Genomic DNA, 55,179 nt, shown 5'->3' with positions numbered 1-55,179 from the left:
GCAGTCGAGGTCGATCTCTCCACGACCGAGGGCGTCGATCGGCTGCATGCCGAGATCGGCGGCCGGCCGGTGGCGGCGCTGCTGGCCAATGCCGGGCGCGGCCTCGGCCACGGCTTCCTCGACCAGGATTTCGCCGCGGTCCGGCACGTGGTCGACACCAATATCACCGGCACGATCTACCTGATCCAGAAGATCGGCCGCGAGATGCGGCTGCGGCGGGAGGGCCGGATCCTCATCACCGGCTCCATCGCCGGTTTCATCCCGGGCACCTATCAGGCGGTCTACAACGCCTCGAAATCCTTCCTCGACAGCTTCTCCTTCGCGCTGCGGCACGAGGTGAAGGGCGAGGGCATTACCGTCACCTGCCTGATGCCCGGCGCGACCGAGACCGAGTTCTTCGAGCGGGCCGATATGCTAGACACCAAGGTCGGCCAATCGAAGAAGGACGATCCCGCCGATGTGGCCAAGACCGGCTTCGCCGCGATGATGCGCGGCGACGGCGATGTCGTCACCGGCTGGCAGAACAAGCTGCAGACAGCCATTGCCTCGGTCGTGCCGGCTGGTCTGCTGGCGGAGCAGCACCGCAAGATGGCCGAGCCGGGCTCCGCTCCGCAGAACTGAGCCCGGCGCTGCTGGGGGTCGGAGGCCCGTTGGACAAGGCCGATCGGGTCAGTCCGCCGGGTCTTTTTCGCCCCCGGTGCGTCGGTCGGCTTGCCGATGCAACCAGCATCGGCGGCGCCGCCCTCCTTCCGAAGCCGAAAAATCCCTCGCCGGCCCTCAGCCTCCGGCCTCATCCAACGATCCTAGGCTCACAGCAGCACATCCGGCGTGATCGGCAGCTGGCGGATGCGCCGGCCGGTTGCGTGCCAGACCGCATTGGCGATTGCCGGCGCCACGCCGCAGATCGCCACCTCCGCTAGGCCCTTCACGCCGAGCGGGTTGAAGTTGCGGTCGTCATTCGGGACGAAGATCGCCTCCGTCACGCCGATATCGGCATTCACCGGCACCAGGTATTCGGCCAGGTTCGCATTCATCACCCGGCCGAAGCGGGCATCCCAGTCCGCCCGCTCCTCCAGCGCCATGCCGAGCCCGCCGACCATGCCGCCGATGCACTGGCTGCGCGCCGTCTTCGGGTTGATGACCCGGCCGACATCATAGGCGCCGATGATGCGCGGCACCCGCACCGTTCCCAGCGCCTCATCGACCCGCACCTCGACGAAGACGGCGCCGAAGGCGGCGGAGGAGTATTTCTTCGTCTCCTCGCCCGGTTGGGCACTGCCCTCGGCTTCCAGCCAGCCGAGATTGTGCTGCCGCAGCAGCTCGGCATAGGGCACGACGGACCCGCTGCCATCGGCGCGGGCCAGGCCGCCGCCGTGGAAGGCCACCGCCTCGGACGGCAGGCCGGAGAAGGGCCCCTGCTGCGCCGCCCGCGCCAGGTCGGCCAGCTTCTTCTGCGCCGCCCCGCAGGCGGCGACGATGGCATTGCCAAGGCTCGCCATGGTGACGGAGCCGCCATGCACCGGCGCATAGGGCAGGTTGGTGTCGCCCAGCTCGAACCGCACCTGCTCCAACGGCAGGCCCAGCGTCTCGGCCGCCACCTGCGTCATCGAGGTATAGGTGCCCGGCCCCATATCGGAGGAGGCGCTGCGCACCACCGCCCCGCCATTGCCGGTGAGCGCAACGGAGGCCGTGGCGGCGCTGCGGTCCGAATGGTAGATCGCCGTCGCCATGCCATAGCCGACCAGCTGGTCGCCCTCCCGCATGGAGCGCGGCTCCGGCCGGCGGCGGGACCAGCCGAAGCGCTCGGCCGCCGTCGCATAGCAGGCGCGCAGTTCCTTGCTCGACCAGGGCAGGCCCTTCTGCTCATCGGTCTCGGCGTAGTTGCGTAAGCGCAGCTCCAGCGGGTCGATGTTCAGTTCCACCGCCAGTTCGTCCATCGCCATCTCGAGGCCGAGAACGCCCGTTACCACCCCCGGCGCCCGCATCGGGCAGGGCGAGTTGGTGTCCATCTCCACGAGCCGGTAGCGGGCCAGCAGGTTGGGGCAGCTATAGAGGTGGCTGGTCGGCGAGAGCACCGTCTCGGCATATTCCTCATACCGACCGACCTGCTGGATCACCTCATGCTTCAGCGCGGAGAGCCGGCCATCCTTGGTGGCGCCGAGCGCGACATGCTGCTCGGAATGCGGCCGGAAGCCGATCGAGGTGTAGAGCTGCCGCCGGGTCAGTTCCAGCCGCACCGGCCGGCCGACCCGCTGCGCCGCCATCGCCGCCAGCGTCACATGCGGCCAGGTCCTGAGCGCCGAGCCGAAGGCACCGCCGACAAAGGGCGAGACGACGCGGATGCGCTCCTCGGGGATGCCGAAGACATGCGCGATCTCCTTGCGGTCGTTGTCCACCCATTGGGTCTTGTCATAGAGGGTGAGGTGCTCGCCTTCCCAATGCGCGATCGTCACATGTGGCTCGATCGCGTTGTGATGCTCGCGCGGATGGGTATAGCGCGCCTCCACCCGCACTGGCGCCGCGGCCAGCGCCGCCTCGGCCTCGCCGCGGCCGAGTTCCGGCACGCGGCCGGCCTTCACATTGCCCTCGCTCGGCGGGCGGCCGCGCGCAGGATCGAAGATGGTCAGGGCCGGGGTGCGGGCATAGTCGATCCGCACCAGCTCGGCGGCATGCACCGCCTGTTCCAGGGTCTCCGCCACCGCGACCGCCACGGGCTGGCCGTTGAAGCGCACCTCGGCATCCTGCAGCACATGCAGCTGCTCGCCCGATTGCGCATCCACCTGCGGCCGCTGCGGGATCTGGTGGTATGGCAGGCGCGGCGCATTCTCATGCGTCAGGATGGCGAGCACGCCGGGCGCGCGCTCGGCCGCCGCGGTGTCGACGCTGCGGATATGGCCGCGCGGGATGGGCGCCACGACCATCGCCGCATGCACCAGGCCCGGCAGGTCGAATTCGGCGGCATAGGTGGCGTGGCCGGTGACCTTGGCGGGCCCGTCCACGCGGCTGACCGGTTGGCCGATGATGGCGTTCATGCGAGCTCTCCGGCTTCGATGATGGCGCGTTCGACGGTGCGTTGCAGCAGCGGCTGCTTGAAGGCATTGCCGCTGCGCGTCACCGCGCCTTCCGCGGCCCAGACCGCGGCCAGGCGGGCCCGGTCGCGGTCGAGGCGGACGCCCAGAAGCTCCTGCTCCACCCGCGGCAGGCGCCAGGGCTTGGTGGCGACGCCGCCCACCGCGATGCGCGCCTCCGTCACCCGCCCGCCTTCGTCCAGCCGCAGCGCCACGGCGGCCGAGGCCAGCGCCCAGGAGAAGCTCGCCCGGTCTCGCACCTTCACGTAATGCGAGCGCCGGCCGCGCGCATGCGCCGGGATGCGGAGGCCAAGAATGACATCGCCCTGACGCAGCACGGTCTCGATCTGCGGCGTATCGCCGGGCAGGCGATGGAAGTCCTCCACCGGCACCCAGCGTTCCGCGCCATCGGCATGCTGGATCTGCACCTCGGCATCGACGGAGATCAGCGCCACCGGAAGATCGGAGGGCTGCACCGCGATGCAATGCTCGCTGCCGCCGAGGATGGCGTTGTGGCGGTTCTCGCCATCCAACGCCGAGCAGCCGCTGCCGGGCAGGCGCTTGTTGCAGGGCGTGCTCACGTCACGGAAGTAGAGGCAGCGGGTGCGCTGCAGCAGGTTGCCGCCGACCGTCGCCATGTGCCGCACCATGGGTGATGCGGTGAGATCCAGCGCTTCCGTCACCACCGGGAAGGCCTCGCGCAGCCGCGCATCGTCGGCGGCGTCTTGCAGGCGGGTCAGGGCGCCGATGCGAATGGCGCCATCGGCATCCTCGGTGATGCCCTGCAGCGGCAGGCGGTTGATGTCGGCGAGTTCAGCAGGCTGCGCAACGCCTTCCTGGAGGAGCTGCAGCATATCGGTGCCGCCGGCGATGAAGCTGGCGCCTTGCAGCGCGCGGGCCGCGGCACCCGCCGCATCGGCGACGGGGGCATAGGTAAAGGGCTGCATGGCTCAGGCCTCGCGCGTTGCTGCGTCGCGCACCGCGGCGACGATATTGGCATAGGCACCGCAGCGGCAGAGATTGCCGCTGAGCTGTTCGCGGATCTCGTCATCCGAGCCGGCACGGCCCTCGCGGATGGCGCCGACCGCGGACATGATCTGGCCCGGCGTGCAGTAGCCGCATTGGAAGGCGTCGTGCTCGACGAAGGCGGCCTGCACCGGATGCAACTCGTCGCCCCGCGCCAGCCCTTCGATCGTCGTCACCTCGCGGCCCTCCGCCATCGCCGCCAGCATCAGGCAGGAGACTACGCGCTTGCCGTCCAGCAGCACGGTGCAGGCACCGCATTGGCCGAGCGCGCAGCCCTTCTTCGTGCCGGTCAGGTGCAGCCGGTCACGCAGCGCATCCAGCAGCGTGGTGCGGGCGTCGATCTCGGTCTCGAAAGATTGGCCGTTGACCCGGAGAGTCACGGCGAAGCTCTGGGCCGGTTCTGGCGGCATGGGGGAAATACTCCTTGGCCGGAACGCCGGCTGATGTTTGGGGGGGACCGCGCGGTCAACGCGAACGCGGCAGGCGGCGTTCGATTTGCCCCGTCATCCGGATCGTTTCCGCTGGAAGCCGCAGCTAACCGCGATCTATGCGCGGTCATGGATAATTACGATCCAGAAAGACCGCGAAAAAACAACCCTTGTTGGGTCGCACTTATCTGAGTAGTTCGGTGTTGTTCACGCGGTGCTGACAACCGCAAACGTCACGAACGACGCTTCTTGGGGAACAATTGCTGGTGCAACCTGGCCGTTCATATTCACCTGTCGGGCAATATATCGCAGCCGTCATTACTCATGGCGGGCGGTCTTGTTCTTCGGGGAAGGCGGCACGGGCATCGGCCGGGGCACTGGTATTCGCCTGCTCCGACGCGTGACCTAACCAACAGCATCCATTCGGGTGGCGGCACAGGCCGGCACCCGCAGGGCGGCCGTGTCCACCGGGCACGATCGCCAGACAGGCTCGCCTGCGGCGTGCCTGAGGGCTGATCCCAGCCCGACCCATTGTTCGGCTTGTCCGGCCTGTGCCCCCTCCGGCACGGCAGGTCTTGCTGCGCGGGTAAGGCAAACCATTGAGAGGGACCATCACCATGGCTAACGCCCTTAACGTGAACTTCGACAGCGGGTTCGGCTCGATCGGCAATGTTTGGAACGTCGGCTCTCCGAGCAATGGCCAGGTTACACTCAGCGGCACCTCCGGCATGATGGAATGGGCGTCCGGCCCGAGCGCCGGCCATGGCTATGGCACCTACACCGTGACCGCGAAGGTCGATGGCAACCAGCCCGGCCCCGGCATCGTTCTTTGGCCCGGCAACGACCAGTGGCCCGGCCAGGAAATCGACATGGTCGAGATCACGCCGGACGGTTCGGGCCGCCAGTACGGCACCGTGCATTGGAACTCCAACGGCAGCGACGCCTTCGACACCCGCATCTATGACGGCGTGCAGAGCGGCGTGTTCCACGACTACACGATGGTCTGGGAGCCGGGGAAGATCACCTTCAAGGTGGACGGTGCCGTGAAGGGCGTCATCACCGATCACGTGCCGGTCGATTTCGACCATGGCGGCATGAACAACACGATCGGCGTGCTGAACACCAGCAACGCGACCTCGATCACGGTCGACCACATCTCCTTCACCCCGCTCGGCGGTTCCACGCCCCAGCCGGTGCAGACGGTGACGACCGATTTGCCGGCGCCCGTCGCCGCGACGGTGGCCGCGACCTCCACGGTCAGCGTCGGCTTGGACTGGCAGGCGTTGGCGGCGGAGGTCACTGCGAATTACGAGGCGACCGGCCACTGGGTCCTGCCGACCGATGGCATCGCCCCGTCCGCTTCGACGGCGACGAATGTGGTGCATGACGGTGCGGTGGATTGGAATGTGATCGCCGCGACGGTGATCGAGAACTACGAGACGACCGGCCACTGGTTCATGTAAGCCGGACGGGCGGGGGCGGCGTGCCGTCCCCACCCATCCCGTTCAGGCCGGCTGCGAGGCGCCGGGGACAGCATCCTCCGCCGTCTCCGCCACCTCCGGCCGATCGCCCTCCCACTTGCCGACCACGGCGGTGGCGAGCGAATTGCCGATGACGTTGGTCGCCGAGCGCCCATGTCGAGGAACTGGTCGATGCCGATGATCAGCAGCAACCCCGCCTCCGGGATGTTGAAGGTCGCGAGCGTCGCCGCGATGACGACGAGCGATGCGCGCGGCACGCCCGCCATTCCCTTGCTGGTCAGCATCAGCAGCAGCAGCATCGTCGCCTGCTGTCCGAGCGAGAGCTCGATATTGTAGGCCTGCGCGATGAACAGCGTGGCGAAGGTGCAATACATCATCGAGCCGTCGAGGTTGAAGGAATACCCCATCGGCAGCACGAAGCTGACGATCCGGCGGCTGACCGGGAAGCGCACCAGCTGCTCCATCATCTTCGGATAGGCCGCCTCGCTGCTCGCGGTGCTGAAGGCGAGCAGGAATGGCTCCCGCACCAGGCTGATCAGCTCGAACACCCGCCGGCCGAAGAACAGGAAGCCGACCGCCGCCAGCAGGCACCACAGAATGCCGAGGCCGAGATAGAATTCGGCGACGAATTTCCCGTAGGTGACCAAGATGCCGAGGCCCTGGGTGGTGATGATCGCCGCCATGGAGGCGAAGACCGCGAGCGGCGCCAGGTCCTGATATAGCCCGTCACCTTCAAGATCGCGTGCGACAGCTCCTCGATCCAGGCGACCAGCGTGCGGGCGCGCTCGCCGAGCGCCGCGCAGGCGACGCCGAAGAACAGCGAGAACACCACGATCTGCAGGATCTCGTTCTGCGCCATCGCCTCGAAGATCGAGCGCGGCACCAGATGCGCGACGAAATCCTTGAGCGAGAGCGAGGCCACCGCGACATCGGCCGAGGCGCCGGCCTCGGGCAGCGGCAGGTTCAGGCTGTCGCCCGGCCGCAGCAGGTTCACCAGCACGAGGCCGAGCAGCAGCGAGACGACGGAGGCGCCGATGAACCAGGCCATCGCCTTGCCGCCGATCCGCCCGACCGCCCGCGTATCCCCCATATGCGCGACGCCGACGACGAGGGTGGAAAAGACCAGCGGCGCGATGATCATCTTGATCAGCCGCAGGAAGATGTCGGTGACTAGGGATATGTAGCCGGCAATCTCCTTCGCCGTCGCCGGGTCCGGCCAGGTGGCGTGGCAGATATGGCCGACCGCGATGCCGAACACCATGGCGATCAGGATGAAGGTCGTCAGCCGATGCGACCGCATGCTGCGCGCTCCGCTCCGTGTTCCTGCGTCGCAATCGCAGCGGATGCCGCCGGGGTTCCGGGCCGGGACGCCGGAATGTGATCCGGGCGGCGGCGCCGCTTCCGCTATGCGCATGCTTATGAAACGGATCGCCGGCCTGTCCCTGCGCCTCCGCGGCGCCATCCCCGCCGCCCTCTGGACCTGGGGTATCCTCTGGGTCCTGGCCATGGCGGCCATCCTGTTCGGCATCACCCGGCTGGACCACCCGCTGGCCCTGCTGCTGCGCGAACGCACCACGCCCTCGCGCGAGGCGATGCTGCTGGTCCGGCTGCCGGAGGCGATCGCGGCCGTGGCGATCCTCGGCACCGTCGCGCTCGGCGCCTGGCATCTCGGCCGGGCGCGGCTGCGGGGCGCCTGGCGCATGGCCTTCTTCGCCGGGCTTGGCCTCTGCATCGCGCTCGCGGTGAAGTCGGAGCTGAAGCCGCTCTTTGGCCGGGTGGCGCCGGAGGCCTGGTTCCGGCACCAGAGCGCGCCCTTCCGCAATTTCCACCTGCTGCATCCAGGCAGCTTTCCCTCCGGCCATATGGTCGTGCTGGGCGTGCTGGCCGCCTTCGCCTGGCCGCTCGGGCTCGCGGCGCGGCTCGTCACGGTGCTCGGCTGCCTCGCGACCGGGGCGGCGCTGATGATCGTGGAGGCGCATTACCTCACCGACCTGGCGGCGGGGCTGCTGCTCGGCGCCAGCATCGGCGCGGCCTGCCGGACGGCGGCGCGGCAGGAGCCGGACTAGGCTCGCCGCATGGCGTGGCGACCCGCGCCGTGTTGTCCGGCCGCCTCCGTGGCATGCTCCCCGCATGACCCAGCCCGAGACCGTCCTCCTCTCCGTCTTTCCCGCCGGTCCCGGCGGCGGGAACCCGGCCCCGATCGTGCCCGATGCGCGCGGCATGGATGCGGCCGCGATGCAGGCGCTGGCCGCCCGTCACGGCCATGAATCCGGCTTCGTGCTGCCGCCGGACGATCCCTCCATGGCCGACCGGCGCTTCCGCTTTTTCGTCCCCGCGCATGAGATGGAGATGTGCGGCCATGCGACGTTGGGCGCGGCCTGGCTGCTGCGCCGCCGCGGCGAGGCGCCCGATACCGTGCTGCGGATCGAGACGCTGTCCGGCCCGGTCCGCGCCTTCTTCACCGGCGACCAGGTCGAGGTGACCCAGCCGGAGGGCCGGGCCAGCCCCGTGGCCGATCCCGGCCCGGTGCTCGCCGCGCTCGGACTCGGGCCGGAGGATCTGCTCGACCTTCCGGTGCAGGACGCGGCCACGAGCCGCGCCAAGACCCTGGTGCCCCTGCGCTCGGTCGAGCGGCTGCACGCCCTCCGCCCCGATCCGGAGGCGGTGCGCCGTGCCTGCGAGGCGCTGGGCTCGACCGGCCTGTATCCTTGGGCTTTCGGGGAGCCCGGCACGGCGCATGCGCGGCAATTCCCGCGCGCCAGCGGCTATCTCGAGGATGCGGCCACCGGCATCGCCGCCACGGCGCTCTTCGCCGGGCTGCGCGCGCTCGGGCTGGCGGATGGGCCGCTTATCGTGCGCCAGGGGGAGGCGATGGGCCGCCCCTCCGCCATGCGCGTCGCCCGCGACCCCGAGGGGCCGGAGCTTCGCCTGTCCGGCCGCGTCGAGATGCTGGACGCCATTCCGTGACCGGCCGGAACCGGCGACTGGATTGACACGGGCCCGACCGGCGGGCTTGCTCGCCGCATGCCCCTCCGTCGTGCCCGCAACGCCCGCCTCGCGCCGGGACTGGAAGAATTCACTGGTCGCTCCATCGCTTCGGTCCGCGTTCGCGCGAGGAAGATAAGTCGAACCGCTCGTCGCGTGGTACCCGATGCACGGTAATGCCGCGCCGCCTTTTCTCCATGCATCGGGAGAGATGGCCGGATGCGTGCGGGGCCGGAACTGGGCCGCGACACCGCTCGGGCCGGGTGCGGCCTGGCTGCAGAGCCTGCGCAGCCTTGCCGAACTGATGCTGGCGACGCCGCAGCCGGCCCTGCTCGCCTGGGGACCGGCGCTGACCATCCTCTACAACGATGCCTGCCGGCCCATCTTCGGCGCGCGGCATCGGGATGCCCTGGGCATGCCCCTGGCGGCGCTGCTTGCCGAGGCCGGCGCGGATTCCGGCCCGCTGCTGGAGGCCGCGATGCGGGGCGAGGCGCAGCGCGCGCCGGTCCCCTCCCCCACCGGCCCGCGCCTCTTCGCCTGGGTGCCGGTCCGGGACGAGGGCGGCGCGGTCGCCGGCCTCTACGCCACCGAGGTTGCCGCGACGGTTCCCACGGTGGAGTCCGCGGAAGGGAGCGGGGCGCGCTTCCGTGCGCTGGCGAGCGCCAGTTCGGACGCGGTCTATCGCATGAGCGCGGATTGGCGCGAGATGCGCCATCTCCGCGGCCAGGACTTCATCGCCGATACGGAGGATCCGAGCCGCACCTGGCTGGACCGCTACATCCATCCGGACGACCAGCCGATGGTCGTCGCGGCCATCGAGGAGGCGGTGCGGACGAAAGGCATCTTCGCGCTGGAACACCGGGTCCGCCGCCTGGATGGCAGCCTCGGATGGACCTTCTCGCGGGCGGCCCCGATGCTCGACGAGGCAGGGCGAATCACCGAATGGTTCGGCACGGCCAGCGACATCACCGAGCGGAAACGCGCTGAGGAGGCGCTGCGCCAAAGCCAGGCCGAGGCCGGGCGCCAGCGGCGCCTCTATGAGGCGATCCTGACCAATACTCCCGACCTCGCCTACATCTTCGATCTCGACCAGCGCTTCATCTATGCCAATGAAGGCCTGCTGCGGATGTGGGGCCGCAGCTGGGAGGAGGCGATCGGCAAGACCTGCCTGGAGCTCGGCTATCCCGACTGGCACGCGGCGATGCATGGCCGCGAGATCGAGCAGGTGGTCGCCACCCGCAAGCCGATCCGCGGGCAGGTCCCCTTTACCGGCACCTTCGGCCGCCGGATCTATGACTACATCTTCGTCCCCGTCCTCGGCGCCGATGGCCGGGTCGAGGCGGTGGCGGGCACGACCCGCGACGTCACCGAGCAGACGGAAACCGAGGCGGCGCTGCGCGACAGCCAGGCCCGGCTGTCGGAAGCCCTTTCAGCCGCCAGGATGGCCGCCTGGCGCTGGGACCCGGTGACGGATCGCTCGAGCTTCACCGGCATGGAGGCGGAGGTCTTCGGCCTGCTGCCCGGGACGACACTGGAGAGCAGCGCCGAGGGCCAGAGCCTGCTCCACCCGGAGGATGTCGAGCGGCACCGCGCCCTGGTGCGCGAGGCGACCAGGCATGGCACTGCCTGGCATTCCGAGTTCCGCATCATCCGCCCGCGCGACGGCAGGATCGCCTGGCTCGAGGAACGCGCCTCGGCCGAGCGCGACCCGGACACCGGCGCGGTGCGCATGACCGGGCTGGTCTGGGACATCACCGAGCGCAAGGAGGCCGAGGAGCGCCAGAAGCTGCTCTCGCGCGAAGTGGACCATCGCGCCAAGAACGCGCTGGCGGTGGTGCAATCGGCGCTGCGGCTGACCCGGGCGGAGGACCTGCCTTCCTATGTTCGGGCGGTGACCGGGCGCGTTTCGGCCCTGGCCCGGGCGCAGACCCTGCTGGCCGAGGATCGCTGGCATGGCGCGGACCTGCGCACGCTGCTGGAAGGCGAGCTGGCGCCCTTCATCGATGCCGACCAGCGCGTGATCCTCGAGGGCCCGCGTCTGGCGGTGCCGGCCCCGGCGGCGCAGCCCCTGGCCATGGCGGTGCACGAGCTCGCCACCAATGCGGTGAAATACGGCGCGCTCTCGGTGCCCATGGGCCGGCTTGCCGTTACCTGGCGGGTGGAAGGCGGGCTGCAGGGCTGGCTGCGGCTGCGCTGGGCGGAGATGGGCGGGCCGCCGGTCGCGGCGCCGCCGGAACGCCGCGGCTTCGGCTCCCGCGTGCTGGAGGGCACGATGCGCGGCCAGCTCGGCGGCACGGTCACGCTGAACTGGCAGCCGGCGGGGCTGGGCTGCGAGATGGAGATACCGTTGAGCCGGAACGCCGCGGACTGAACCGCGGCGCGGGGCTCAGAACCCCAGCCGCACCCGCGCCATGGCGAGGGTGCGGCGGGCGCCAACCGCGTAGAGCGATTGCAGCCAGCGGCGCACCGGCTCCACGAAGGCGAAGTGCTGGCCGAGATCGCCGAACACCGCCTCGACCGAGAGCAGCGGCGCCGGATCAGGCCCACCCTCCGCCGCCCGCTGATGCAGCAGCGGCGCCAGGGCGTGCCGCAGCACGACCGGCTGCCCGATCTCGTCCTCCCCACGCGCGCAACGCATCCAGGCCGCGACGGCAAGGCAGAGCAGCTCCGCGGGCTCGCCAGCACGCAGGCGGTCGCGCAGCGGGTCCAGCAGGATGGTGGGCGAGCCGTCGGCGACGATGCGGTCGGGGGTGTCGCGGATCGCCGGATTGGCGAAGCGGGCGACGAGCGTCTGCTTGTATTCCTCCAGATCCACCCCCGGCACGGGCGGCACGGTCGGGCCTGTCTCACGGTCCATCACGGCCCGCATCAGCGCCGCCAGATCGCCATCCGCCAGGCAGTCCGAGACATAGGCATGCCCCATCAGCCGGCCGAGCCCGGCGACCGTATGGTGGCTCGCATTCAATAGGCGCAGCTTCATGAATTCATAGGGGCCGACATCCGGGACGAGCTGCGCCCCTACCTCCTCCCAGGGCGGCCGGCCGGCGGGGAAGCGGTCCTCGATGACCCATTGGCGGAAGGTCTCGCAGGGCACCGGCCAATGGTCGCGCAGGCCGTGCCGGGCCTCCAGCGCCTGCCGGTCCTCATCGGTTGTCCCGGGGGTGATGCGGTCCACCATGGTGGAGGGGAAGGCCGCCTCGGCCGCGATCCAGCGGGCGAGGGACGGGTCGCGCATCCCGGCGAAGGCCAGCACGGCGTCGCGCAGCACTTGGCCGTTATGTTGGATGTTGTCGCAGGACATGGCCGTGAAGGCCGGTGCCCCCGCGTCGCGGCGACGGCGCAGCGCCTCCGTGATGACGCCGATGGCGGAGCAGGGCGCATGGGGCTTCGCCAGATCCGCCTGGATCAGCGGATTGCCGGGGTCCAGCCGCTTGGTCGCGCGGTCCAGGCAATAGCCGTTCTCCGTCACCGTCAAGCTGACGATGCGGATGGCCGGCGCATCCATCGCCGCCAGCAGGGCGGCGGAGCCATCCCCCGCGAAGACCAGCCCCGCCAGGGAGCCGATGACGGTCGCGCGCTCCTCGCCCTCGCCGCGCTCGAGCAGCGTGTAGAGCCCGTCCTGCGACGTCAGCGCCTCGACGATCCGGCGGTCCGGCTCCATCAGCCCGGCGCCGAGGATGCCCCAGGACAGCGCATCGGCGCGGCGCTCCATCAGGTCATGCGCATAGCGGGCCATATGGGCGCGGTGGAAATTGCCCGGGCCGAGATGAACGATGCCCGCGGACACCGCGGCCGGATCATAGGCGGGGGCGCGCACCCCTGGCGGCATGGCGCGCAGCGCCGCACGGCTTAGCTCCATCCTGCGTTTCTCTCCCCCTAATCTCAGGCGATGACGATCTCCGCCCCCGCCGCGCGCAGCGCCCGGCCGGTCGCGGCCGGGGCGGCGGCCTCCGTCACCAGCATCCCGCCGCGGCCGGGCTGGGCCACGCGGCAGGGCGCGGCGCGGTGGAATTTCGCGCTATCCGCCACAATCACCAGGCGCCCGGCCCTGGCGAGCATGGCCCGCGCCACCGCCACCTCATCCTCATGATAGTCCAGCAGCCAACCATCCGCACCGATCGCGCCGCCGCCCGTCAGCAGCGCGTCGCAGCGCCAGCGCCCCGCCATCTCGGCCGCCGTCGCACCGGTCAACCCGCCATTCCGCGCCTGCCAGACGCCGCCGAGCAGATGCACCTGCATCCCCGGCGCCGCGCCGAGGATGCGTGCCGCCGCGCTGCTGTTGGTCACGACCAGCAGGTCCCGATGCGTCGCCGCCAGCGCCGCCGCAGTCGCTTCCACCGTCGTGCCGAGGGTCAGGAAGAGCGAGGAGCCGTCGGGGATGAGGGCGGCCGCGGCGCGGGCGATGCGCTGCTTGGCCGCGCTGTTCTCCACATGCCGCACCGCATAATCGGTATTGGCGATCGAGGATGGCAGGCTCGCGCCGCCATGGTGCCGGCGCAGCAGCCCCTTCTCCGCCAGTTCCGAGAGGTCGCGCCGGATGGTCTGGGGCGTGACCGAGAGGCCGCTCGCCAGTTCCTCAATGCCGGCATAGCCGCCGCGGCGACGCAAGGCGTCGAGGATGCCGGCATGGCGGCTATCGGCGCCCATCCCTATCCTCCCCCGTTCGCGGTTGCGAAAACGAAAATCCGCTTGCGGAAACGAACATAGATCGGCTTCACTCCCGGCTGCAACAAGGCGCCGAAGGCGCCGGGGCGGGAGGAGAGGATGGCCATGAAGCGGCGCGAGCTCATCGGTGGCGCCTTGTCGGCGGCGGCGGCCGCGGCGGTGCCCGCGCGGGCCCAGTCCGCCTTCGACTGGCGGCGGCAGGACGGCCAGACCATCAACCTGATGTTCAACAACCATCCCTGGTCGCAGGCCATGCGCGACCTGGTGGCGGATTTCACCGCCCGCACCGGCATCCGCACCCGGATCGAGATCTTCAACGAGGAGCAGTTCCGCGCCCGCCTGACGACCTTCATGCAGGGCCGCTCCGCCGATCTCGACGTCTTCATGACGCTGGCCAGCCGCGAGGGGCCGGTCTTCCGCAAGGCGGGCTGGTATGCCGATCTCGCGCCGCTGCTGGCCGATCCCGCCCTGACGGCGCCCGATTACGACGCGGCCGATTTCTCCGCCTCCATCCAGGCCGCCAATACCTTCGACCGGCAGGTGGTCGCGGTGCCGATCAACCAGGAAGGCCCGCTCTTCTACTGGCGGAAGGATGTGTTCGAGCGGTTGGGTATCCCCGAGCCGCGCTATCTGGAGGACATTCCGGCCGCCGCCGCGGCGATCAAGGCGCGCGACCCGAACATCATCCCCTGGGCGGCGCGCGGGCTGCGCACCGCCATCCCCTATGCCTTCGTCGGCTTCGTCAACAATCTCGGCGGCTCGGTCGTCACGCCCGACGGCAAGCCGGGGATGTCGCAGCCGGCCAGCATCCGCGGGCTGGAGATGTATGCGAACCTGCTGAAGGAGTACGGCCCGCCCGGCGCGCTGAACCACACCTTCACCCAGGTGATCGAGCTGCTCGGCTCCGGCCGCGTCGCCATGGTGCATGAGAGCAGCAACGAATTCGCCAATATCATGCGCTTCCCGAACCGCGCGAAGGACCTCGGCGTGAAGATCCTGCCGCCGGGGCGGGAGAGCGGCATCTCGAAGCCGGCGGCCATCGGCTGGGGCATCTCCATCTCCGCCCATTCGCGCCGCCAGCCCGCCGCCTGGACCTTCCTGCAATGGGCGACCTCGAAGGAGACGCAGGGCAAGCTCGTCTCGGCCGGCGTCGCCCCGCCGCGGGCCTCGGTCTTCCAGGGCCCGGCCTTCGAGGCCTGGACCGCCGAGCTGCCGATCCGCCGTGCCTGGGCCGAGGCGCTGGTGCGGCTCGGCCGCGAGGGTTCCGGCGTGTTCCAGCCGCCGACCGACCGCATCCCCGAGGCGCGCGAGAAGATCGGCGACGCGGTGCAGCAGGTCGTCCTCGGCCGCGCGACACCGGCGGAAGCAGCCCGCATGGCGGATGAAGAGCTTGCGAAGCTCCAGTAGAAGCGGCACCTCCTATCGCTGGATGGTGGCGCCGGCGCTGGTCTTCGCCGGCGTCATGATCGTCTTTCCCTTCGGCTATGCGGTCTGGCTGTCCCTGTGCGAAATCGCGCTCGGCCAGCCGCCGCGGCTGAATGGCGGCGCCAATTACGCGCGGCTCGCCGCCGATGCCGATTTCTGGAACGGGCTGCGGCTGACCCTCCTGCTCTATGTCATCTCGCTCGTCGCGCAGCTTGTCATCGGCACCTGGCTCGGGCTGCTGCTCGCCCGGTCCCGCTGGGCGCGCGGCATCATCCGCACCATCCTCGTCTCGCCCTTCATGCTGCCGCCGGTGGTGATCGGGATGATGGCGATCGTGATCCTCGACCCGTCCTTCGGGATCGCGAATTGGATCCTGGCCCAACTCGGCCTGCCGCCGCGGCTCTGGCTATCCGATCCGGACACCGTCATCCTGACCGTCGCGGCGATCGACACCTGGCAGTGGACGCCCTTCGTCGCGCTGATCGTCATGGGCGGGTACCTCTCCCTGCCCGGCGAGGTCTTCGAGGCGGCGGAGGTGGATGGTGCACGCGGCTGGCAGCGCTTCCGGCGCCTGACCCTGCCGCTGCTCGGCCCGACCCTGGTGACGGCGGCGGTGCTGCGCAGCGTCGACCTGCTGCGCTTCTTCGACGTGATCTACATCACCACCCAGGGCGGGCCGGGCACGGCGAGCACCACGCTCAATATCATGGCCTATCGCCGGGGCTTCGAGTTCTTCGATATCGGCTATGCCAGCGCCATCATGGTGACGCTTTCCGCCATCATCTTCGGCTCCGTCCTGGCCTTCGCGCGGCTGCGCCGGGCGGTGACATGGTAGGCCGGCGCCTCGGCCGCGCGGCGGATGCGGTGGCGCTCGGCGCGGTGCTGCTGGTGCTCGCCGCGCCGGTCCTCTGGGTGCTGCTCAGCGCCTTCAAGACGCGGACCGAGGTCGCGGCGCTGCCGCCGCGGCTGCTCTTCACCCCGACGCTCGAGAATTTCGCCGAGCTGTTCGGCCGCGGCGACTTCCTCGACTATACCTGGAACAGCTTCGTCGTGGCGGGCGGGTCCATGCTGCTCGGCCTGGTGCTCGGCTTTCCGGCCGCCTTCGCCATGGCCTGGCACCGCATGACCTGGCCAGCGACCGCCACGCTGTTTGCCCGCATGGCGCCGGGGACGCTGTTCCTTCTGCCCTGGCTGGTGATGTTCACCAGCGTCGGGCTGACCGGGACGCGGACCGTTCTCGTGTTGACGCATGCCGTCATCACCCTGCCGATCACGATCTGGGTCCTGCTACCCTATCTCGAAGGCGTCCCGCGGGAACTGATCGAGAGCGCGCAGATCGACGGCGCGCGGGCGCATCAGGTGCTGCTGCGCGTGGTGCTGCCGGTAGTGGTCCCGGGCGTGGTGGTGGCGGCGATCCTGTCCTTCGTCTTCTCCTGGAACTACTTCCTCTTCGCCCTCGTCCTCTCCGGCCTTGAGAGCAAGACGGCGATCGTGGCGAGCTTCAATTTCGTGGGCGAGGGCGTGACGAACTGGGGCGCGCTGATGGCGGCCGCCGTGGTGATCGCCGCCCCGCCCCTGATCCTGACCATGTTGATCCAGCGCCGCCTGGTGGGCGGCCTCGCGGCGGGAGCGGTGAAGGGATGAAAGCGGCACGTTTCCATGGCGAGGGGCGGATCACGGTCGAGGATGCGGCCGCGCCCGTCCCCGCCGAGGGAGAGGTGGTGGTGCGCGTCGCCGCCTGCGCGCTCTGCGGCAGCGACCTGCGCCCGCTGCGGCGCGGCTGGCCCTTCACCCCCGGCCATGAGATCGCCGGGCGGGTGGACCAGCCGGGGCATCCCCGGCACGGGGAGCGCGTCGCGGTCTACATCCCCGTTTTCTGCGGCCGCTGCGAGGCCTGCACGAGCGGGCGCACGCATCTCTGCCAGAACAGCCGGGAGCTGGTCGGCTGGCAGCGCCATGGCGGCTATGCCGAGGCGGTGGCGGTCCCCGAACGCTGCCTGCTGCCGCTGCCGGACGACGTGCCGGATCATCTGGCCCCGCTCCTGCTCGACACCATCGGCACCACGGCGCATGGCGTCAGGTTGGCCCGCCGCATCGTGGAGGGCGGGCGGGCGCTGGTGCTTGGGGCGGGGCCGATCGGCCTTGGCGCCATCCTCGTGCTGCGGCGCATGGGCTTCGGGCCGATCTCGGTCGTCGATCCCGCCGCCTACCGGTCCGGCTTCGCCGCCACCCTCGGTGCCGAACCGATCACCGCCGAGGAAGCGGCCACGGGCCGCTACACCTTCGTCGTCGAGGCGACAGGCAAGGATGCCGCCCGGCAGACCGCGCTGGAGGCCGTGGGCATCGAGGGCGTGATCCTGCAGCTCGGCGAATCCGATGCCTGGTCGATCACCGAGACCCGCTCCATCCGGCTGAAGGACTTCTTCCTCCTCCGCTCCTTCTACTTCCCGATCGGCGACTTCGCGGCGAATCTCGAATTGCTGCGGGCGGACCGCGCCGAGTATGAGCGGCTGGTGGACGACCGCGCCGGGCTGGATGGGCTGGAGAGCCTTTTCGCCGCCTTCGCGCGGGGGGAGAAGCTGAAACCGGTCCTGGTGCCCGCCCCATGACAGGGGGCGGGGCGCGCGTTCTCTGCGTCGGCATCGCCGTCCTGGATCAGGTCTGGGAGCTGCCGGTCCTGCCGCCGGGGCCGGGGAAATTCCTCTCGCATGGCTTCCGCGAGACGGGCGGCGGCATGGCGGCCACGGCCGCCGTCGCCATCGCCGCGCTCGGCGGGGTGGCGCTGTGGCATGGGCGGCTCGGCGCGGATGGGCCGGGGGCCACGCTGCTCGCCCTGCTCGGGCGCTGCGGCGTCGCGGTGGTGGATGTCGTGCCGGCGCCGGGCGGTCACTCGCCCATCTCCGGCGTGCTGGTGGATGCGGAGGGCGAGCGCGTCCTCGCCGTCTTTCCCGGCAGCGGGTTGCCGGAGGCCTCGGCCCTGGCGGAGAGCCGGCTTGAGGGCGCGGGGGCGGTGCTCGCCGACCCGCGCTGGCCGGCGGGGGCGGAGCGGCTGTTCCGCCTGGCCGGCGCGCGCGGCCTGCCGCGGGTGCTGGATGCCGATGTGGCCGCCGCCGGCACCATCGCGGCGCTGGGGCCATTGACGGACCATCTGGTCTTCTCGCAGCGCGGCCTGGTGGAGTTCACCGGCACCGACGACCCCCGGGCGGGGCTCGCCGCGGCTGCCGCGCGCCTGCGCGGCATGCCCGCCCTCGGTCCGGCCGGAAGCCTCGCCGTCACCCTCGGCGCGCGGGGCAGCCTGTGGTGGCGGGAGGGTGCCCCCATGCCGCTGCCCGCGCCACGCATCGCTGCCCGCGACACCACCGGCTGCGGCGATGTGTTCCATGGCGCCTATGCGCTGGCCTTGGCCGAGGGCCAAGACCCGCCAAATGCGGCGCGCTTCGCCACGGCGGCCGCCGCGTTGAAGGCGCAGCGCGGCCAGGGATGGCACGGCATGCCGGACCGCGCCGCGGTCGAGGCGCTGCTCGCCGAGGGCTGGGCATGAGGCCGGCCCCAACATCCAACCCAATCAGGAGAGCATGATGACGAGCACCGCCCCGAGGGCCGACCTCCGCGCCCTCGCCCGTCCCTCCGGCGCCTTCGCCATGCTGGCGGTGGACCAGCGGGAAGGCCTGCGCGCCATGATGGCCGAGTTCCAGGACGGCCCGGTGACGGACCGGCAGATGTCAGATTTCAAGATGGCGGCGCTGCGGGCGCTGACGCCCCATGCCTCCGCGGCGCTGCTGGACCGCGAATTCGCCTGGGACCGCGCCATCGCGGAGCGGGTGGTGGCGCCGGGCTGCGCCCTCATCGCCGCCGGTGACACGCTGATCCCCGGCCCGGGCGAGATCGTCGCGGAGGCCCGCATCGACGAGGCGGTGGTGCCGGCCAAGGTCCGCGCCGAGGGTGCCGTCGCCCTGAAGCTGCTGGTCATCTGGCGGCCGGATGAGCCGCCGGAGCCGCGCCTCGCGCTGGTGGACGACTTCGTCGCCCGCTGCCGCGCCGCCGGGCTGATCAGCATCGTGGAGCCGGTCTGCCGCAAGCGCCGCGACGGCCAGCCCTGGAACACCGCCGAGGGCATCCTGCCCGCCGCGCGCGAGCTCGGCAACCGTGGCGCCGATATCTACAAGGCGGAGATGCCGCTGTTTGGCAAAGGGGCAGAGGCCGAGGTGCGGCGGGCCTGCGCGGAGCTGACCCGGACCGTGAACGGGCCCTGGGTCGTGCTCTCCTCCGGCGTCGCGCCGGATGATTTCCCGCAGGCGGTGGAATGGGCCTGCCGCGAGGGCGCCGCAGGCTTCCTGGCCGGGCGCGCGGTGTGGCGCACGGTCATCGGCCGGCCGGATATCGAGGCGGCCCTGAAGGAGGATGCCGTGCCGCGGCTGCAGCGCCTGGCGGAGGTGGTGGATCGGGCGGTCGGCGGCTGAGGCAACCCGCCGGACCGCGCAAGGCATCTCCTCAGGCCCGGAACCGCGCGCCGCCATCGACGGTGTACACGGTCCCGCTGCAATAGCTGGCTCGCGGCGAGACCAGGAAGGCGGCAAAGTCGGCGATCTCATCCGTGGTCGCCATGCGGCCGAAGGGAAGATTGGCCGTCAGATGTGCATAGGCAGCGTCATTCGCGCTGCCGCTGGGCTTCATGAGGCCCGCGGTGCGCTCCGTCGCGACCAAGCCCGGATTGAGCCCCAGCACACGGATGTTGTCATCCGGGCTGATGGCCCCGACCGCTTCGGTGAAAGCGATCAAGGCCGCATTCACGGTCGAGGTCGGCACGGATTTGGGATTCGGCCTCTCTCCGGAGATGCCTATGATGTTGAGGATCACCCCGTCACGCCGGGCCTGCATATGCCGGTACGCCTCGCGGCACAGGTCGATCGCCCCGAAGCCCTTGCCGTCCATCGCCTCGCGTAGTTGCTCGGCGCTGGTGTCGAGCAGCTTGCCGCGCGGCACGGCGCCGGCCGAATTAATCAGGATGTCGGTGGTTTCCAGATGAGGGAAGACGCGGCCGAGCTGGTCCCGTTGGCCGAGATCGGCGGCGACCGTGGCGACCTGCAGGCCCGGATGCCGTGCCGCCAGCGCCGCGGCCGCCTTCTCCAGCCCGGCCGGGTCGCGCGCGACCAGCGTCAGCGCGCAACCCTCCGCCGCCAGATGCGCCGCGATGCCGTATCCGATCCCCTTGGACGCGCCGGTGATCAGCACGCGCTTGCCCGTCAATTGCAGATCCATGGGTCAATCCAGCCTGATGTTGAGTTTCGTGACCAACGCGCCGATCTTGTCGGTTTCCTTGGCGATGAAGTCGGCGAAGGCGTCCGGGCTCATGCCGCCCGGTTCCGCCCCGAGGACGTGCAGGGCATCACGCACCTCCGGTTTCGACAAGGCGCGCGCGACATCCCGCTGCAGGATGCCGATGACCGCATCCGGCGTTCCTCCGGGCACGACCAGGCCGTACCAATCGGACAATTCGAAGCCCGGCAGGCCGCTTTCGGCGAAGGTCGGCACCTCCGGCACCGCGGAAGACCGCGTCGCCCCCGTGGTGGCGATCGGCCGCAGCTCCCCCGACCGGATGAAGGGCAGATGCGCGGTGGGACCGCTGAGGCCAAGCTGCACCGTGCCGCTGACCAGGTCGACCAGCGCCGGCCCGCCGCCCCGATAGGACACGGTGACGATGTTCGCCCCCGTCTGCAGCTTCATCATCTCCATCGCCAGGGCCGCGGCGCTCAGGCTGCCTGGGTTGCTGTAGGCGAGCGTGCCGGGCGCCGCGCGGGCCATCCCGATGACGTCCTGCAGCGTCCTTGCCGGCAGGCTCGGATGCGCGCTCAGCAGGCCGGGGACGGTTGCGATCAAGGTGACCGGGCGCAATGCGCGCGGGTCGTAGGGCACCGTCCGCATTGCGAAGGGCAGCGCGATCTGCGAGACCGAGATGACGCCCAGCGTATAGCCATCCGGCGCGGCCTTCGCCGCATATTCGGTGCCGACCAGGCCCGAGGCTCCTGAGCGGTTCTCGATCACCACGTTCTGGCCCAGGCTGCTGGCCATCTCCTTGCCGATGATGCGCGCCAGGGCATCCGCGGTGCCGCCCGGCGAGAAGGTGACGACGATGCGGATCGGACGGTTCGGATAGTCCGGCGCCTGTGCGGCGGCAGAGGCGACGATGCCCAGGCTGAGCAGCGCCGCGGCCAGGCTGGCCAGCATCCGTCCCATGTCGTTTCCCCCATTCTGTGGGGCTCCGGCCGCGCGGATCAGGACGTGATCGGTGCGCTAGTCTCCCGATGACGCTGTGGCCTTGCCCGTGCGAAGCCTAGGCAGGGCCGGACTGCCAGGGCAACTCCTTGGCCGGCGCGGTCCTGTGCTGCGGCGCGGGATCGCGCTGCTGGCCTAACGCCATGTCAGGGGCGGAGGATGCCGCCTCGGGCTTGGCTAACTCATTGGGGGAGATGGCGGACCCGATACGATTCGAACGTACGACCTTTGCCTTCGGAGGACACATCCGGCAGCGGCTTGGCGGGCAAATGCTTGGTTTGCAAAGGATTGGGCCTTGGAGGATCAGGCCATCCGTCACCGATTGCTGACCCTATGCTGACTCGATCCTCATGCTGACTCGATCCTCCCTTCGCGACTCCGGCCGATTCCGGCATAGCCGTTGGGATGGATGGCTCAGGTCAGCAAGGCAGCAGGCGGCGGATAGGGCATCGCAGCGTGAGTGCTCTGCAGCCCGGCATGACCCTTTGGGACGATGCTGTTGTTGGCTTTGGTGCCCGCCGCCGCCAAGGGACCCAGATTAGCTACATCGTAGTCTACCGCACGGTTGAGGGTCGGCAACGGCTGATCACCATTGGACGGCACGGTAGCCCATGGACTGCGGACACCGCTCGAACTGAGGCGCTTCACCTCTTAGGCGAGGTGGCACGAGGCGGTGACCCTCTGGCTGACCAGCGCGGCCGCAGGGCCGCAGGCGCCATGTCGATAGGTGACCTCTGCGATCGCTACCTCGCTGATATGGAGACCGGACGGCTGCTGACCCGGCATCGTCAGATCAAAAAGCCCTCGACCCTGCGGATTGATCGTAGCCGGGTCGAGGTCCATATCCGTCCCTTGCTCGGCGCCGTCCCAGTTGCCGCTCTGACCCGTGAGGATGCCGAGCGGGCGATGAGCCTGATTGCCGAGGGCAGGATCTCCCAGCAGGTTAGGCGCGATAAATATGGCTTATCGAATGTACGTGGCGGCCGGGGTGCCGCCAGCCGAACGATTGGGCTACTAGGCGCCATCCTGACCTATGCAGTTCGGCTCGGCCTTCGCGCCGACAATCCGGTTCACGGGGTGGTGCGACCTGCCGATGGCCGACGGGAGCGGCGGCTGCGGGTCGAGGAGTACGTCGCCCTTGGCGAGGGATTGCTGGTCGCGGAGGACGACACGGAGGTTTGGGCGCCCGGCTTGGTGGCTATCCGATTCCTGCTCCTGACCGGCTGGCGCCGCGGCGAGGTCCTGGGATTGAGATGGCCAGACATTGATCTGGCCCGCCGGACGGCACCCGCCGATCTCGGGCTGGCCGATGCCACGATCGGGACTCTGCTCGGTCACCGTGATCACACCATCACCCAACGCTACATCCACAGCGCTGACGCGGCACTGCTCGCCGCTGCTGATGCGGTGGCCGAGAGAACAGCCGAACTCATGGCCGGGATCGTCAGGCCGCCGCATCCGACCCAGGTATTGGCGTCATCGATCGCCTGACCTCTACCACCTTGGCGGTGCTGACCTTGAGGAGCCGAGCGGTCTCGCGCACACCTCGACCCTCGGCCAGGGCGTCGCGGATGCGCTCGACCTTGAACCTCGGCATGGGCGGTCGGCCCAGGCGCTTGTTCGACGAACGAGCCCTCTCTAACCCAGCCATCACCCGGTCGCGGATCATTGAGCGCTCGAACTCGGCGAACACCCCCAGCATGCCGAACAGCATCCGGCCCGATGGCGTTCCAGTATTGAGCGCCTGCTGGTGGAGGTAGAGGTCCACACCCCTGGCCTGTAGCTCGCCGAGCATGCCGATGAGATCGGGGAGCGATCGGCCCAGTCGGCAGACCGACCATGCAGCGACGATATCCACCTCGCGTCGCGTCACCTGCTTGAGTAGGGCGTCGAGACCCGGACGCTGTTGCCGACCCTTGATCCCTGAGATGCCCTCATCACGGTGAACGGCGACGATATTCCACCCGAGCCGGACGGCGGCCTCCTGTAAGGGGCCAAGCTGGTTCTCGACGGTCTGACCACGATCGGCGGTCGAGACCCGGACGTAGAGGGCAGCACGCTTAGGGATCGGAGGGGCAGCGGTCATACTCTGAGACAAGCACGCTGCCTTGTGGTGTCAACGAAATCGGATGATTCTAGACACACCCCCGCGGCCAACCAGACCCAAGATTCCAGGCCGGTTTCTGAGCGACGATTTCAGGGGGGATTTCCGAACACCAACTGGATGCGTTCATGCCGGTCATGTGTCTCATTGACGCACGCCCGCTCGCCGTCGGCTCGCGCCCGTGGGCGGCTGGGTCGCGCCGCTCACTCACGCTCGCTCTCTCGACCCGCCACAGGTCTAGACGCCGTTATGGACCTCCGGTCAGTTGCGCGGCCTGCTTGAGCATGAGGCAGGCGAAGGCGACGAGGTGAAGATCGGCGAGGGTGCTGGCATAGCCTTCGTAGTCCTTCACCAGTCGGCGAAAGCGGGTGGCCCAGGCGAAGGTCCGTTCGACCACCCAGCGCCGCGGCAACAGCACGAAGCCACGCTTGGTGTCTGGCAACTTCACCACCTCCAACTCAATCCCATGCGCCTTGGCGGCGTCACCGGCCTTCGGGCCGGTGTAGCCCTGGTCGACATAGGCCAGGTCGACGCTCTGGCCGGTGGAGGCCTGCACGGCCTGGGCCAGCCGCCCAACCTCGGCCCGATCGTCCGTGCTGGCAGGCGTTACGTGCAGGGCCAGGGGATAGCCCAGGGTGTCGACCGCCAGGTGCAGCTTGGAACCCCGTTTGCGCTTGGCACCGTCATAGCCTGCCCTTGCGCCGCTTTCTGGCGAGGATCGCAGCGTGCGGCTGTCCAGGATGGCAGCACTGGGCTGGGCTTTGCGTCCAGCGGCGACCCGCAGCACAGCCCGCAGATCCTCGGCCAGTGCCTCGAAGCAGCCGGCCGCCAGCCAGCGCTGCGCCTGCAGGTAGACCGCCGCCCAGGGCGGTAGGTCGTTTGGCATCCAGCGCCAGGGCGCCCCGGTCTTGATCACATACCGCAGACCGTTGAACACCCCGCGCAGCGCATGCTCCCGCTGCCCGGCTGCCTCAGGCAGCAGGGTCAGGTAGGGCACAACCAGAGCCCATTCGTCATCGGAGACATCAGACGGATATGGTTTGCGAGCATTCATGCCCCGCAGCCTGACGTTACCCAGCCAATGGTCCATAACGGCCTCTAGTCTGTGACCTCACTCCGGTGGCGATGTAATGACCGACGCTCTTGTTCGGACAGGCGGGCGGTTCTCCCCAAGGAGGTCATCCATGCGATCAGAGTGGACGCACCTTGCGAATGGCGTCCAGAGGTAGCTTCGCTGCGAGGTGATTGTGGGCGATGTAGGTCCGGGTGGCGGCGTTTTAGCCAATGCCGTGCCATCGGCGAGGCGCGACGCAGGCACCTTGCCGCGTGGGTTAGCCACTCGGGAGGCTTTCGTGCGGTGTTCGTCAGCATCCGCACTGGCGAACCGTGTCTCGTACGTCGCGCTCGCTTCCACGAGTACAAGGTGCGGCGCCATCGAGGATGAGCCAGCGCCGAATAGTGCGAGACCGTAATAGGACCCTTCGCTGCCGCTATCCATCGAGCGATGCGACGAAGCGTTCGGAGTCCGACACCCACCCGAACAGCAGTTGAATGGTCAGCAGTGACGCCTCGTGATTGGTCCGGAACTGGTCGTTGGCGATCGGCTCCGCCGTGCAGTCGGCGAGTACGACGCAGTGATAGCCGCGGAACATCGCGTCTCGGACCGTCGATTCCACGCACACGCTGGTCGTGCAACCCGTCACGACCAGATGCTTGATGTTGCGATCAGTCAGCACCTTGTCGAGGTCGGTCTGGAAGAACCCGCTGTAGCGGTGCTTAGGGACGATCACGTCGCCTGCCTGCGGAGCGAGCTGCGGCAGGATGTCGGTGTTCCACGTGTCCCTAACGAGGATACGGCCTGCCCTACCGTCCGGCGCGGGTACCTCCTTCCCCACCCCGAGCCGCGCGTGCTTGATCGAGTGCGGCGACCCTGCGCCCCCGGTGTCGGCGAGGTCGGGGCTGTGCTCCATCTTGAGATAGACGACCGGCAGCCCTGCCGAGCGCGCGGCAGCCAGGACCCGCGCCGTAGCTTCGACCACTCGCTCGATGGGCATGATATCGATGCCCGCCCGGTCGAACATGCCGCCCCGAGCGCCGAAGTCATTCTGCATATCGACGACCAGAACAGCGCATCGTTTGCGGTCGATTTCTATAGGCTCGGGTTGGGCGTCCAGCGTGATGGCGTGGATTTCCGCTTGCATCTGCTACATCCCTGCCCAGTAGGCCTCCAAGATCAGGTCATGCGCGCCTCTCTCGGGCCAGTGCCCATGCTCAAAGGGCTATGCACAAGACCGGCCACTCTCCCCGCACGCTGCGGACCACCAGTGCAGCGCCAACGCTCTGGTGACCTACCCGCCTCCGGCGCCAGCTTCCCTGCCAAGGCGACCAGAGTCTTGGCCGCAAAGGGCGCCTTTTTGCCCAGCCCTGCTCCTATCTCGTGCATTTGCCTGGACCGTCGGCGCAGTCACGGCGAAGCCAACTAGAGGCGTGCCTCAAGAATCATGTTGAAAGGCGTTTCGGTGGCGCGGCGCACGCTACCAAACCCGCCAGCGGTGATTGCCCCCCGCAGCTTGGCCTCGCCTGCCTGGGCGCCGAAGGCCGCACCCACCTCCTGCGCGAGCGAGGTCGGGACGCAGAGCATAGTCGAAGCTGCGTAAAAAAGGCGGCCGACCGGGTTCAGGTTGTCCTCAAGCCGATCGCCTGCCATGGGCTCGACGACCAACCACGTACCGTCCGGTTTGAGCGATCGGCGAACCTGTGACGCTACCCCCGCCGGGTCGCCCATATCGTGCAAACAATCAAAGAAGGCCACGAGATCAAACGCCGCGTCTGGAATTTCCTTCGCCGTGGCAACCTCGAATCGAGTGTTCCCCGCCACGCCGTGTGCTTCGGCATGCTTCCGAGCATCTACGATGGAACCGTCGTGATAGTCATAGCCAACGAAGCGGGAGTTCGGGAAAGCCTTGGCCATCAGGACGGTGGACCAACCGTGACCGCATCCCACATCGGCCACGTCAGCACCCGCTTTCAGCTTGGCGACCACCCCGTCGAGCGCAGGAAGCCACTGCGACAAGAGGTTGTTCTGGTAGCCAGGGCGGAAAAACCGCGCAGTGGCGCAAAACAGGCACGACGCCTGATCCCCCCATGCAAAGCCGCCACCGTTCTTGAATCTCTCCTGTACTTTCGGCTGCACCTCGGTCTGCGCCGCCATCAGGTCGAAGGCTCCCATCATATAGACGGGGCTGTCCTCGACAGCGAACACCATGGCCTGTTCGGGTGGCAGGCTGAATTGGCCGCTGTCTGGGTCGTAAGCGAGGTAGTCGGATGCGGCTTGATGAGAGAGCCATTCGAGCAGGTAGCGCTCGTGGACCTTTGCTTGCTGAGCAAGTTGGGCACAGGTCATGGGACCGTGGGTGTACAAAATCCGATACAGACCTAAGGTGTCGCCCATCCGGACCAGCGGCACACTTGCTGCACCCCCAAGGTCGCCAAGCATTTTGCCGACAAACTGTTGCAGCTTGGCGTTGTCGATCGCGTGCGAGGTTGGCGCATGCGTTCCTTCGGACATAGCTGCCTCCACGGCGCAAGACGACTAACTGAGTGGAGTTGCGTTACGCGCAGCGGCCTTCACGAGGCGTCAATTTCTTCTCGCTACCCTCCGCAGAAAAACTTTAGTGTGCTGCTCACCAAAAATGCACGCGGGAACTGAATCCGAAACGGCACACGCGGGCGTTGTGGAAGGAGCATGTTCGCGGCTTCCGTCTGACACGGCGGTGTGTACCCGCAGCAGGCCATCCGAACTCCTCTGCCATTCTCATCGTCGTTGACCCGCGCTGGACGTGGGGAGCAGCATTCCTTGCTCCTCGGGACCGCAGGGAGAGCAAAATGCACATCATGATCAGCCGTTATGCTGGCGCTGCGAGGATGACTGCGGAAGCAGCGCCGAAAGCCCAGCAAGGACTTGTCCCACTCCTCAGAGGTCAGCACGGCTTTCTGGGCTATGCGGCCCTCGGTAGTGAACAAGGCGATATCGTCTCGGTCTCGTTTTGGGAGAGTGCCACCGCAGCGGCTAGCTGCCGCGACAAAATCCGCGAATGGGTGATGGCCAACCTCTCTGGGCTCAGCGAGCCGACTGAGCGCTTTATGGGCGATGTTGGACCGCATGCGATGGCGGCGCCACAGAGCGGCGGACCGGCTCAATCCCTCTACTGCATGGTCAGGAAAGCGGAGAACCTGCCATCGACCTCAATCCAGCGGCCAGTCGTCGAGGAGATGCTAGCCCGCACCCAGAAGGTCCCTGGCTTTCGAGGCGCCTACTGGCTGCGGTCGATGGATGATCCAACCCGTGGTGCCTCTGTCCTGCTTTTCGACACGCATGAGCACGCTTACGCTGCGCATGAAGAAGCGCTTGCCATCCTGCGCAAGCACCAGCCCGACGTTGCCGTCCGGGTCGCAGCCTCGGGACAGACCGCCGTGTTGGCTATGGCTTGATCAGTCCTCGGCAGGGTGTCCGTGTTTGTCCGGCGCTCTGCGCGCCTTGGGCGAGCATGTGCTGATCGACTTACCGGGGCTAGATGCACATCCAGCGGCAGCGGCGGGACACTTGCTTGACCTGCCTCGCAGCAGCATCATCGTCCGAACCGGGGAAGGAAAACACTCGATGGCTGTAGGTACTGTGAAGTGGTTCAACGCGCAGAAGGGCTTTGGCTTCATTCAGCCCGAAGGCGGCGGTAAGGACGTATTCGTCCACATTACCGCCGTGCAGGCAGCCGGGCTGAACGGTCTCGACGAGGGTCAGAAGGTTTCCTACGAGGTGGTGCGCGAGCGAGGCAAAGAGGCGGCGGCCAGCCTTAGGCTAGCCTGAGCCAGTTGTCGGCACTTTCACTCGGCCTCACCCAACCCGAGGCGGCGGCACTTGACCGCCGCCAACGCTCGACCCTGCTTCGTGGTTAGCGTCCCTCACTCTGCGTCGGCGGTCTCCGTTGGGACGCGGCTGCAGTAAGGCTGCTTAGCCCAAGCAAAGCGACCCAGCCGAAATTCGTCCGCTCGACATCGGGCCGAACTCGGAGGGGTGGTTTCGGCGGGAGGGCTGAGGGCGATGCGGCAACGCCGACCTCAGCGACCACGGGGACAGTGGCCTCGGCACGAGCCTGAGCGAAAGCCAAGGCACATTGAGGACTGGCGTAGAGGACCGCCACCCAGAGGCGCCCTCGCATGTTCGTCTCCCTCCCCGGCTTGATGCCGGGTGCTTGGTGAATGCAACTGTGAGACTTTTGCTGCGCCGACGGGTATAACTTTCTCGCTCACGGCCGCACTCAGTATAGGCGCTGGAGTAGCTGTCCTAACCGCGTGGGCAGAAACGGTCACCGGCCGCCCGCCACCCCGTCATGCCATTAACCCATTCCTCGGTGTCTCCCAGGAGCCCGCTGAATTGGGTTCGGGGCGGGTCATAGAGTTCCACCCGCTCCATCACCAAGCCATAGAGGGAATGTTGCTGCTGTTGAGTTGTGGCGCCGAGCCGTTCAACCAGCATGTCGAACCACGCTTCGTGCCGCCGGGGATGAGGGAAGCAACCATAGCGGCGCCACCAGTCGGCGAACTCCCCCGCGATCTCCGTGCGCCACCTCAGGCGGACCGGCTCGTCTCTTGCCTGTAGCTCACGCGCTGAAAGAGCAGGTGGCATCGAGACTGAGCGATCTCGGTTAGGTTCAAGCTGGAATGGGACAGGCGGCGGAAGCTGCCCCTGATCTGGCTTCGACGGCGGTGACCAAGGAGGGGACGGATACGGTGCGGCGCGCGGTTGGACTGCGGGTGGACCGGCAACGGGCGGTAGGGTTTCAGTCGCCTGCGACCACGCCTGATGACCCAGAAGGGCCAGGAGAGCGATTACAAGAAGCCCGGTCTGCATGGCATACACCTCTGGGCGTCAACGCATGTGCCGGGCTGGGGTCGCCGTGTCCAGACGGGCATGGACCAATCGTGCGAAGGTCAATCGTATGCCGTCGCCGAGGTCGGTTTAACGAATCGGCCAAGCAAAACCGCACACCGAGATTAGCGGGCCAAGCCACCTGACCTAATGCCTCATCACCGCGCCGACTCAGCGTTCAAAAGTTCGGAGCTGGTAGCTAGTGGTCTAATCATCCGGGAGGCGCGGCTAAGTCACTTCTCAACGGCGCTGCGTATTCCCGGACGGCAACCGGCATTGTGAATGTCACGGCTCGGGCTTCTTTTGAACTGGTGCGTTTCACCCCTGCTTTCACAACGGAGGAATACCATGATGCGCAACTTAGCAGCCGCGCTGCTCGTCGGGTTGGTTTCATTTAGCCTGACGGCATGCGGCACAAGCCCCGGCAGCCGCGCCGTCTCCGGGGGCCTGCTCGGAGCAGGAGCGGGTGCTGGGGTGAGTGCCTTGACTGGCGGCAGCGTTGGAACAGGTGCGCTTGTCGGCGGTGGTGTGGGTGCCGCAGGCGGTGCTCTAACAGCGCCCAGCCGCGGCAGTAGCTACGGCGGTGGTGGATACTCAGGCGGCCGAGGATATCGCGGTTACTAGCCACAACCGTAAACGCGACCTCAGCAGTGTCTCGCCTGGCCTGTTCTAATCGCAAAGATAAGGACCGGTCAGCGACGAAGGCTGTCGGGTGCATGGCCGGGCGCGGCCAGCGCCAAGTGCTAGCCGTCGGGATCGACACCCAGGCGGACCTAGCCAAGTCGGCGGCGGTCCTCCTTCTTGGGAGGTCGTCGCCTGGCGTGGATGCCGTGCGCCGGTTGCGGACCATGTTCACCAAGGCGGAGCAGGTGGTGACTAGCGGGGGATTCGCAGGCCGAGGTTGCTCTGATTCAACATGGCGAACAGAGGAGCTTCGCCATGCCCATCCCACTTCGAGGCGACTCTGGCGCGGCTGGGCTTCGTGCCGCGGCTCGTCCGACCAAGGATGCGCCCAGGCCCGCCGCCTGCTGGCCTTGGCTGCAGTTTACGACGGAGTGTTCGGTGAAATGCTGATCGTGAGGAACATCCCGGCACTCCGGCCAGTCTGACCCTGCGCCCCTTATGAGCATCTCAGGCGATTACGGTTGAGACGATAAGCGGATCGTCTGCCAGCATCGAACGAGCATCGCCGGGTATGATCGTCGAGGACTGGGCTTGGGTGCCGGGTAACCACCATCGAGATGGTGGCCGCCACAGCGCCAGGGTCCGACTACGACCCTGAGGGAATCTCCGCGGGTCATCTCGGAGACAAGAACCGACACCTCGGGCAGTAATCAGCAGGAGGCCAAGTGACCAGCGACTTAGCCGGTCCTGTTGACCATCTGCTGCCTCAATGCAGGGGAGAGGGCCTGCGAGGCAAGGTGCCTACGAGCTAGCCCATTGAGGAGATATGGCGGACCCGATACGATTCGAACGTACGACCTTTGCCTTCGGAGGGCAACGCTCTATCCAGCTGAGCTACGGGTCCAGCGCGCCTCCCATAGCCCAGCCGGCCACAGGAAGGAAGCCCCTATCCGCCTCACCGCACCGGCCGGGGGTAATTCGCCACCATCCGCTCCGCCAGGTTGTGATAGACATCAGGGGCCGCCAGCGCCGCCTCACCCTGCCCCGCCTCGCTCAGCGCCGCGACGCGGTCCAGCCCCGCCTCCAGCGCCGGATAGTCCAGCGGCAGCTGCTTGTGCCGGTCGGGGCGGGAAGCCAAGCGCCGAGCGCGGAGGGAAGGGCAAGAAGAAACCGACGCTGCGTGGGGCCACTGCAATTGCGATGGACTCACAGTCGGTAATCCACCCGCCCGGCCTCTGGCAAGTTCTTGGAAAGACCGGATTACAGCGCCATTGGCTGCGATGTCGGCGAAAGCTTCAGCCCGGGGCCGCTCGCAACCTTTCGGGCAGGCCAAACCCCTTTCCGCCTGGCAAGGATTTCATCCGCCGGCGCCATCAAACAAACTGGACCGCCTGCGGCACGCCCAGCAGGTGCCGCCCCACCATCTCCAGATGCCAGGGCCCACCCTGGAGATGCTGCGAGACGCACATCGCATCGCGGAAGCGCCGCTCGAAAGGCTCCGATTCCAGCACCGCGGTGGTGCCCCCGGCGCGGTAGCAGGCAACGGCAACCTCGGTCGCCTCCGCCATCACGCTGGTCGTCGCCAGCCGCACCGCCATCCGGGCATCGAGGCTGAGCGCGCCGGTGCCCTCCGCCTCCGCCCAGGCCTCGCGCAGCGTGCCGAGCAGATACATCCGGCAGGCGCGCAGCTTTGCCTCCAGCTGGGCGACCTGCGACTGGATGCAGTGGTTCTCCGCCATGGGCTGGGCGCCGGCGCGGGCGGTCTTGCCACGGGCCAGCGTCAGGTAGCGGTTCAGCAGCGCGCGGGCATTGCCGAGCGCGGTCGCGGCGAAGCCCGAGGCATAGCAGAGATGCGAGGTGAAGAGGGTCAGCGTCCCCGTCTCCTGCCGCCCCTCCGGCTTGTCGCGGAAGCAGGCATGGCTTGCAGGGACGAAGAGGTCCGTCACCTCATAGGTGTCGCTGCCGGTGCCGCGCAGGCCGAGCGCGGCCCAATCCTCGGTGATCGCCGCCTGTTCGCGCGGAAACAGGACAGTGACGAATTCCGGCTTGCCGTTCGGCCCCGGCCGCGGCGTGCCGTCGGGCTGGGCCACAGGCACATGCGCGCCCAGCAGCCGGGCATGGCGGTTGCCGCTCGCGAAATCCCAGCGCCCGGTGACGCGCCAGCCGCCCTCCACCGGCACCGCCGCAGCGCGGATATGCTGCGCCCCCCAGGCGAGGCCGCTGTCGCGCTCGCCGAAGAAGTGCTGCGCGACCTCCTGCGGCAGGTAGGTGGCGGAGCTGAGGGCCGAGACATTGCCCTGGTTCACGCACCAGGCGGTGCTGGCATCGCCGATCGCCACAGCCTCGATCACCTCGGCATAGAGCGGCAGGGGCATCGCCTGGCCGCCGATGGCGCGGGCGGTTAGCAGGCGGAAGAAGTCGTTGGCGCGGAGCGCCTCCAGCACCTCGGGCGGCAGCTCCCGCGCCTGCTCCATAGCAGGGCCGGCCGCTTCCAGCAGGGGGATCAGGGCACGGGCACGCTCCACCGGGCCGGCAGAGGAGAGGCTGTCCGGAGCTTGCGGCGTCAGCGGCCCGATTTCGGCAGCAGCCATGGCTTGTCCTCCCTCTTTGAGGGAAAGCTAGCACGGCAGGGTCGGTCATCAAGGGTTGGTGGACGGTCGCCCGACCAAATTCAGGCGAACCAGTCCTGCCGCCTGAGCCGGTAGAGCAGATGGGTTCGCAACGGGTGCCCTTCCGGCAGGCGCGGATGCTCGAAGGTCCCGGTCGGCCGCATGCCGAGCTTCGCCATCAGCAGCCAGGACGGCGCATTCCCGGGCACGGTGAAGGCCACCACCTCCGTCAGGCCGACCGGCCCGAAGCCGGCCTTCAGCGAAAGCCGCGCCGCCTCCTCTGCCAAGCCCTGGCGCTGGAAGCCGGGCGCGATCCGCCAGCCGATCTCGACCGCCGGGGTGAAGTCCGCTTCCCAGGGAATGGTCAGCAGCCCGACCACGCCGATCAGCCCCGGCCTCTCCCGCTGCTCCACCACCCAGAAGCCCCAGCCATGGGCGGCGACATGCGCCTCCATCCGGTCGGCCCAGGCATCGCTCTCGGCCCGGGTCATCGGGGCCGGGAAATGGCGCATCACCTCCGGATCGCCATTCAGCGCCGCCAGCGGGTCTCGGTCCTCCGCGCGCCAGGGACGGAGGCGGAGGCGGGGGCCTTCCAGGGTCATGGGCTCGGGCATGGCCCCTGGCATCGCCCAGCCGGCGACCGACCGCAAGCCTTGCTTCGCCCGCGGAATTCGCCTGCCGCCCAGGTTCGGTCTAGAGAAGTCCTGGAGAGACGCGCGAGGACATGCGGATATGAATGAGGCGGCGGGGCTGGGTCTGGCCCAATCCGCCGGGGCCCTGGCAGGGCTCCGGGTGATCGACCTGACGCGGGTGCTGGGCGGCCCCTACTGCACCATGGTGCTGTCGGACCATGGCGCCGAGGTCATCAAGCTGGAACCGCCGCAGGGCGACGAGGTCCGCGACTGGGGCCCGCCCTTCAACGAGGCCGGCGATGCCAGCTACTTCGTCGGCGTCAACCGCAACAAGCGCTCGGTCGGGCTCGACCTCTCGAAGCCCGAGGGGCGGGAGGTGCTGCTGCGCCTGCTCGATGGCGCCGATGTGCTGATCGAGAATTTCAAGCCCGGCAGCATGGAGCGCTGGGGCCTCGGCTACGACGCGGTGCTGAAGCACCGCTTCCCCGCCCTGGTGCATTGCCGCGTCTCCGGCTTCGGCGCGGATGGGCCGCTGGGCGGCTTCCCCGGCTATGACGCCGTGTTGCAGGCGATGACCGGCCTGATGTCGATCAACGGCACCGGGGATTCCGGCCCGACCCGGCTCGGCAACCCGATCGTCGATATCGCCACCGGCCTGTTCAGCACCATCGGCATCCTGATGGCCCTGCAGGAACGCGCCCGCAGCGGGCTCGGCCAGTATGTCGACATGACGCTGCATGATTGCGGCATGGCGCTGCTGCACCCGCATGCGGCCAATTACTTCCTCAACGGCAACCGGCCGAAGGCGACGGGCAACCCGCATCCGAACCTCGCGCCCTATTCCAAATTCCGCACCCGCACCTGCGAGATCTTCGTCGCCGCGGGCAACGACCCGGCCTTCCGCAAATTCTGCGAATTCCTCGGCTTCCCCGAGATGGCGAAGGATCCTCGCTTCGCCACCAACGGCGCCCGCGTCGTCAACCGCGACGCGCTGACCGCGGTGCTGGAGGAACGCTTCGCCCAGGAGGACGGGCATGACCTGACCCGCCGGATGCTGGCCGCCGGCCTGCCCGCCGGTCCGGTCCTGCATGTGGACGAGGCGATGGCCGCGGCCCATACCGCGCATCGCGCCATGGTGACGGAGCTCGGCGCCTATCGCGGCCTCGGCACGCCCATCAAGCTGTCGCGCACCCCGGGCGGCACCCGTGCCGCGCCGCCGCGCTTCGCCGAGCACACCGACAGTGTGCTGACCTCCCATGGCTTCTCCGAGGCCGAGCTGGCGGCGCTTCGCGCCTCCGGCGTGTTGGTGGATACCCGCAGGCGATGAGCGACACGACCCCCACGCTGCTGAAGCTGCAGCCGATCGAGAAGCGGACCGAGGTCGCGGCGCTGTTCGAAACCTGGCGCAGCGCCCTCGCCACGGATGAGCGTTTCCGTGGCGGCCGCAACACCTTCAAGCCGGCCGCGGGTTCGGCGCCCGAGGCGGTGAAGGGCGGCTTCGAATGGCGCACGACGCTGCGCCCGACCGGGCTGCCGGCCGGGCTCGACATCATCATCCGGCTGGGTGACGTCTCCGCCTCCTACACCCCGCTCGACCGCAACGGGTCGGGCGCCTTCGGCCGCGATCCGACGGATGGCGCGACCTATGCCCTGCGCCAGTGGCATGACAGCAAGCGGATCGGCAGTCGGCCCTTGAAGGAGGAGACCCTGGCGCAATACGCCGCGCCGCAGAGCGCCGAGCTGTTCCACGCCGCCTCCCAGGGCAATGCGGGGCGCGGGCGGCTCTATCTGGTGCTGGCGCGGCTGGACGGGCCGCCGGCCGAGATCGCGCAGCAGACCTTCGAGGCGCTGTCCGGCTTCCACCGGGTGGCAGCCGCCGCACGGGAAGATGCCTGGTAGGCGCGCTTCGCAATTGCAACCTTCCCGCCCGGCGGGGTTTTAGGCGGCGGGGGTGCGGGGCGCGGCATGGGGCGGGCGCCCGCCCCCCAGGGTGCGGCAAACATGCGTGGCTTGGCCCTGACGGGCATCGCGGTCGTTGCAGTCGTCGGGATCGGTGTCGTGGCCCTGGGCTCCCGCCAGGGCGAGGGTGCGTCACGATCGCTGGCCGCTGCCCCGACCTCGTCGGAGCAGGTGCTGGCGGAGGTGGCGAAGGACTCGATCCGCAGCCGGCTGCGCAATGCGCCCAACCTCGCCTTCGGCAATCTGGAGGTGGTCCGCTTCGGCCCGGCCGATGAGCGGGCAGTCTGCGGCCGGGTCGGCACGACGGATTTCATCCTCCGCATCCTGCTGCCGCGCGACGGCTCCATCCCGCAGAACGGGCACCGCTACACCACCGTGCTGGAACAGGGGCCGGGCCTGCCCGTCTCCGCCTCGGCCGCCGCGCGCTATTGCCGCAACGCCGCCGAACAGCCGGCCGAGCCTGTCGAGGCCGCGTCACCGCTCACCGCCCAGCAGGCGCCTGCCTCACCGGTCGAGGCCGCCCCGCCGATCGGCGCCGTGCTGGTGCGCAGCCCCGCCAATATCCGCGCCGCGCCCCTCGGCGGGTCCGAGGTGCTGCGGGTCGCGCCGCAGGGCACCGAATACAAGGTGTTCAGCCGCGCCCCCGGCGGCTGGATGCAGGTGGGCGAGGCCCAGCCGCTGGGTTGGATCCATTCCAGCCTGCTGACCGGCGCCAATCACTAGGCTGGCTGCACCCACACAGCCGTATCGTGGAAGGCGACGCCGCCGGCCGGCGCCACCGGCTCGGCGCCGATCAGGGCGTTGATGCCGATCCCCTCGGGAAAGTCGGCGCTGGGCGAGATGCCCTCCACCGCCACCACGCCTGGCAGCACGCCGTCGAAATGCATCGCATGCAGGGTCAGCGCCCCGCGGGCATTGCCGATCCGCACCGGGGCGCCATCGGCGATGCCGAGCCGCCCGGCATCCGCTGGATGCAGCCGCAGCCGCGGCATTCCCTCCCGGCTGCGGGAGCCAGGGGTCTCGGTGAAGCTGGTATTCAGGAAGCTCCGCGCCGGCGGGGTGATGAGGCGGAAGGGCGTCGCCGCGCTCGCCGCCTCCAGCCTCTCCCAATGGCTCGGCAGCTCCGGCATCCCCTCGGCATGCGGCCCGAGCGCCGCCCAGTCGGGGCGGAAGCGGAAGCGCCCATCGGGCTGCGGGAAGCCTGCGAAATCCGGCCCGGCCGGGATGGCATTGCCGACCGGGATATGGCCCCGCGCCTTCGCCTCCTCCCAGCCCGGCAGGCCAGAGGCGCGGAGCGTCGCATCCAGCATCGCCTCCTCCTCCAGGCCGAAGCCGGGATGCTCCGCCCCCAGCCGTGCCGCCAGGGCGCAGACCACCGCATGGTTGCTACGCGCCTCGCCGAGCGGCGCGATGACCCGCGGCCCGACGGTCAGCGCGGTATGGCCGAGGCCGAGATAGAGGTCGCTCTGCTCGAGGAAGGTCGTCGCCGGCAGCACCACATCCGCCAGCGCCGCGGTCGGGGTCATGAACTGCTCATGCACCGCGAGGAACAGGTCCCGCCGCGCCAGGCCCCGCCGGACGGCTGCGCTGTCGGGCGCGACCTCGGCGCTGTTGGCGTTCTGGATCAGCATCGCGGTCACCGGCGGCCCGCCCGCCAGCGCCTCGCCATTCAGGACCGCGCCGATCCGCGACTGGTCGAGCACCCGCACCCTGGGGTCGATCCGGTCGCTGGCCCAGGCGAGGCGCGTGTCCAGCCCCCAGCCCTCCAGCGCATAGAAGAAGGCGCCACCCCCTTCCTCCGCCCAGGCGCCGGTCAGCGCGGCGAGGCAGGAGATGGCATGCATGGTCGCCGCGCCATTGCGGTGGCGGGTGAAGCCGACGCCGGCGCGGAGGAACATTCGCCGCGTCCCGGCATACATCTCGGCCAGCGCCCGGATCGTGGCCGCCGGGACGCCAGTGATGCCCTCCGCCCAGTCCGGCGTGTGGCGGCGGAGATGTGCCTCCACCCCCGCATTCCAATCGGTATGGGCGGCGAGGAAGCCACGATCCGCCGCGCCCCGTTCCAGCGCCACCGCCATCATGGCCAGCGCCAGTGCCGCATCCGTCCCCGGCCGCAGGATGATGCCGAGATCCGCCGCCTCGATGGAGGGCGAGCGATAGGCATCCACCACCACCAGCTTCGCCCCGCGCCGCTTCCTGGCCTGCTGGATATGCGCCATCAGGTTCACCTGGGTGGAGACGGGGTTGCCGCCCCACATCAGGATCAGGTCCGCCTCCGCCACAAGCCGCGGGTCGGCGCCGCGTGCCGCACCATGCCCGGCCCGCCAGCCGGATTCGGCCGGCGTCACGCAGATGGTGGATTTCTGCCGCGAATACCCCATCACATGCCGCAGCCGGTCGAGCCCCCAGCGGGCGAGCACGCCCATGGTGCCGCCGCTGTGGTAGGGCCAGACCGCCTCCGCCCCGTCGCGCGCCGCCGCCTGCCGGAAGGCCTCAGCGATGCGGTCCAGCGCCTCCTCCCAGGGGATCGGGGCGAAGCGCCCCTCGCCCTTGGCGCCGATGCGCAGCAGGGGCCGCGTCAGGCGCGCCGGGTGGTGCACCCGCTCGGCATAGCGGGCGACCTTGGCGCAGCAGGTCCCGGCCGTGTAGTCGTAGCTGGCGGAGCCGCGCACCCGCCCGATCCGCGTCGCCGAGAGTCGCTCCACCTCCAGCACGCAGGCGCTCGGGCAGTCATGCGGGCAGGCGGTGCGGATCACGCTGACGGGGAGGCTGCCATCCATCGGCTCGGTCCTTCGGCTTGCCTCAATCCTGCCCGTGCGGCGAACCCGGCGCCAGCGCGGAGGTTGTTGCCGGCATGAGCGAGACCGAGACCCTTCCCGTCCCCGCCACCCTGCGCAGCGACGACCATGCCGCGCTGGCCGCGGCGGTGGCCATCCTCGAAGGCACCTCCCTGCCTGTCCGCCTGGCCTCCCTGGTCGGTGGCTCGGTCGAGGCCTTGAAGCGCCGCCTGCCGGAGGCCGCGCAGCGGATGCTGGACGGCGCCATCCGCCGCGCCCTGGAAGGCGCGATGGGGGCCGCCCTGCGGTCCGACCCGGCGCGCAACCCGACGCCGCTCTCGGCCACTTGGCTGCATCGCGGGCTGCTCGCCGCCTCCGGCGCCGCCGGCGGGGCCTTCGGCCTGCCGGGCACGCTGATGGAACTGCCGGTCTCCACCACCCTGCTGCTGCGCCGCATCGCCGCCATCGCCGCCGAGCAGGGGGAGGATCTGTCCGACCCGCTGGTGCAGGCGGAATGCCTCAAGGTCTTCGCCCTCGGCGGCCGCGACCCGGCGGATGACGACGGGGAGAGCGGCTATTTCGCCCTGCGCATCGCGCTCGCCGAGACGCTGAAGGGCGCGGTTGGGCGGGGGCTCGGGTCGCTGCTGCCCGGCTTCCTCGGCGCCATCGCCGCCCGCTTCGGGGCGCCGGTCGCGGTGAAGCTCTCGGCCCAGGCGGCGCCGGTGATCGGCGCGGCCGGGGGCGCGGCGGTGAACCTCGCCTTCCTCGAGCATTTCTCCGGCATCGCCGGGGCGCATTTCACCATCCGCCGGCTGGAGCGGGCGCATGGCCCGGCCCTGGTGCGCGCCAGCTACGAGGCGATCCGGCGCGGCCTTGGCTGACCCGCTGATCCTGACGCTGCGGCTCGACGCGGCGAGCCAGACCTGGTTCGACCGGCTGCGCCGGGCGCATTTCCCGCCCGAGCGGAATTTCCTCGCGGCGCACCTGACCCTGTTCCATGCCCTGCCGGGGGCGGAGCGCGCGGCGATCGAGGCCCGGCTGCGGGCGGTGGCCGCGGCGGAGGCGCCGTTCCCGCTGGAGGTGGGGCCGCCCTTCCCCCTCGGACGCGGTGTGGCGTTCCGGTTGTTTTCGGACAAACTCCAATTCCTGCATGCCGGGCTGGCCGCGGGCTGGCGCGACTGGCTCGGCCCGCAGGACCGGCAAAGGCTGCGGCCGCATGTGACGGTGCAGAACAAGGTCGCACCGGAGGCGGCGCGGGTGCTGCAAGGCGAGTTGGCGGCGGGGTTCAGCCCCTTCGTGGCGACGGGCGAGGGGTTCCAGCTCTGGCACTATCGCGGCGGGCCGTGGGAAGAGGCGGGGGAGTTTGGGTTCGAAGGTGGTTCAAACCAGGTCAACCGGGATCAATCCGGCTAAATTCCCATAAAGCGGACGCATGGCCGGCCGCTACGGGAACACCATCCTGACGCGCCGGTTGGCCTCGGACACCAGCGCCGGATCAGCCTTGTCCTCATACTGGATGTCGCGGGCCTGGTAATCGAGGGAGCGCAGGGCCGAAAGCACGACGACGCCGGCGATGCGGCCGGCCTTGATTGGCAGTTCGAAGCCCGACAGCTTCCCGCCCTTCGAGGTGATGGGCGCGATCACCGCCAGGCCCGTCGCCTGGTTGAACAGGTCGGCCGAGAGAACCAAGCCGTAATGCGGCCCGGCCATCTCATGGCCCGCCTGCGGGGACCAGTTGAGATGCGCCACGTCGCCGAGGGCGGGGACATAGCCCGCCCATTGGAAGTTATCGCCGCGCTTCGGCACCTAGAGGCCTTCCTTGCCCACCGCCTCTTCGGCTTCCCAGCCCCGGAGGCGGTTCTTCACATCCTCCGCATCGTAGCCCTGCACGAGGTCCGCCAGGCTCTTCGGACGGGGGTCGCTTGCTTCGGCTACGATCTCATCCAGCCGCGCCTCGCTCAGCAGGACGAAGGTTTGTCCCCGCCTTCGGATGCGGACAACGCCGCGGACAGCGGCGTCCAGCACCGGTCCGGAGGTCTTGAGATCGCTGGCCGTGAATTCGGCAATGGATGGCACATGCATGGCGGGGCTTCCTTCCATCGAGCGGCGCTACCGCCGCGATGGCACTTCCGTAAAATACGGATTTTGGGGAAACGGCAAGTGACGCTTGCGTGGCCCCAGATGCCGGCGGAAGGATAGAGAATAAGGATTTTATTCTTAGTAGCGGGGCCCACCCCCTCAACGCAAGCGAAATGACTCCTGCCCCCTACCCCGCCCCCAGCGCCCGCGCCACCTGGAACGTCACGAAAGCCGCCGCATAGGCCAGCGTCACCATGTAGCCGAAGGTGAACCAGGCCCAGCCGCGGCTGCCCGTCTCCCGCCGGATCACGCCCAGCGTCGCCACGCATTGCGGCGCGAAGACATACCAGGCGAGGAAGGCCAGCGCCGTCGCCAGGCTCCATTGCTCGGACAGGGCTTGGCCAAGCTTCGGCGCCTCCTCCTCGGCATTCTCCACCGCATAGACGGTGCCGAGCGAGGCCACCGCCACCTCCCGCGCCGCCATCCCCGGGATCAGCGCCACGCCGATCTGCCAGTTGAAGCCGATCGGCCGCAGCACCGGCTCCACCGCATGGCCGATGGCATAGGCCAGGCTGTATTCGATGGCGGGCTCCGTCGCGCCCTCCGGCGGCCGGGGGACGGAGGAGAGGAACCAGATCACCACCATCATCGCCAGGATGATGGTGCCCGCCCGGCGCAGGAAGGCCTTGGCCCGCTGCCAGAGGCCGAGCGCCAGGTTCAGCGGCCGCGGCCATTTGTAGTCCGGCAGCTCCAGCATGAAGGGCTCGGTCGGCTGGCCGCGCCAGAGCAGCCGCTTGAAGGCGAAGGACATGGCCAGCGCGCTGGCGATCCCGGCGGCATAGAGGCCGAACATGACCAGGCCCTGCAGCCCGACCCAGCCCCAGGCGCCGGTGCCTACCGGCCGGTCGGGGATGAAGGCGCCGATGATCAGCGTATAGACCGGGATGCGGGCCGAGCAGGTCATCAGCGGCGCCACCAGGATGGTCGCCAGCCGGTCCCGCCGGCTGTCGATCACCCGCGTCGCCATGATGCCCGGGATGGCGCAGGCGAAGGAGGAGAGCAGCGGGATGAAGGCCCGGCCATGCAGCCCGGCGCCGCCCATGATGCGGTCCATCAGGAAGGCGGCGCGGGCCATGTAGCCGAAATCCTCCAGCAGGAGGATGAAGAGGAACAGCACCAGGATCTGCGGCAGGAAGACCAGCACGCTGCCGACCCCGGCGATCAGCCCGTCCTGCAGGAAGCTCCGCAGCAGGCCGAGCGCGCCCTCCTCCGGCAGCAGCCCGCCGACCGCGGCGCCCAGCGCCTGGAAGCCGGCATCGATCAGGTCCATCGCCGGCTGCGCCCAGGCGAAGACCGCCTGGAACATCAGGAACAGCACCGCCAGCAGGACCACCAGCCCGGCGACCGGGTGCAGCAGCACCGCATCCAGCCGCCGCGTCACCGCATCCCGCCGGTCCGGCGCATGCACGGCGGCGGCGAGGATCCGGTCCGCCTCCCGCTGGAGGGCGCGCAGCCCGGCGGCATCGGGCGGGGTCCAGCCGCCGGCGGGCGGGGCCGCGGCCGGCAGCCGCGCCATCCGGTCCAGCTCGGCCAGCAGCGCCGCCGTCCCGCCTCGCCGCACCGCGACCGAGGTGACAACCGGCAGACCCAGTGCCTCGGCTAGCAAATCGGTATCGATCTCGATCCCGCGGTGCCGGGCGATATCGGCCATGTTGAGGGCGAGCAGCAGCGGCCGCCCGGTCCGCTTCAGCTCCAGCACCAGGCGCAGGCCGAGGCGGAGATTGGTCGCATCGGCGACGCAGACCAGCAGGTCCGGCGGCTCCACCCCCGCCTGGGTGCCGAGCACCATGTCGCGCGTCACCACCTCATCCGGGCTGCGGGCGCGGAGCGAATAGGTGCCGGGCAGGTCGACCAGGCAGACCTTGCGGCCCTCGGGCGTCGAGAGGTCGCCCTCCTTCCGCTCCACCGTCACGCCGGGATAGTTGGCGACATGCTGGCGGCTGCCGGTCAGCGCATTGAACAGCGCCGTCTTGCCGCAATTCGGATTGCCCACCAGGGCGATGCGGAGATCGCGCTGGGCCGGGGCCAACTCATTCATCGGGGGATGTCCCTGCCGAGGTCAGTCCAGCGGCTCGACCAGCACCGCGGCCGCTTCCCGCCGGCGGAGGGCGATGGTCGCGCCATCCACCCGCACCGCGATCGGGTCGCGGCCGAACAGGCCCTGGTGCAGGATCTCGACCCGCGCGCCCTCGACGAAGCCGAGTTCCAGCAGCCGCCGCTCCAGCTCCTCCGCCGCCAGGCCGCCGCTGGCGAAGGCGCGCAGGCCCTGGATGCGGCCGCGGAAGCCGCGCGGGGCGGCGCCGAGGTCGAAGCCGGGGCTCGCCTGGAAGGGGTCAGCCGTGACGGCATCGGTGATGAAGGACATGCGGGATCCGTGGGCCGGAATCCCCCTATCTAGATGCGAATGCTTGTCGACTGCAACTCAACGCCCCGCAATGCGCCGGTCACCCGATCTGCACCAGCCGCCCGCCATCGACCGGCAGGGCGACGCCGGTGATGAAGCCGGCCTCGTCGCTGGCGAGGAAGAGGGCGGCATTGGCCACGTCCCAGGCAGTGCCCATCCGCCGCCGCAGCGGCACCTTGGCGTCGCGCTCGGCCGCCACCTCGGCCCGGGTCTTGCCGGTATGGCGGACGCGGGTATCGACCGCCATGGGCGTGTCCATCAGCCCGGGCAGGATGGTGTTGCAGCGGATGCCATGGCCGGCATTCTGGTTCGCCACCTGTTCGGTGACGGCGATCATCGCCGCCTTGGTCGCCTTGTAGGTGACATTGGGATAGCTCTCGACCGCCGCGGCCGAGGAGATCGAGAGGATCACGCCCGAGCCCTGGGCCCGCATCACCGGCAGGGCATGCTTCACCGCCATGACGAAGCCGCGGAGATTGATGGCGGTGACGCGGTCGAAGGCGTCCTCGGTGATCTCGGTCGGCGGGGCGTCGCCGCCGGCGAGCGAGACGCCGACATTGTAGTGCAGGATGTCCAGCCGGCCGAAGCGCCGCACGGCCTCGGCGATGGCGGCGGCCAGCATCGCCTCCCGCGTCACATCGGCTTCGAAGGCGGAGGCGCCGTTGCCGGCCTGGCGGGCGGTTTCCTCGGCGGAGGCGAGGTCGCGATCGGCGCAGAGAACCCGGGCGCCTTCTTGGGCGAATCGGATGGCGGTCGCCCGGCCATTGCCGATGCCCTCGCCAGGGCCTTGCCCGGCGCCGATGATGATGGCGGTCTTGTCCTTGAGGCGCATGGCGCTTCCTCCCCTGGCGTTCCGCCCATGCTGCATCGGGCGGGGCGGATGGGGTAGGGGCGCCGTCGGGCCTCAGCCGCGAATCGCAGCTCGGAAGCCCGGCTTGTCCAGCAAGGTGTCGATCGCCTCGCTCATGCTGCGGAGCGCCACGCGCTTCAGGTCATCGACCGAAGCGAAGACGCCGGTGCTCAGCGACAGGATGCTGCCATCGACATTGTAGGCCTTGGTCCGGTCGGACCAGACCTCGCGCCCGGTGGCGCGTTCCGTCACCCGGATGCCGAAATCGGCCGTGGCTTCCCGCCGCACATACTGGTTGGCATCGAACTGGTAGATCGTGATGGCCAGGGCATAGCGCCCGTCCCCCGTCCCCGCCTGCAACCCGCGCGCCGCCAGCGCTTCGGAGAAGGCCCCGGCCACGACTTGGTCGACCGGCCGGTCGGCCTCCAGCGTCTTGACCGGATTGCCATAGCCGCCGCGGATGGTTCCGATCCAGCGCGGGTCGTCGCTGCCAGCGCGCCGCTGGTTCGTCACCGGCTGCACCACTGCGACTAGCGGCCGGGCCGAGACGGCGCTGACCGGCACCGTCGGCGCATAGGCCATGGGCGCCTGAGTCGTTCCGCAAGCCGCAAGAAAGCCAACTAACAGAAGGCTTGCGACCCGCACCTCAGATCTCCCGCGGCGGCCGCGGCCGGCGGGGCACGCGCGGCCCGTTGCCGAAGCCTTCCTGATGCGACGGCACGCGCCGCTCGCGCGGCGGCGGCGGCGGCGCGGCCAGCTCGGCCTGCAGCTCGCGGATCTTGCCGGCGATCGAGGTACGCAGCTCCGGCGAGGTGTGCGGCTTCAGCGTCTTGTAGGTTTCCTTCAGCTCGGCCAGCAGCCGCACCTTCTCCTCGCGCGTCCGCTTCAGCGGACGGTTGTCGGAGAACTGGCCTTCAAAGGAACGCATTGGAACTCTCCCGGTGCAGGTGGCGGCAGCCCGTCCCCGGGGTGGGAGACGGGCGCCTTTGGTCCGGAGTTTAGCAGGAATGTGCGGTCGATGCTCAGATATCGAGCATCAGCCGGCGCGGATCCTCGACGCTTTCCTTCACGCGGACGAGGAAGCTGACGGCTTCCTTCCCGTCCACGATCCGGTGGTCGTAGGACAGCGCCAGATACATCATCGGCCGCACTTCGATCTTGCCGCCGACGACCATTGGCCGGTCCTGGATCTTGTGCATGCCAAGGATGCCGGACTGCGGCGGGTTCAGGATCGGCGTCGACATCAGGCTGCCATAGATGCCGCCATTGGTGATGGTGAAGCTGCCGCCCGCCATCTCCTCAAGCTTGAGCTGCCCGTCGCGCACGCGCTTGCCGAAGCTGCCGATGGTCTTCTCGATCTCGGCGAAGCCCATCCGGTCGGCATTGCGCAGCACCGGCACGACCAGGCCGTTCGGCCCGCCGACCGCGATGCCCATATGGACGAAGTTCTTGTAGATGATCGAGTCGCCCTCGATCTCGGCGTTGACGGCGGGGAATTCCTTCAGCGCCGCGACGCAGGCCTTCACGAAGAAGGACATGAAGCCGAGCCGGACGCCGTGCCGCTTCTCGAAGGTGTCGCGGTATTCGGCGCGCAGCGCCATGGCCGCGCCCATATCCACCTCGTTGAAGGTGGTGAGCATGGCGGCATTGCTCTGCGCCTCCTTCAGCCGGCGCGCGATGGTGATGCGCAGCCGGGTCATCTTCACCCGCTCCTCGCCTTCCTCCAGCGCGCGGGCGCCCTTGGCGGCGGGGGCGGCGGCCGGCGCCGCGGCGGGGCGGCTGAGGAAGTCGAGCACGTCGCCCTTGCTGATCCGCCCGTCCTTCGCCGTGCCGGTGCCGATCTGCTCGGCACTCACCTTGTTCTCGGCCATCAGTTTGGCGGCGGCGGGCAGCGGCGCATGCGGGGTGCCGGGCACGGCGACGGGGCCCTGCGGCACCCGCGGCTCCTCGACCTTCGGCTGGGCGGCGACGGCCGGCGCCGGGGCGGGCGCGGGTGCCGGGGCCGCGGGCTTCGGCGCCGCGGCGGGCTTCGCCGCGCCGGCACCAGCGGCGCCGATCACGCCGAGCACCGCACCCGGCTCGACCTCGGCGCCCTCATCGGCGGCGATGGATTCGATGACGCCGGCGGAGGGGGCATTCACCTCCACCGTCACCTTGTCGGTTTCCAGCTCCACCAGCGGCTCGTCCACCGCGACGGTCTCGCCGGCCTTCTTCAGCCAGCGCGCCACGGTGGCGGTGCTCACGCTCTCGCCGAGGGTGGGTACCAGGATATCCGTCGCCATCGTTCTCTCTCGCCTTCCGTCTCGCAGTGGCCGGGGCTCAGAGCCCCAGCGCCGCCCGCACCAGGGCTTCCTGCTGCTGCTGATGGACCTTGGCGAGGCCCGAGGCCGGGCTCGCCGCTTCGTCGCGGCCGACGTATTCGGGCCGCTTCGCCTTGATGTCGAGCCCCTTCAGCACCTTCTCGATCCGCCGGTCGACGAAGGTCCAGGCGCCCATATTCTCGGGCTCCTCCTGGCACCACACGACCTCGGCGTTCCTGTAGGGCGCCAGCGCCTGGCCCAGGCTCTGCTGCGGGAAGGGATGGAGCTGCTCGACGCGGATGATCGCCACGTCCTTCACGCCCTTGTCCCGCCGTTCCTGCAGCAGGTCGTAATAGACCTTGCCGCTGCAGAGCACGACGCGCTTCACCGTCTCCTCCGGCGCGATCGCGTCGATCTCCGGGATCAGGTAGCGGAAGCCGCTGCCGGGCCCGAACTCCGAGAGGCTGCTGACCGCGAGCTTGTGCCGCAGCAGCGACTTCGGCGTCATCAGCACCAGCGGCTTGCGGTAATTCGCCTTCAGCTGGCGCCGCAGCGCATGGAAGTAGTTGGCCGGCGTGGTCAGGTTGCAGACCCGCATGTTCCGCTCGGCGCAGAGCTGGAGGTAGCGCTCCAGCCGGGCGGAGCTGTGCTCCGGCCCCTGGCCCTCATAGCCATGCGGCAGCAGCATCACCAGGCCGGACATGCGCAGCCACTTGGTCTCGGCCGAGGCGATGAACTGGTCGATGATGACCTGGGCGCCATTGGCGAAGTCGCCGAACTGCGCCTCCCACAGGACCAGGCTGTGCGGATCGGCCAGCGAATAGCCGTAGTCGAAGCCGAGCACGCCGAACTCGCTCAGCAGGCTGTTGAAGGCCTCGAAGCGCGGCTGGCCGTCGCGGATGTTGTTCAGCGGGACGTATTCGGCCTGGGTCTTCTGGTCGACCAGCACCGCATGGCGGTGGCTGAAGGTGCCGCGCTGCACATCCTCGCCGGAGAGGCGGACGCGATGGCCTTCCAGCAGCAGCGTGCCGAAGCCGAGCGCCTCGCCGGTCGCCCAGTCGATGCCCTCGCCGCTCTCGATCGCCTGCTTCTTGGCCTCGAGCTGGCGGGCGATCTTCGGGTTCGCCGCGAAGCCCTCCGGCACGCGGCCGAGCGACGCGCCCACCTCGCGCAGCGTCTCCAGCGGGACGGCAGTGGGATGGAGCTGCTCGACCTGCTCGTCGGTGCCGATCGGCTTCAGCCCGGACCAGTGGCCTTCCAGCCAGTCCGCCTTGTTGGGGCGGAAGGTCTGGGCGGCCTGATGTGCCTCCTCCAGCCGCTGGTTGAAGGCGTCCCAGATCGCCTTGGCCTGCTCGGCCGGGACGCTGCCCTCGGCCGCCAGGCGCTCGGCATACAGCGTCCGGGTGGTCCGCATCTCCTTGATGCGACCATACATGATCGGCTGGGTGAAGGCCGGCTCGTCGCTCTCGTTATGGCCGTGGCGACGGTAGCAGACGATGTCGACCACCACATCGGTCGAGAATTTCTGGCGGAATTCGGTGGCGAGGCGGGAGACGAAGACCACCGCTTCCGGGTTGTCGCCGTTCACATGCCAGATCGGCGCCTGCACGGATTTCGCCACATCGGTGCAATAGAGGCCCGAATAGGCATGCACCGGGACGGTGGTGAAGCCGATCTGGTTGTTGGTGACGATATGCATCGTGCCGCCGGTGCGGTAGCCGATGAGCTGGCTCATCGCCAGCGTCTCATAGACCACGCCCTGGCCGGCGAAGGCGGCATCGCCATGCAGCAGAATGCCCATGACCGAATGCCGGCCCTTGGTGTCGCCCGCCATGTCCTGCCGCGCCCGGACCTTGCCGATCACGACCGGATCGACCGCTTCCAGATGCGAGGGATTGGGCTGGAGCGAGAGGTGCACCTGGCGCCCCGCCACCTCGATATCGGTGCTGGTGCCGAGATGGTATTTCACGTCGCCCGAGCCCTGGACGTCGTCCGGGTTGGCGCCGACGCCGGCGAATTCCGAGAAGACCTGGGTGAAGGGCTTCTTCACCACATTCACCAGCACGTTCAGCCGGCCGCGATGCGCCATGCCGATGGCGATCTCGTTCACACCGGCGCCCGCGGCGGTCTCGATCACCGCCTGGATGGCCGGGATGGTGCTCTCGCCGCCCTCGAGGCCGAAGCGCTTGGTCGAGACGTATTTGCGGGCACAGAAGGCCTCGAAGCCCTCGGCCTCGGTCAGGTCCTCCAGGATGGCGCGCTTGCCCGCGGCATCGAAGGCCGTGGTCCAGGGGGCGCCTTCCATGCGCTGCTGGATCCAGGCCTTCTGCTCCGGATCCTGGATATGCATGAACTCGACGCCGATCGGGCCGCAATAGGTGGCCCGGCAGATCTCCATGATCTGCCGCGGGGTCGCGGTCTCGAGGCCGAGGACGCCGTTGATGAAGACCGGGCGGTCCATATCGGCGTCCGAGAAGCCCCAGAAGGTGGGGTCCAGCTCCTGGTGGCGCTTCTGCTGCTGCAGGCCGAGCGGGTCGAGCTGCGCCTCCAGATGGCCGCGCACCCGGTAGCTGCGGATCAGCATCAGGGCGCGGATCGAATCGAGCTGGGCGCGGCGGATCACCTCCGGGTCGGCAGCGGCCGGGGCAGTGGCGGCCTTGTCCTTGCCAGCCGGGCCCTTGCCGGCCGGCGGGGCCTCGGGCTCCGGCGCGAAGCCGCCGCGCGGGCGCGGCGCCCAGGAGGCGCCGACCGCATCGGTCAGCACCGCCTTGGCATCGTCGTCGAGGGCGGCGAAGAGGTCGGCGAAGGACGGATCGACGCTCTCGGGCCGTTCCACCCAGCGGGCGTAGAGATCGGCGAGATAGGCGGCATTGGCGCCCGTCATCGCAGTCGCGAGGATATCCACTCCGGCCATGTGTCTCTCCGTGCCGGCCAGCCGGACCGGCGGTCTCAATCGGCAAGTGCAATGGATGCCGGGCCCCGGACGGGGCCCTGGCGCCTGCCCTACATAGGGTTTGGGGCGGGCCTGTGGCAGGCCCCCCGCCCCGATATCAGCCCTTCAGGGCTTTCACCATGGTGGAACCGAGCGCCGCCGGGCTGTCCGCGACATGGATCCCGGCCGCGCGCATCGCCTCGATCTTGGCCGCGGCGGTGTCCTTGCCGCCCGAGATCACGGCGCCGGCATGGCCCATGCGGCGGCCGGGCGGGGCGGTGGCGCCGGCGATGAAGCCGACGACGGGCTTATGACCCGCCCCCTTGGCCTTGTTCTCCCGCGCCAGGAACTCCGCTGCCTCGATCTCCGACTGGCCGCCGATCTCGCCGATCATGACGATCGACTTGGTCTCGGGGTCGGCCAGGAACATCTCCAGCACCTCGACGAAATCGGTGCCCTTGACCGGGTCGCCGCCGATGCCGACGCAGGTGGACTGGCCGAGCCCGGCGGCGGAGGTCTGCGCTACCGCCTCATAGGTCAGCGTCCCCGAGCGGGAGACGATGCCGACCGAGCCGCGCCGGTGGATATGCCCCGGCATGATGCCGATCTTGCAGGCATCTGGGGTGATGACACCCGGGCAGTTCGGCCCGATCAGCCGTGACTTCGACCCCCCGAGCGCCCGCTTCACCCGCACCATGTCGAGGACGGGGATGCCCTCGGTGATGCAGATGATCAGCGGCAGCTCCGCATCGATCGCTTCCAGGATCGCATCCGCCGCGAAGGGCGGCGGCACGTAGATGACGCTGGCATTGGCCCCCGTGACGGCGACGCAATCCGCCACCGTGTCGAAGACGGGCAGGCCGATATGGGTGCTGCCGCCCTTGCCCGGCGTCACGCCCCCCACATACTTCGAGCCATAGGCGATGCCTTGCTCGGCATGGAAGGTGCCCTGGGCTCCGGTGAAGCCCTGGGTCATGACCTTGGTGTTCTCGTCGATCAGGATCGCCATGGCTCAGGCTCCCTTGGTCGCGCCAGAGGCGCGCGACTCATTGACAGCGGCGACAACCTTCTGCGCCGCGTCCGCCAGATTCTCGGCGGGGATGATGGCGAGGCCACTCTCGGCCAGGATCTTCTTGCCCAGCTCGACATTGGTGCCCTCCAGCCGTACGACCAGCGGCACCGAGAGCGAGAGGTTCTTCGAGGCCTCGACGATGCCATTGGCGATCATGTCGCACTTGGCGATGCCGCCGAAGATGTTCACCAGGATCGCCTTGACGTTGCTGTCCGAGGTGATGATCCGGAAGGCTTCCGTCACCCGCGCCGCATTCGCCGTGCCGCCGACATCGAGGAAGTTCGCCGGCGAGGAGCCGTAGAGCTTGATGATGTCCATCGTCGCCATGGCGAGGCCGGCGCCGTTCACCATGCAGCCGATCTCGCCGTCGAGCGCGACATAGTTCAGGTCGTTCTTGACCGCGTCCAGCTCCTTCGGGTCCATCTCCGTGTCGTCACGGAGCGCCTCGAGGTCCTTGTGGCGGAACAGCGCGTTGTCGTCGAAGGAGACCTTGGCATCGAGCGCCACGATCTCGCCCGCGCCGGTGACGACCAGCGGGTTGATCTCGACGATGGCGCAGTCCAGCTCCTGCACGGCGCCATAGAGCGATGTGACGAATTTCGTGAAGCTCGCCACCTGCTTGCCGGTCAGGCCGAGGCCGAAGGCGAGCTTGCGGCAATGGAAGCCGGAGATGCCCGAGGCCGGGTCGATCGCCGCCTTCAGGATCTTCTCCGGGTGGTGCTCGGCGACCTCCTCGATCTCCATCCCGCCCTCGGTCGAGGCCATGACGGTGAGGCGGGAGGTGGCGCGATCGACCAGCAGGCCGAGATAGAGCTCGCGCTTGATGTCGCAGCCATCCTCGACATAGACGCGGGAAACGACCTTGCCCGCCTCACCGGTCTGCTTGGTGACCAGCGTCTTGCCGATCATCGCCTCGGCCGCGGCCTTGACGTCCTCGACCGACTTGACGACGCGGACGCCGCCCTTGCCGTTCGGGTCTTCCTTGAAGCGCCCGGCGCCGCGGCCGCCGGCATGGATCTGCGACTTCACCACATAGACGGGGCCGGGCAGCTTCTTCGCCGCCTCGGCCGCTTCTTCCGGCGTCCAGGCCACATGGCCCTGGAGCACCGCGACGCCGTAGCGCCGCAGCAGCTCCTTCGCCTGGTATTCATGGATGTTCATACGGTCATCCCCTGCAAGCGAATGGACGCCAGACCGGCTCTCAGACGCCAAGCTTCTTGAAGTCCTCGATCAGCTTCTTCACCGCGTCGCAGGACTTGTCGAAGGCGGCCTTCTCCTCCGGCGTGAACTGCACCTCGACGATCTTCTCGACGCCGCCGGCGCCGATCACGACCGGCACGCCGACATAGAAGTCGCTGAGGCCATACTCGCCGTTCAGCATCACGGCGCAGGGCAGGACCCGCTTCTTGTCCTTGAGGTAGGCCTCGGCCATCGCAATCGCGGAGGCGGCCGGGGCGTAGAAGGCGGAGCCCTTCTCCAGCAGCTTCACGATCTCGCCGCCGCCATTGGCGGTGCGGTTCACGATGGCGTCGATCTTCTCCTGCGTCGTCCAGCCCATCTTGATGAGGTCGGGAACGGGGATGCCGGCGACGGTGGAGTAGCGGGTCAGCGGCACCATGGTGTCGCCATGGCCGCCGAGCACGAAGGCGGTCACGTCCTCGACCGAGACGTTGAACTCCTGCGCCAGGAACAGCCGGAAGCGGCTGCTGTCCAGCACGCCGGCCATGCCGACCACCTTGTTCGCCGGCAGGCCGGACTTCTGCTGCAGCGCCCAGACCATGACGTCGAGCGGGTTGGTGATGCAGATGACGAAAGCGTCGGGGGCGTAGGTCTTGATGCCCTCGGCCACCTGGCCCATCACGCCGGCATTCTTGGTCAGCAGGTCGTCGCGGCTCATCCCCGGCATGCGCGGGAAGCCGGCGGTGACGATGATGACATCGGCGCCCTTGATCGCGGCATAGTCGCCGGTGCCGGCCATGGCGGCATCGAACCCGTCCACCGGGCCGGACTGCATGATGTCGAGCGCCTTGCCGGCGGCGACGCCGGGGAACACGTCGAACATGACGACGTCGCCCAGCTCCTTCAGGCCGATCAGGTGGGCGAGGGTGCCGCCGATATTGCCGGCGCCGATCAGCGCGATCTTGTTGCGGGCCATTGACACGTCCTTGAGGGCAGGAGGGCGGAACCCGCCGGACAGCCCGGAGGCGCCCAGGGCAGGAACTCCGCCGGCTTCCTACTCCTGCCCGCCCGGACCGGCAAGGCGGCCCCGGCGGGCCCGGGGCCCACCGGAAAAAAGCCCCGGCACCGGCCCCCACCCCCACCCGGCCACCCACGACAGTATGCTGATGGGTGACCGGGCGGGGGTGCGGGCCGGTACCGCCTTCTGGACTGCGCCTATGGCGCATTCCAGAGCAACCCTAGATCGGCATGCAGCGGACGATGTCATCATGGCCCCGGGCGAGGGTCGCCATGGTCCCGTCCGGGCATTCGTTCGCCTGGATGCCTGCCGCCGGCGGCAGGCCCTGGGTCCAGCTCATCCGCGCCGGGGCGGGGGCGTGACGCTCACGCGGCAGGACAAACCCGGTCCCGCGGCCCCGCGGGGGGGCGAATCCGACGCGGATCAGCCCGGGACGGCGCAGCGTCACCTGCCGGGCCGGCTTCGCCACCGGGCTCGCCAGGGCGGCCCGCGCCGGGGCCGCCGCGTGGGCCCCGGGCCGCTTGCTGCCGCGCTGCGCCGCCTCCGCCCCCATCGGCAGGGAGCAGGCCAGGGCGAGGGCCAGCCAGGCAAGGGACCATCGGCGCATGCAGAATTCTCTCCGTTCCGTGAACAATATCACGCAACATTACGTCAGATGGGGCAAGCCCAGATAGTCCTGGCTCTGCATTTCCATCAGCCGGCTCGCGGTGCGCTCGAACATCGCGGCGTTCTCGCCCTGTTCGTAGAGCAGGTCCGGCGGCGCCGCGGCCGAGGCCACCAGCTTGCAGCGATGCTCGTAGAGCGCATCGACCAGGGTGATGAAGCGCCGCGCCCGGTCGAAATTCTCCGGCCCCAGCCGGGGAATGCCGTCCAGCACCAGGGTGTGGAAATGGGTGGCAACGGCCAGGTAGTCAGCCGGGCCCAGCGGCCGGCCGCAGAGCGTGTCGAAATCCGCCCGGGCTACCCCGCGCGCCGCCTCCGGCAGCTCGACGCTGCGGCCGAGCACGTTCAGCCGCGCCGGCCCGCCCCGCGCCTCCCCGGTCAGCTCCTGGAAGGCGGTGTCCAGCGCCCGCTCCGCCTGGCCACCGAGCGGGCTGTGCCAGGTCGGCAGGCCGCGGATCCTCTCCCGCCGGTAGTCCCGGCGGGCATCGAGGAAGAGGACGTTCAGCCGCTTCTTGATCAGCCCGATGAAGGGCAGGAAGGCATCGCGGCCGGGCTTGCCCTTGAACAGGTCGTCGGGCGCGGTGTTGCTGGTCGCCACCACCACCACGCCGCGGGCGAACAGCGCCTCGAACAGCCGGCCGAGGATCATCGCATCGGCGATGTCATGCACCTGGAACTCGTCGAAGCAGAGCAGGGCGGCATCGGCGCTGATGCTGTTGGCCAGCGGCGGGATCGGGTCCGCCTCGCCGGGATTGCGCCGCTTCCAGGCATGGATCGTCTGGTGGCAATCCTGCATGAACTGATGGAAGTGGATGCGCCGCTTGCGGATGACATCGGCGCATTCGAAGAACAGGTCCATCAGCATGGACTTGCCCCGCCCGACCTCGCCGACGAGGTAGAGGCCCTGCGGCGTGCCCTCCGGCGCCTCGGGCACCGGCTTGCGCCGCATGAAGCGGGCGAAGAAGCCGGATTCCGGCGGCGCCTCCGGATGCGGGTCATAGCCGCGCAGCCGGTGCCACAGCTCCTGCAGCGTCTCGGCGGCCAGGGCCTGGGCCTCGTCCGGCTGAAGCAGCCCGGCCGCGATGCGGGCGCGGTAGGCCGGAAGCGGTCCTTGGCTGGGGCGGGGGGTGAGGTCGGCGGGCATCGCGGCGGCGGGGATAGCCCGCCCCGCCGCTGCCGGCAACCGAGGGGCTAGACGGGGTCGGAGCCGCGGGTTTCGGTCATGCTCCGCGCTTCGCTGGCGGGGATCGAGAGATGGACCTTCTGGTCCTCGATCCGGGCCACGGCGCCGAAGGAGATGTAGCGGTGCTGGCCGCCCGAGGCGGGATCCTGCTTGGTCAGCTTCAGCCGGGTGGTGTCCACCGAATCGATGGTGCCGACATGCTGGCCGTCGGAGCCGACGACCTCCATGTGCTCGGCGATCTTGCTCATGTCGATCATGGCGCTCTCCTCCGGGCCGCGGCACGCGGCCGTTGCGGGGAAACGGCCCAGCCCCGGAAAGGATGCAGCAGCCGCTCCGTTCCGACATCAGATATAAAGATATCCTTATGTCTCGCCGGAACCCTCTGGCCAGGGAACCGGCCCCGTGCTAGGCCGCGCCGAACCGCGAACCGAGGATTGCGACGCATGGCCGATTATATCGTGAAGGATCTCTCCCTGGCCGATTGGGGTCGGAAGGAGATCGCCATGGCCGAGGACGAGATGCCCGGCCTGATGGCGGTCCGGCGCGAATACGGCGCCGCCCAGCCGCTGAAGGGCGCCCGCGTCGCCGGCTGCCTGCACATGACCATTCAGACCGCCGTGCTGATCGAGACGCTGAAGGCCCTCGGCGCCGATGTCCGCTGGTCCTCCTGCAACATCTTCTCGACCCAGGACCATGCCGCGGCCGCCATCGCCGCCGCCGGCACGCCGGTCTTTGCGGTGAAGGGCGAGACCCTGCCGGAATACTGGTCCTATGTGCAGAAGACGCTCGAATGGGCGGATGGCGGCGAGCCGAACATGCTGCTCGACGACGGCGGCGACATGACGCTGCTGGTGCATTACGGCCTGCGGGCGGAGCGGGGCGACACCGGCTTCCTCGACAAGCCGACCAATGAGGAGGAGGAGGTCTTCTTCGCCCTCATCCAGAACCTCCTGAAAACCAAGCCGGGCTGGTTCGCCAAGCTCGCCGCCAGCATCAAGGGCGTCTCCGAGGAGACGACCACGGGCGTGCATCGCCTCTACATCATGGCGAAGGAGGGCAAGCTGCTCTTCCCTGCCATCAATGTGAACGATAGCGTCACCAAGTCGAAATTCGACAACCTCTATGGCTGCCGCGAGAGCCTGGTCGACGGCATCCGCCGCGGCACGGACGTGATGATGTCCGGCAAGGTGGCGATGGTCGCGGGCTTCGGCGATGTGGGCAAGGGCTCGGCCGCCTCGCTGCGCAATGCCGGCTGCCGCGTCATGGTCTCCGAGGCCGATCCGATCTGCGCCCTGCAGGCGGCGATGGAGGGCTACGAGGTAGTGACGATGGAGGATGCCGCGCCGCGCGCCGACATCTTCGTCACCGCCACGGGCAATGTGGACGTCATCACCATCGACCACATGCGGGCGATGAAGCACCGCGCCATCGTCTGCAACATCGGCCACTTCGACAGC

52 protein-coding genes, 2 tRNA genes and 1 pseudogene (2 of these 55 only partly in view) are annotated in these 55,179 nt (G+C 69.1%); 21 read left to right on the top strand and 34 right to left on the bottom strand.

Translation table 11 applies throughout. The annotated features are described in order from the left end of the window. A protein-coding gene (locus JMJ55_RS18060) for an SDR family NAD(P)-dependent oxidoreductase (RefSeq protein WP_202826972.1) crosses the window boundary here: on the top strand, positions 1-621 show its 3' portion. 174 nt of this gene lie to the left of the window's left edge; the window shows 621 of its 795 coding nt (coding positions 175-795); the start codon falls outside the window, past its left edge; its stop codon occupies positions 619-621. A 188-nt stretch (positions 622-809) separates the two neighbouring features. Here JMJ55_RS18060 and JMJ55_RS18055 read toward each other — a convergent pair whose 3' ends face one another. Genes JMJ55_RS18055 through JMJ55_RS18045 form a run of 3 tightly spaced genes read right to left on the bottom strand, consistent with a single transcriptional unit; the run spans position 810 to position 4,504 of the window. Continuing rightward, positions 810-3,032, bottom strand: coding sequence for a xanthine dehydrogenase family protein molybdopterin-binding subunit (locus tag JMJ55_RS18055; protein ID WP_202826971.1), 2,223 nt, complete (start codon positions 3,030-3,032; stop codon positions 810-812). After that, positions 3,029-4,015, bottom strand: coding sequence for an FAD binding domain-containing protein (locus JMJ55_RS18050; protein WP_202826970.1), 987 nt, complete (start codon positions 4,013-4,015; stop codon positions 3,029-3,031). Before JMJ55_RS18050 ends, JMJ55_RS18055 begins: the two co-directional genes overlap by 4 nt. Before the next feature lie 3 nt (positions 4,016-4,018). Continuing rightward, positions 4,019-4,504, bottom strand: coding sequence for a (2Fe-2S)-binding protein (locus JMJ55_RS18045; protein WP_202826969.1), 486 nt, complete (start codon positions 4,502-4,504; stop codon positions 4,019-4,021). A 635-nt stretch (positions 4,505-5,139) separates the two neighbouring features. Here JMJ55_RS18045 and JMJ55_RS18040 point away from each other — a divergent pair. Beyond that, positions 5,140-5,985, top strand: coding sequence for a family 16 glycosylhydrolase (locus tag JMJ55_RS18040; protein ID WP_202826968.1), 846 nt, complete (start codon positions 5,140-5,142; stop codon positions 5,983-5,985). On the opposite strand, the gene JMJ55_RS31655 is transcribed toward JMJ55_RS18040, so the two are convergent. After that, complete coding sequence (locus JMJ55_RS31655) at positions 5,955-6,653, bottom strand: dicarboxylate/amino acid:cation symporter (protein ID WP_328702690.1); 699 nt, start codon at positions 6,651-6,653, stop codon at positions 5,955-5,957. The two genes, JMJ55_RS18040 and JMJ55_RS31655, sit on opposite strands and share 31 nt — an antisense overlap. Continuing rightward, positions 6,539-7,303: a dicarboxylate/amino acid:cation symporter gene (locus JMJ55_RS31935; RefSeq protein WP_328702689.1), complete on the bottom strand. Its 765-nt coding sequence runs from the start codon at positions 7,301-7,303 to the stop codon at positions 6,539-6,541. Before JMJ55_RS31935 ends, JMJ55_RS31655 begins: the two co-directional genes overlap by 115 nt. Positions 7,304-7,421: 118 nt before the next feature. Between JMJ55_RS31935 and JMJ55_RS18030 the strand changes: the two genes are divergently transcribed. The 3 genes from JMJ55_RS18030 (at position 7,422) to JMJ55_RS18020 (ending at position 11,359) form a co-directional block, all read left to right on the top strand. Beyond that, complete coding sequence (locus JMJ55_RS18030) at positions 7,422-8,069, top strand: phosphatase PAP2 family protein (RefSeq protein WP_202826967.1); 648 nt, start codon at positions 7,422-7,424, stop codon at positions 8,067-8,069. 64 nt (positions 8,070-8,133) lie between these two features. Continuing rightward, positions 8,134-8,970: a PhzF family phenazine biosynthesis protein gene (locus JMJ55_RS18025; protein ID WP_202826966.1), complete on the top strand. Its 837-nt coding sequence runs from the start codon at positions 8,134-8,136 to the stop codon at positions 8,968-8,970. Between the two features lie 241 nt (positions 8,971-9,211). Continuing rightward, the gene (locus JMJ55_RS18020; RefSeq protein ID WP_202826965.1) at positions 9,212-11,359 is read left to right on the top strand and encodes a PAS domain S-box protein; all 2,148 of its coding nucleotides are present in this window, start codon (positions 9,212-9,214) and stop codon (positions 11,357-11,359) included. 15 nt (positions 11,360-11,374) lie between these two features. On the opposite strand, the gene JMJ55_RS18015 is transcribed toward JMJ55_RS18020, so the two are convergent. Continuing rightward, positions 11,375-12,847 carry a mannitol dehydrogenase family protein gene (locus JMJ55_RS18015; protein ID WP_202826964.1) on the bottom strand — a complete coding sequence of 491 codons (1,473 nt, stop codon included), beginning with the start codon at positions 12,845-12,847 and terminating at the stop codon, positions 11,375-11,377. Between the two features lie 23 nt (positions 12,848-12,870). Next, entirely contained in the window at positions 12,871-13,635 is a 765-nt protein-coding gene (locus JMJ55_RS18010; protein WP_202826963.1) for a DeoR/GlpR family DNA-binding transcription regulator, read from the bottom strand. 123 nt (positions 13,636-13,758) lie between these two features. Here JMJ55_RS18010 and JMJ55_RS18005 point away from each other — a divergent pair, with 123 nt between their 5' ends. From JMJ55_RS18005 to JMJ55_RS17980, 6 genes are read left to right on the top strand one after another with little or no spacing between them, the layout of a single operon-like run. Further along, positions 13,759-15,060: an extracellular solute-binding protein gene (locus tag JMJ55_RS18005; RefSeq protein WP_202826962.1), complete on the top strand. Its 1,302-nt coding sequence runs from the start codon at positions 13,759-13,761 to the stop codon at positions 15,058-15,060. Then, the gene (locus JMJ55_RS18000; protein ID WP_236033805.1) at positions 15,035-15,913 is read left to right on the top strand and encodes a carbohydrate ABC transporter permease; all 879 of its coding nucleotides are present in this window, start codon (positions 15,035-15,037) and stop codon (positions 15,911-15,913) included. Before JMJ55_RS18005 ends, JMJ55_RS18000 begins: the two co-directional genes overlap by 26 nt. After that, entirely contained in the window at positions 15,907-16,722 is an 816-nt protein-coding gene (locus JMJ55_RS17995; protein ID WP_202826961.1) for a carbohydrate ABC transporter permease, read from the top strand. Before JMJ55_RS18000 ends, JMJ55_RS17995 begins: the two co-directional genes overlap by 7 nt. After that, complete coding sequence (locus JMJ55_RS17990; RefSeq protein ID WP_202826960.1) at positions 16,719-17,687, top strand: alcohol dehydrogenase catalytic domain-containing protein; 969 nt, start codon at positions 16,719-16,721, stop codon at positions 17,685-17,687. Before JMJ55_RS17995 ends, JMJ55_RS17990 begins: the two co-directional genes overlap by 4 nt. After that, positions 17,684-18,619 carry a PfkB family carbohydrate kinase gene (locus JMJ55_RS17985; RefSeq protein ID WP_202826959.1) on the top strand — a complete coding sequence of 312 codons (936 nt, stop codon included), beginning with the start codon at positions 17,684-17,686 and terminating at the stop codon, positions 18,617-18,619. The genes JMJ55_RS17990 and JMJ55_RS17985 overlap by 4 nt, the downstream gene beginning before the upstream one ends. Positions 18,620-18,653: 34 nt before the next feature. After that, entirely contained in the window at positions 18,654-19,538 is an 885-nt protein-coding gene (locus JMJ55_RS17980; RefSeq protein WP_236033804.1) for an aldolase, read from the top strand. 31 nt (positions 19,539-19,569) lie between these two features. Here JMJ55_RS17980 and JMJ55_RS17975 read toward each other — a convergent pair whose 3' ends face one another. From JMJ55_RS17975 to JMJ55_RS17965, 3 genes are all read right to left on the bottom strand, one after another. After that, on the bottom strand, positions 19,570-20,337 hold the full coding sequence (locus JMJ55_RS17975; RefSeq protein ID WP_268885334.1) for a short-chain dehydrogenase/reductase: 768 nt from the start codon (positions 20,335-20,337) through the stop codon (positions 19,570-19,572). 3 nt (positions 20,338-20,340) lie between these two features. Then, positions 20,341-21,312, bottom strand: a complete 972-nt coding sequence (locus tag JMJ55_RS17970) for a Bug family tripartite tricarboxylate transporter substrate binding protein (RefSeq protein ID WP_202826957.1) — start codon at positions 21,310-21,312, stop codon at positions 20,341-20,343. 234 nt (positions 21,313-21,546) lie between these two features. Then, positions 21,547-21,683: transfer RNA gene (locus JMJ55_RS17965), tRNA-Arg, on the bottom strand. Positions 21,684-21,756: 73 nt separating this feature from the next. On the opposite strand from JMJ55_RS17965, the pseudogene JMJ55_RS32065 reads away from it, so the two are divergent. Then, positions 21,757-22,035: pseudogene (locus tag JMJ55_RS32065) on the top strand (integrase arm-type DNA-binding domain-containing protein); the annotation flags it as partial. Between the two features lie 33 nt (positions 22,036-22,068). Then, complete coding sequence (locus JMJ55_RS17960) at positions 22,069-22,842, top strand: site-specific integrase (protein WP_236033803.1); 774 nt, start codon at positions 22,069-22,071, stop codon at positions 22,840-22,842. Here the strand turns inward: JMJ55_RS17960 and JMJ55_RS17955 are convergent. The 4 genes from JMJ55_RS17955 to JMJ55_RS17940 form a co-directional block, all read right to left on the bottom strand. Then, a complete protein-coding gene (locus JMJ55_RS17955; protein ID WP_202826955.1) occupies positions 22,796-23,437 on the bottom strand; it encodes a recombinase family protein in 642 nt (213 codons plus the stop codon). The two genes, JMJ55_RS17960 and JMJ55_RS17955, sit on opposite strands and share 47 nt — an antisense overlap. A 265-nt stretch (positions 23,438-23,702) precedes the next feature. After that, positions 23,703-24,509 (bottom strand): IS5 family transposase, encoded by an 807-nt coding sequence (locus tag JMJ55_RS17950; RefSeq protein WP_202827003.1) that lies wholly within the window; start codon positions 24,507-24,509, stop codon positions 23,703-23,705. A 436-nt stretch (positions 24,510-24,945) separates the two neighbouring features. Then, positions 24,946-25,656, bottom strand: a complete 711-nt coding sequence (locus JMJ55_RS17945; protein WP_202826954.1) for a cysteine hydrolase family protein — start codon at positions 25,654-25,656, stop codon at positions 24,946-24,948. A gap of 278 nt (positions 25,657-25,934) precedes the next feature. Further along, positions 25,935-27,023 carry a class I SAM-dependent methyltransferase gene (locus JMJ55_RS17940; protein ID WP_236033802.1) on the bottom strand — a complete coding sequence of 363 codons (1,089 nt, stop codon included), beginning with the start codon at positions 27,021-27,023 and terminating at the stop codon, positions 25,935-25,937. 317 nt (positions 27,024-27,340) lie between these two features. Between JMJ55_RS17940 and JMJ55_RS17935 the strand changes: the two genes are divergently transcribed. After that, a complete protein-coding gene (locus JMJ55_RS17935) occupies positions 27,341-27,946 on the top strand; it encodes a hypothetical protein (protein WP_202826953.1) in 606 nt (201 codons plus the stop codon). A 169-nt stretch (positions 27,947-28,115) separates the two neighbouring features. Continuing rightward, positions 28,116-28,319, top strand: coding sequence for a cold-shock protein (locus JMJ55_RS17930; RefSeq protein ID WP_202827001.1), 204 nt, complete (start codon positions 28,116-28,118; stop codon positions 28,317-28,319). 2,513 nt (positions 28,320-30,832) lie between these two features. Here the strand turns inward: JMJ55_RS17930 and JMJ55_RS17925 are convergent. From JMJ55_RS17925 to JMJ55_RS17910, 4 genes are all read right to left on the bottom strand, one after another. Further along, a tRNA-Arg gene (locus tag JMJ55_RS17925) sits at positions 30,833-30,909 on the bottom strand. 51 nt (positions 30,910-30,960) lie between these two features. Next, positions 30,961-31,143: a hypothetical protein gene (locus tag JMJ55_RS17920; RefSeq protein ID WP_202826952.1), complete on the bottom strand. Its 183-nt coding sequence runs from the start codon at positions 31,141-31,143 to the stop codon at positions 30,961-30,963. Between the two features lie 235 nt (positions 31,144-31,378). After that, positions 31,379-32,596: an acyl-CoA dehydrogenase family protein gene (locus JMJ55_RS17915; protein WP_202826951.1), complete on the bottom strand. Its 1,218-nt coding sequence runs from the start codon at positions 32,594-32,596 to the stop codon at positions 31,379-31,381. Between the two features lie 80 nt (positions 32,597-32,676). Further along, on the bottom strand, positions 32,677-33,228 hold the full coding sequence (locus tag JMJ55_RS17910) for a GNAT family N-acetyltransferase (protein WP_202826950.1): 552 nt from the start codon (positions 33,226-33,228) through the stop codon (positions 32,677-32,679). Positions 33,229-33,346: 118 nt separating this feature from the next. On the opposite strand from JMJ55_RS17910, the gene JMJ55_RS17905 reads away from it, so the two are divergent. From JMJ55_RS17905 to JMJ55_RS17895, 3 genes are all read left to right on the top strand, one after another. Beyond that, complete coding sequence (locus JMJ55_RS17905) at positions 33,347-34,573, top strand: CaiB/BaiF CoA transferase family protein (protein WP_202826949.1); 1,227 nt, start codon at positions 33,347-33,349, stop codon at positions 34,571-34,573. Further along, the gene (locus JMJ55_RS17900; protein ID WP_202826948.1) at positions 34,570-35,145 is read left to right on the top strand and encodes a hypothetical protein; all 576 of its coding nucleotides are present in this window, start codon (positions 34,570-34,572) and stop codon (positions 35,143-35,145) included. The genes JMJ55_RS17905 and JMJ55_RS17900 overlap by 4 nt, the downstream gene beginning before the upstream one ends. Positions 35,146-35,247: 102 nt before the next feature. Then, positions 35,248-35,928 carry an SH3 domain-containing protein gene (locus JMJ55_RS17895; RefSeq protein ID WP_202826947.1) on the top strand — a complete coding sequence of 227 codons (681 nt, stop codon included), beginning with the start codon at positions 35,248-35,250 and terminating at the stop codon, positions 35,926-35,928. On the opposite strand, the gene JMJ55_RS17890 is transcribed toward JMJ55_RS17895, so the two are convergent. Next, positions 35,925-37,985 (bottom strand): molybdopterin-containing oxidoreductase family protein, encoded by a 2,061-nt coding sequence (locus JMJ55_RS17890; protein ID WP_202826946.1) that lies wholly within the window; start codon positions 37,983-37,985, stop codon positions 35,925-35,927. The two genes, JMJ55_RS17895 and JMJ55_RS17890, sit on opposite strands and share 4 nt — an antisense overlap. Before the next feature lie 74 nt (positions 37,986-38,059). Between JMJ55_RS17890 and JMJ55_RS17885 the strand changes: the two genes are divergently transcribed. Both JMJ55_RS17885 and JMJ55_RS17880 read left to right on the top strand, forming a co-directional pair. Then, positions 38,060-38,863: an EcsC family protein gene (locus tag JMJ55_RS17885; RefSeq protein WP_202826945.1), complete on the top strand. Its 804-nt coding sequence runs from the start codon at positions 38,060-38,062 to the stop codon at positions 38,861-38,863. Then, a complete protein-coding gene (locus JMJ55_RS17880; RefSeq protein ID WP_236033801.1) occupies positions 38,856-39,395 on the top strand; it encodes a 2'-5' RNA ligase family protein in 540 nt (179 codons plus the stop codon). The genes JMJ55_RS17885 and JMJ55_RS17880 overlap by 8 nt, the downstream gene beginning before the upstream one ends. Positions 39,396-39,425: 30 nt before the next feature. Here JMJ55_RS17880 and JMJ55_RS17875 read toward each other — a convergent pair whose 3' ends face one another. From JMJ55_RS17875 to JMJ55_RS17805, 15 genes are all read right to left on the bottom strand, one after another. Further along, positions 39,426-39,788 (bottom strand): type II toxin-antitoxin system PemK/MazF family toxin, encoded by a 363-nt coding sequence (locus tag JMJ55_RS17875; protein WP_202826943.1) that lies wholly within the window; start codon positions 39,786-39,788, stop codon positions 39,426-39,428. Continuing rightward, complete coding sequence (locus tag JMJ55_RS17870; RefSeq protein ID WP_202826942.1) at positions 39,789-40,064, bottom strand: hypothetical protein; 276 nt, start codon at positions 40,062-40,064, stop codon at positions 39,789-39,791. A gap of 184 nt (positions 40,065-40,248) precedes the next feature. After that, positions 40,249-42,159: a ferrous iron transport protein B gene (gene feoB, locus JMJ55_RS17865; RefSeq protein ID WP_202826941.1), complete on the bottom strand. Its 1,911-nt coding sequence runs from the start codon at positions 42,157-42,159 to the stop codon at positions 40,249-40,251. 21 nt (positions 42,160-42,180) lie between these two features. Next, positions 42,181-42,486, bottom strand: a complete 306-nt coding sequence (locus JMJ55_RS17860; protein WP_202826940.1) for a FeoA family protein — start codon at positions 42,484-42,486, stop codon at positions 42,181-42,183. A 79-nt stretch (positions 42,487-42,565) separates the two neighbouring features. Next, the gene (locus JMJ55_RS17855; RefSeq protein ID WP_202826939.1) at positions 42,566-43,357 is read right to left on the bottom strand and encodes an SDR family NAD(P)-dependent oxidoreductase; all 792 of its coding nucleotides are present in this window, start codon (positions 43,355-43,357) and stop codon (positions 42,566-42,568) included. A gap of 72 nt (positions 43,358-43,429) precedes the next feature. After that, complete coding sequence (locus JMJ55_RS17850; RefSeq protein WP_202826938.1) at positions 43,430-43,957, bottom strand: YajG family lipoprotein; 528 nt, start codon at positions 43,955-43,957, stop codon at positions 43,430-43,432. Positions 43,958-44,021: 64 nt separating this feature from the next. After that, the gene (locus JMJ55_RS17845; protein ID WP_202826937.1) at positions 44,022-44,303 is read right to left on the bottom strand and encodes a hypothetical protein; all 282 of its coding nucleotides are present in this window, start codon (positions 44,301-44,303) and stop codon (positions 44,022-44,024) included. Positions 44,304-44,397: 94 nt separating this feature from the next. Further along, on the bottom strand, positions 44,398-45,657 hold the full coding sequence (odhB, locus tag JMJ55_RS17840; protein WP_202826936.1) for a 2-oxoglutarate dehydrogenase complex dihydrolipoyllysine-residue succinyltransferase: 1,260 nt from the start codon (positions 45,655-45,657) through the stop codon (positions 44,398-44,400). 37 nt (positions 45,658-45,694) lie between these two features. Next, positions 45,695-48,589 (bottom strand): 2-oxoglutarate dehydrogenase E1 component, encoded by a 2,895-nt coding sequence (locus tag JMJ55_RS17835; RefSeq protein WP_202826935.1) that lies wholly within the window; start codon positions 48,587-48,589, stop codon positions 45,695-45,697. 136 nt (positions 48,590-48,725) lie between these two features. Beyond that, positions 48,726-49,616: a succinate--CoA ligase subunit alpha gene (gene sucD / locus JMJ55_RS17830; protein WP_202826934.1), complete on the bottom strand. Its 891-nt coding sequence runs from the start codon at positions 49,614-49,616 to the stop codon at positions 48,726-48,728. 3 nt (positions 49,617-49,619) lie between these two features. Further along, entirely contained in the window at positions 49,620-50,840 is a 1,221-nt protein-coding gene (gene sucC, locus JMJ55_RS17825; RefSeq protein WP_202826933.1) for an ADP-forming succinate--CoA ligase subunit beta, read from the bottom strand. A gap of 40 nt (positions 50,841-50,880) precedes the next feature. Further along, positions 50,881-51,834 (bottom strand): malate dehydrogenase, encoded by a 954-nt coding sequence (mdh, locus tag JMJ55_RS17820; RefSeq protein ID WP_202826932.1) that lies wholly within the window; start codon positions 51,832-51,834, stop codon positions 50,881-50,883. Between the two features lie 262 nt (positions 51,835-52,096). Beyond that, on the bottom strand, positions 52,097-52,483 hold the full coding sequence (locus tag JMJ55_RS17815) for a hypothetical protein (RefSeq protein ID WP_202826931.1): 387 nt from the start codon (positions 52,481-52,483) through the stop codon (positions 52,097-52,099). A gap of 39 nt (positions 52,484-52,522) precedes the next feature. Beyond that, positions 52,523-53,683, bottom strand: a complete 1,161-nt coding sequence (zapE, locus tag JMJ55_RS17810) for a cell division protein ZapE (protein WP_202826930.1) — start codon at positions 53,681-53,683, stop codon at positions 52,523-52,525. Between the two features lie 47 nt (positions 53,684-53,730). After that, the gene (locus JMJ55_RS17805) at positions 53,731-53,979 is read right to left on the bottom strand and encodes a DUF2171 domain-containing protein (RefSeq protein ID WP_202826929.1); all 249 of its coding nucleotides are present in this window, start codon (positions 53,977-53,979) and stop codon (positions 53,731-53,733) included. Positions 53,980-54,165: 186 nt separating this feature from the next. Here JMJ55_RS17805 and ahcY point away from each other — a divergent pair, with 186 nt between their 5' ends. Beyond that, positions 54,166-55,179 carry the 5' portion of an adenosylhomocysteinase gene (gene ahcY / locus JMJ55_RS17800; RefSeq protein ID WP_202826928.1) on the top strand. 381 nt of this gene lie beyond the right edge of the window, so the window shows 1,014 of its 1,395 coding nt (coding positions 1-1,014); the start codon lies at positions 54,166-54,168; the stop codon falls past the right edge of the window.

Origin of the sequence: Belnapia mucosa (assembly GCF_016775475.1) — a bacterium.
Lineage (GTDB): Bacteria > Pseudomonadota > Alphaproteobacteria > Acetobacterales > Acetobacteraceae > Belnapia > Belnapia mucosa.
This window is presented reverse-complemented; position numbering and strand designations above follow the sequence as displayed.

Excerpts from the sequence above, each read along its gene's own strand:
- JMJ55_RS17900 (WP_202826948.1), top strand. The coding sequence starts at position 34,570 with ATGAGCGACACGACCCCCACGCTGCTGAAGCTGCAGCCGATCGAGAAG.
- JMJ55_RS17850 (WP_202826938.1), bottom strand. The coding sequence starts at position 43,957 with ATGGCCTATGCGCCGACGGTGCCGGTCAGCGCCGTCTCGGCCCGGCCG.
- zapE (WP_202826930.1), bottom strand. The coding sequence starts at position 53,683 with ATGCCCGCCGACCTCACCCCCCGCCCCAGCCAAGGACCGCTTCCGGCC.
- JMJ55_RS17995 (WP_202826961.1), top strand. The coding sequence starts at position 15,907 with ATGGTAGGCCGGCGCCTCGGCCGCGCGGCGGATGCGGTGGCGCTCGGC.
- JMJ55_RS17835 (WP_202826935.1), bottom strand. The coding sequence starts at position 48,589 with ATGGCCGGAGTGGATATCCTCGCGACTGCGATGACGGGCGCCAATGCC.
- sucC (WP_202826933.1), bottom strand. The coding sequence starts at position 50,840 with ATGAACATCCATGAATACCAGGCGAAGGAGCTGCTGCGGCGCTACGGC.
- JMJ55_RS17955 (WP_202826955.1), bottom strand. The coding sequence starts at position 23,437 with ATGACCGCTGCCCCTCCGATCCCTAAGCGTGCTGCCCTCTACGTCCGG.
- JMJ55_RS17905 (WP_202826949.1), top strand. The coding sequence starts at position 33,347 with ATGAATGAGGCGGCGGGGCTGGGTCTGGCCCAATCCGCCGGGGCCCTG.
- JMJ55_RS17960 (WP_236033803.1), top strand. The coding sequence starts at position 22,069 with ATGTCGATAGGTGACCTCTGCGATCGCTACCTCGCTGATATGGAGACC.
- odhB (WP_202826936.1), bottom strand. The coding sequence starts at position 45,657 with ATGGCGACGGATATCCTGGTACCCACCCTCGGCGAGAGCGTGAGCACC.
- JMJ55_RS17890 (WP_202826946.1), bottom strand. The coding sequence starts at position 37,985 with ATGGATGGCAGCCTCCCCGTCAGCGTGATCCGCACCGCCTGCCCGCAT.
- JMJ55_RS17805 (WP_202826929.1), bottom strand. The coding sequence starts at position 53,979 with ATGATCGACATGAGCAAGATCGCCGAGCACATGGAGGTCGTCGGCTCC.
- JMJ55_RS17910 (WP_202826950.1), bottom strand. The coding sequence starts at position 33,228 with ATGCCCGAGCCCATGACCCTGGAAGGCCCCCGCCTCCGCCTCCGTCCC.
- feoB (WP_202826941.1), bottom strand. The coding sequence starts at position 42,159 with ATGAATGAGTTGGCCCCGGCCCAGCGCGATCTCCGCATCGCCCTGGTG.
- JMJ55_RS18055 (WP_202826971.1), bottom strand. The coding sequence starts at position 3,032 with ATGAACGCCATCATCGGCCAACCGGTCAGCCGCGTGGACGGGCCCGCC.
- JMJ55_RS18005 (WP_202826962.1), top strand. The coding sequence starts at position 13,759 with ATGAAGCGGCGCGAGCTCATCGGTGGCGCCTTGTCGGCGGCGGCGGCC.
- JMJ55_RS17930 (WP_202827001.1), top strand. The coding sequence starts at position 28,116 with ATGGCTGTAGGTACTGTGAAGTGGTTCAACGCGCAGAAGGGCTTTGGC.
- JMJ55_RS17870 (WP_202826942.1), bottom strand. The coding sequence starts at position 40,064 with ATGCATGTGCCATCCATTGCCGAATTCACGGCCAGCGATCTCAAGACC.
- JMJ55_RS17860 (WP_202826940.1), bottom strand. The coding sequence starts at position 42,486 with ATGTCCTTCATCACCGATGCCGTCACGGCTGACCCCTTCCAGGCGAGC.
- JMJ55_RS17940 (WP_236033802.1), bottom strand. The coding sequence starts at position 27,023 with ATGTCCGAAGGAACGCATGCGCCAACCTCGCACGCGATCGACAACGCC.
- JMJ55_RS18050 (WP_202826970.1), bottom strand. The coding sequence starts at position 4,015 with ATGCAGCCCTTTACCTATGCCCCCGTCGCCGATGCGGCGGGTGCCGCG.
- JMJ55_RS18025 (WP_202826966.1), top strand. The coding sequence starts at position 8,134 with ATGACCCAGCCCGAGACCGTCCTCCTCTCCGTCTTTCCCGCCGGTCCC.
- JMJ55_RS17935 (WP_202826953.1), top strand. The coding sequence starts at position 27,341 with ATGCACATCATGATCAGCCGTTATGCTGGCGCTGCGAGGATGACTGCG.
- JMJ55_RS17985 (WP_202826959.1), top strand. The coding sequence starts at position 17,684 with ATGACAGGGGGCGGGGCGCGCGTTCTCTGCGTCGGCATCGCCGTCCTG.
- JMJ55_RS17845 (WP_202826937.1), bottom strand. The coding sequence starts at position 44,303 with ATGCGTTCCTTTGAAGGCCAGTTCTCCGACAACCGTCCGCTGAAGCGG.
- sucD (WP_202826934.1), bottom strand. The coding sequence starts at position 49,616 with ATGGCGATCCTGATCGACGAGAACACCAAGGTCATGACCCAGGGCTTC.
- JMJ55_RS17945 (WP_202826954.1), bottom strand. The coding sequence starts at position 25,656 with ATGCAAGCGGAAATCCACGCCATCACGCTGGACGCCCAACCCGAGCCT.
- JMJ55_RS18045 (WP_202826969.1), bottom strand. The coding sequence starts at position 4,504 with ATGCCGCCAGAACCGGCCCAGAGCTTCGCCGTGACTCTCCGGGTCAAC.
- JMJ55_RS17975 (WP_268885334.1), bottom strand. The coding sequence starts at position 20,337 with ATGGATCTGCAATTGACGGGCAAGCGCGTGCTGATCACCGGCGCGTCC.
- JMJ55_RS31935 (WP_328702689.1), bottom strand. The coding sequence starts at position 7,303 with ATGCGGTCGCATCGGCTGACGACCTTCATCCTGATCGCCATGGTGTTC.
- JMJ55_RS17915 (WP_202826951.1), bottom strand. The coding sequence starts at position 32,596 with ATGGCTGCTGCCGAAATCGGGCCGCTGACGCCGCAAGCTCCGGACAGC.
- JMJ55_RS18040 (WP_202826968.1), top strand. The coding sequence starts at position 5,140 with ATGGCTAACGCCCTTAACGTGAACTTCGACAGCGGGTTCGGCTCGATC.
- JMJ55_RS17885 (WP_202826945.1), top strand. The coding sequence starts at position 38,060 with ATGAGCGAGACCGAGACCCTTCCCGTCCCCGCCACCCTGCGCAGCGAC.
- JMJ55_RS17855 (WP_202826939.1), bottom strand. The coding sequence starts at position 43,357 with ATGCGCCTCAAGGACAAGACCGCCATCATCATCGGCGCCGGGCAAGGC.
- JMJ55_RS17990 (WP_202826960.1), top strand. The coding sequence starts at position 16,719 with ATGAAAGCGGCACGTTTCCATGGCGAGGGGCGGATCACGGTCGAGGAT.
- JMJ55_RS17970 (WP_202826957.1), bottom strand. The coding sequence starts at position 21,312 with ATGGGACGGATGCTGGCCAGCCTGGCCGCGGCGCTGCTCAGCCTGGGC.
- JMJ55_RS18030 (WP_202826967.1), top strand. The coding sequence starts at position 7,422 with ATGAAACGGATCGCCGGCCTGTCCCTGCGCCTCCGCGGCGCCATCCCC.
- JMJ55_RS17980 (WP_236033804.1), top strand. The coding sequence starts at position 18,654 with ATGATGACGAGCACCGCCCCGAGGGCCGACCTCCGCGCCCTCGCCCGT.
- mdh (WP_202826932.1), bottom strand. The coding sequence starts at position 51,834 with ATGGCCCGCAACAAGATCGCGCTGATCGGCGCCGGCAATATCGGCGGC.
- JMJ55_RS18015 (WP_202826964.1), bottom strand. The coding sequence starts at position 12,847 with ATGGAGCTAAGCCGTGCGGCGCTGCGCGCCATGCCGCCAGGGGTGCGC.
- JMJ55_RS17815 (WP_202826931.1), bottom strand. The coding sequence starts at position 52,483 with ATGCGCCGATGGTCCCTTGCCTGGCTGGCCCTCGCCCTGGCCTGCTCC.
- JMJ55_RS17895 (WP_202826947.1), top strand. The coding sequence starts at position 35,248 with ATGCGTGGCTTGGCCCTGACGGGCATCGCGGTCGTTGCAGTCGTCGGG.
- JMJ55_RS17950 (WP_202827003.1), bottom strand. The coding sequence starts at position 24,509 with ATGAATGCTCGCAAACCATATCCGTCTGATGTCTCCGATGACGAATGG.
- JMJ55_RS18000 (WP_236033805.1), top strand. The coding sequence starts at position 15,035 with ATGAAGAGCTTGCGAAGCTCCAGTAGAAGCGGCACCTCCTATCGCTGG.
- JMJ55_RS18010 (WP_202826963.1), bottom strand. The coding sequence starts at position 13,635 with ATGGGCGCCGATAGCCGCCATGCCGGCATCCTCGACGCCTTGCGTCGC.